Source organism: Mesorhizobium sp. WSM4842 (assembly GCF_055901575.1).
In genome coordinates this window covers 1,079,835-1,134,713 of the sequence record NZ_CM148372.1, presented here as the reverse complement: position 1 = coordinate 1,134,713, position 54,879 = coordinate 1,079,835, and the positions used below count along the sequence as shown (strand labels likewise).

Annotated in this window: 54 protein-coding genes, 1 tRNA gene and 1 pseudogene (2 of these 56 running past the window's edge); 27 read left to right on the top strand and 29 right to left on the bottom strand. The window is 63.4% G+C overall.

Annotated features, from left to right (window positions below):
- A protein-coding gene (locus AC0NIE_RS05290; RefSeq protein ID WP_473485960.1) for a DUF2794 domain-containing protein crosses the window boundary here: on the top strand, positions 1-87 show its 3' end. Its footprint begins 300 nt before the window's first position; 87 of the gene's 387 nt are visible here — the last part of the coding sequence; its start codon lies beyond the left edge, outside the window; its stop codon occupies positions 85-87.
- A gap of 4 nt (positions 88-91) precedes the next feature.
- On the opposite strand, the gene AC0NIE_RS05285 is transcribed toward AC0NIE_RS05290, so the two are convergent.
- The 4 genes from AC0NIE_RS05285 to AC0NIE_RS05270 all read right to left on the bottom strand — a co-directional run bounded on the left by AC0NIE_RS05285 (position 92) and on the right by AC0NIE_RS05270 (position 5,310).
- A complete protein-coding gene (locus AC0NIE_RS05285; RefSeq protein WP_123148774.1) occupies positions 92-661 on the bottom strand; it encodes a GNAT family N-acetyltransferase in 570 nt (189 codons plus the stop codon).
- Positions 662-870: 209 nt separating this feature from the next.
- Complete coding sequence (locus tag AC0NIE_RS05280) at positions 871-1,650, bottom strand: Bax inhibitor-1/YccA family protein (RefSeq protein WP_258121335.1); 780 nt, start codon at positions 1,648-1,650, stop codon at positions 871-873.
- 241 nt (positions 1,651-1,891) lie between these two features.
- Positions 1,892-4,390, bottom strand: a complete 2,499-nt coding sequence (locus AC0NIE_RS05275; protein ID WP_473486016.1) for an ABC transporter permease — start codon at positions 4,388-4,390, stop codon at positions 1,892-1,894.
- A gap of 224 nt (positions 4,391-4,614) precedes the next feature.
- On the bottom strand, positions 4,615-5,310 hold the full coding sequence (locus tag AC0NIE_RS05270; RefSeq protein WP_473485961.1) for an ABC transporter ATP-binding protein: 696 nt from the start codon (positions 5,308-5,310) through the stop codon (positions 4,615-4,617).
- 77 nt (positions 5,311-5,387) lie between these two features.
- On the opposite strand from AC0NIE_RS05270, the gene AC0NIE_RS05265 reads away from it, so the two are divergent.
- Complete coding sequence (locus AC0NIE_RS05265) at positions 5,388-6,029, top strand: arylesterase (protein ID WP_473485962.1); 642 nt, start codon at positions 5,388-5,390, stop codon at positions 6,027-6,029.
- Between the two features lie 137 nt (positions 6,030-6,166).
- On the top strand, positions 6,167-6,763 hold the full coding sequence (thpR, locus tag AC0NIE_RS05260) for an RNA 2',3'-cyclic phosphodiesterase (protein WP_473485963.1): 597 nt from the start codon (positions 6,167-6,169) through the stop codon (positions 6,761-6,763).
- Here the strand turns inward: thpR and AC0NIE_RS05255 are convergent.
- The gene (locus AC0NIE_RS05255) at positions 6,667-7,185 is read right to left on the bottom strand and encodes a low molecular weight protein-tyrosine-phosphatase (RefSeq protein WP_473485964.1); all 519 of its coding nucleotides are present in this window, start codon (positions 7,183-7,185) and stop codon (positions 6,667-6,669) included. The two genes, thpR and AC0NIE_RS05255, sit on opposite strands and share 97 nt — an antisense overlap.
- Before the next feature lie 52 nt (positions 7,186-7,237).
- Here AC0NIE_RS05255 and AC0NIE_RS05250 point away from each other — a divergent pair.
- From AC0NIE_RS05250 to AC0NIE_RS05230, 5 genes and pseudogenes are all read left to right on the top strand, one after another.
- Positions 7,238-7,534, top strand: a pseudogene (locus AC0NIE_RS05250) (4a-hydroxytetrahydrobiopterin dehydratase).
- A 159-nt stretch (positions 7,535-7,693) separates the two neighbouring features.
- Positions 7,694-8,056, top strand: a complete 363-nt coding sequence (locus AC0NIE_RS05245) for a YkvA family protein (RefSeq protein ID WP_123148767.1) — start codon at positions 7,694-7,696, stop codon at positions 8,054-8,056.
- Between the two features lie 235 nt (positions 8,057-8,291).
- Entirely contained in the window at positions 8,292-8,795 is a 504-nt protein-coding gene (locus AC0NIE_RS05240; RefSeq protein ID WP_473485966.1) for an invasion associated locus B family protein, read from the top strand.
- Positions 8,796-8,994: 199 nt separating this feature from the next.
- The gene (rlmN, locus tag AC0NIE_RS05235) at positions 8,995-10,230 is read left to right on the top strand and encodes a dual-specificity RNA methyltransferase RlmN (RefSeq protein ID WP_473485967.1); all 1,236 of its coding nucleotides are present in this window, start codon (positions 8,995-8,997) and stop codon (positions 10,228-10,230) included.
- A complete protein-coding gene (locus AC0NIE_RS05230; protein WP_473485968.1) occupies positions 10,227-10,712 on the top strand; it encodes a hypothetical protein in 486 nt (161 codons plus the stop codon). Before rlmN ends, AC0NIE_RS05230 begins: the two co-directional genes overlap by 4 nt.
- Here the strand turns inward: AC0NIE_RS05230 and AC0NIE_RS05225 are convergent.
- Positions 10,684-11,325, bottom strand: coding sequence for a LysE family translocator (locus AC0NIE_RS05225; protein ID WP_473485969.1), 642 nt, complete (start codon positions 11,323-11,325; stop codon positions 10,684-10,686). The genes AC0NIE_RS05230 and AC0NIE_RS05225 overlap by 29 nt on opposite strands.
- 280 nt (positions 11,326-11,605) lie before the next feature.
- Here AC0NIE_RS05225 and AC0NIE_RS05220 point away from each other — a divergent pair, with 280 nt between their 5' ends.
- From AC0NIE_RS05220 to leuB, 3 genes are all read left to right on the top strand, one after another.
- A complete protein-coding gene (locus AC0NIE_RS05220; protein WP_473486017.1) occupies positions 11,606-12,829 on the top strand; it encodes an argininosuccinate synthase in 1,224 nt (407 codons plus the stop codon).
- Between the two features lie 713 nt (positions 12,830-13,542).
- Positions 13,543-13,926 carry a RidA family protein gene (locus AC0NIE_RS05215; RefSeq protein ID WP_473485970.1) on the top strand — a complete coding sequence of 128 codons (384 nt, stop codon included), beginning with the start codon at positions 13,543-13,545 and terminating at the stop codon, positions 13,924-13,926.
- Between the two features lie 232 nt (positions 13,927-14,158).
- Positions 14,159-15,262 (top strand): 3-isopropylmalate dehydrogenase, encoded by a 1,104-nt coding sequence (gene leuB, locus AC0NIE_RS05210; protein ID WP_473485971.1) that lies wholly within the window; start codon positions 14,159-14,161, stop codon positions 15,260-15,262.
- A gap of 59 nt (positions 15,263-15,321) precedes the next feature.
- On the opposite strand, the gene AC0NIE_RS05205 is transcribed toward leuB, so the two are convergent.
- Both AC0NIE_RS05205 and AC0NIE_RS05200 read right to left on the bottom strand, forming a co-directional pair.
- The gene (locus AC0NIE_RS05205) at positions 15,322-16,011 is read right to left on the bottom strand and encodes a DUF805 domain-containing protein (RefSeq protein WP_473485972.1); all 690 of its coding nucleotides are present in this window, start codon (positions 16,009-16,011) and stop codon (positions 15,322-15,324) included.
- A 200-nt stretch (positions 16,012-16,211) separates the two neighbouring features.
- A complete protein-coding gene (locus AC0NIE_RS05200; RefSeq protein WP_473485973.1) occupies positions 16,212-18,068 on the bottom strand; it encodes a DEAD/DEAH box helicase in 1,857 nt (618 codons plus the stop codon).
- Positions 18,069-18,503: 435 nt separating this feature from the next.
- On the opposite strand from AC0NIE_RS05200, the gene AC0NIE_RS05195 reads away from it, so the two are divergent.
- Complete coding sequence (locus AC0NIE_RS05195; RefSeq protein ID WP_123148759.1) at positions 18,504-19,538, top strand: aspartate-semialdehyde dehydrogenase; 1,035 nt, start codon at positions 18,504-18,506, stop codon at positions 19,536-19,538.
- A 187-nt stretch (positions 19,539-19,725) separates the two neighbouring features.
- Here AC0NIE_RS05195 and AC0NIE_RS05190 read toward each other — a convergent pair whose 3' ends face one another.
- On the bottom strand, positions 19,726-20,133 hold the full coding sequence (locus tag AC0NIE_RS05190; protein ID WP_473485974.1) for an ACT domain-containing protein: 408 nt from the start codon (positions 20,131-20,133) through the stop codon (positions 19,726-19,728).
- A gap of 157 nt (positions 20,134-20,290) precedes the next feature.
- Between AC0NIE_RS05190 and AC0NIE_RS05185 the strand changes: the two genes are divergently transcribed.
- The 3 genes from AC0NIE_RS05185 to AC0NIE_RS05175 all read left to right on the top strand — a co-directional run bounded on the left by AC0NIE_RS05185 (position 20,291) and on the right by AC0NIE_RS05175 (position 22,148).
- Positions 20,291-21,196, top strand: coding sequence for a bestrophin family protein (locus AC0NIE_RS05185; protein WP_473485975.1), 906 nt, complete (start codon positions 20,291-20,293; stop codon positions 21,194-21,196).
- A 124-nt stretch (positions 21,197-21,320) separates the two neighbouring features.
- Entirely contained in the window at positions 21,321-21,731 is a 411-nt protein-coding gene (locus AC0NIE_RS05180) for a DoxX family protein (RefSeq protein ID WP_123148756.1), read from the top strand.
- 153 nt (positions 21,732-21,884) lie between these two features.
- A complete protein-coding gene (locus AC0NIE_RS05175; RefSeq protein ID WP_473485976.1) occupies positions 21,885-22,148 on the top strand; it encodes a YMGG-like glycine zipper-containing protein in 264 nt (87 codons plus the stop codon).
- Positions 22,149-22,232: 84 nt separating this feature from the next.
- Here the strand turns inward: AC0NIE_RS05175 and rpsP are convergent, their stop codons facing one another.
- The 7 genes from rpsP to AC0NIE_RS05140 all read right to left on the bottom strand — a co-directional run bounded on the left by rpsP (position 22,233) and on the right by AC0NIE_RS05140 (position 29,334).
- On the bottom strand, positions 22,233-22,634 hold the full coding sequence (rpsP, locus tag AC0NIE_RS05170) for a 30S ribosomal protein S16 (RefSeq protein WP_473485977.1): 402 nt from the start codon (positions 22,632-22,634) through the stop codon (positions 22,233-22,235).
- A 110-nt stretch (positions 22,635-22,744) separates the two neighbouring features.
- Positions 22,745-23,071 (bottom strand): chorismate mutase, encoded by a 327-nt coding sequence (locus AC0NIE_RS05165; protein ID WP_095495656.1) that lies wholly within the window; start codon positions 23,069-23,071, stop codon positions 22,745-22,747.
- 7 nt (positions 23,072-23,078) lie between these two features.
- Positions 23,079-24,701, bottom strand: coding sequence for a signal recognition particle protein (ffh, locus tag AC0NIE_RS05160; protein ID WP_473485978.1), 1,623 nt, complete (start codon positions 24,699-24,701; stop codon positions 23,079-23,081).
- Positions 24,702-25,060: 359 nt separating this feature from the next.
- Positions 25,061-26,026: a lysostaphin resistance A-like protein gene (locus AC0NIE_RS05155; protein ID WP_473485979.1), complete on the bottom strand. Its 966-nt coding sequence runs from the start codon at positions 26,024-26,026 to the stop codon at positions 25,061-25,063.
- A 203-nt stretch (positions 26,027-26,229) separates the two neighbouring features.
- A complete protein-coding gene (locus AC0NIE_RS05150; protein ID WP_123148752.1) occupies positions 26,230-26,829 on the bottom strand; it encodes a DUF1236 domain-containing protein in 600 nt (199 codons plus the stop codon).
- A gap of 63 nt (positions 26,830-26,892) precedes the next feature.
- On the bottom strand, positions 26,893-27,987 hold the full coding sequence (locus AC0NIE_RS05145; RefSeq protein WP_473485980.1) for a zinc-binding metallopeptidase family protein: 1,095 nt from the start codon (positions 27,985-27,987) through the stop codon (positions 26,893-26,895).
- A gap of 99 nt (positions 27,988-28,086) precedes the next feature.
- Positions 28,087-29,334: a flavin monoamine oxidase family protein gene (locus AC0NIE_RS05140; protein WP_473485981.1), complete on the bottom strand. Its 1,248-nt coding sequence runs from the start codon at positions 29,332-29,334 to the stop codon at positions 28,087-28,089.
- Between the two features lie 265 nt (positions 29,335-29,599).
- Here AC0NIE_RS05140 and AC0NIE_RS05135 point away from each other — a divergent pair, with 265 nt between their 5' ends.
- Positions 29,600-30,394: a lytic murein transglycosylase gene (locus AC0NIE_RS05135; protein ID WP_473485982.1), complete on the top strand. Its 795-nt coding sequence runs from the start codon at positions 29,600-29,602 to the stop codon at positions 30,392-30,394.
- Between the two features lie 222 nt (positions 30,395-30,616).
- Here the strand turns inward: AC0NIE_RS05135 and AC0NIE_RS05130 are convergent, their stop codons facing one another.
- Complete coding sequence (locus tag AC0NIE_RS05130; protein ID WP_473485983.1) at positions 30,617-31,546, bottom strand: hypothetical protein; 930 nt, start codon at positions 31,544-31,546, stop codon at positions 30,617-30,619.
- A gap of 60 nt (positions 31,547-31,606) precedes the next feature.
- A complete protein-coding gene (gene leuD, locus AC0NIE_RS05125) occupies positions 31,607-32,212 on the bottom strand; it encodes a 3-isopropylmalate dehydratase small subunit (RefSeq protein WP_123148747.1) in 606 nt (201 codons plus the stop codon).
- Positions 32,213-32,365: 153 nt separating this feature from the next.
- On the opposite strand from leuD, the gene AC0NIE_RS05120 reads away from it, so the two are divergent.
- Positions 32,366-32,791 carry a GNAT family N-acetyltransferase gene (locus AC0NIE_RS05120; protein WP_473485984.1) on the top strand — a complete coding sequence of 142 codons (426 nt, stop codon included), beginning with the start codon at positions 32,366-32,368 and terminating at the stop codon, positions 32,789-32,791.
- A gap of 116 nt (positions 32,792-32,907) precedes the next feature.
- On the opposite strand, the gene AC0NIE_RS05115 is transcribed toward AC0NIE_RS05120, so the two are convergent.
- From AC0NIE_RS05115 to AC0NIE_RS05100, 4 genes are all read right to left on the bottom strand, one after another.
- Positions 32,908-34,074 (bottom strand): NAD(P)/FAD-dependent oxidoreductase, encoded by a 1,167-nt coding sequence (locus AC0NIE_RS05115; protein ID WP_473485985.1) that lies wholly within the window; start codon positions 34,072-34,074, stop codon positions 32,908-32,910.
- Between the two features lie 62 nt (positions 34,075-34,136).
- Positions 34,137-35,633 carry an ATP-binding protein gene (locus AC0NIE_RS05110; protein ID WP_473486018.1) on the bottom strand — a complete coding sequence of 499 codons (1,497 nt, stop codon included), beginning with the start codon at positions 35,631-35,633 and terminating at the stop codon, positions 34,137-34,139.
- A gap of 59 nt (positions 35,634-35,692) precedes the next feature.
- On the bottom strand, positions 35,693-36,388 hold the full coding sequence (locus AC0NIE_RS05105; protein ID WP_473485986.1) for a response regulator: 696 nt from the start codon (positions 36,386-36,388) through the stop codon (positions 35,693-35,695).
- Positions 36,389-36,391: 3 nt separating this feature from the next.
- Complete coding sequence (locus AC0NIE_RS05100; protein WP_473485987.1) at positions 36,392-37,924, bottom strand: DUF4153 domain-containing protein; 1,533 nt, start codon at positions 37,922-37,924, stop codon at positions 36,392-36,394.
- A 292-nt stretch (positions 37,925-38,216) separates the two neighbouring features.
- Here AC0NIE_RS05100 and AC0NIE_RS05095 point away from each other — a divergent pair, with 292 nt between their 5' ends.
- Positions 38,217-39,089: an HpcH/HpaI aldolase/citrate lyase family protein gene (locus AC0NIE_RS05095; RefSeq protein ID WP_473485988.1), complete on the top strand. Its 873-nt coding sequence runs from the start codon at positions 38,217-38,219 to the stop codon at positions 39,087-39,089.
- Between the two features lie 26 nt (positions 39,090-39,115).
- Complete coding sequence (locus AC0NIE_RS05090; RefSeq protein ID WP_095495667.1) at positions 39,116-39,322, top strand: DUF1737 domain-containing protein; 207 nt, start codon at positions 39,116-39,118, stop codon at positions 39,320-39,322.
- Between the two features lie 191 nt (positions 39,323-39,513).
- On the opposite strand, the gene AC0NIE_RS05085 is transcribed toward AC0NIE_RS05090, so the two are convergent.
- Positions 39,514-39,936 carry a metallopeptidase family protein gene (locus AC0NIE_RS05085; RefSeq protein WP_095495668.1) on the bottom strand — a complete coding sequence of 141 codons (423 nt, stop codon included), beginning with the start codon at positions 39,934-39,936 and terminating at the stop codon, positions 39,514-39,516.
- A 174-nt stretch (positions 39,937-40,110) separates the two neighbouring features.
- Here AC0NIE_RS05085 and AC0NIE_RS05080 point away from each other — a divergent pair, with 174 nt between their 5' ends.
- Genes AC0NIE_RS05080 through AC0NIE_RS05070 form a run of 3 tightly spaced genes read left to right on the top strand, consistent with a single transcriptional unit; the run spans position 40,111 to position 45,882 of the window.
- On the top strand, positions 40,111-41,145 hold the full coding sequence (locus AC0NIE_RS05080; RefSeq protein ID WP_473485989.1) for an ImuA family protein: 1,035 nt from the start codon (positions 40,111-40,113) through the stop codon (positions 41,143-41,145).
- Positions 41,087-42,562, top strand: coding sequence for a DUF6504 family protein (locus AC0NIE_RS05075; protein WP_473485990.1), 1,476 nt, complete (start codon positions 41,087-41,089; stop codon positions 42,560-42,562). The genes AC0NIE_RS05080 and AC0NIE_RS05075 overlap by 59 nt, the downstream gene beginning before the upstream one ends.
- A complete protein-coding gene (locus AC0NIE_RS05070) occupies positions 42,559-45,882 on the top strand; it encodes an error-prone DNA polymerase (RefSeq protein ID WP_473485991.1) in 3,324 nt (1,107 codons plus the stop codon). Before AC0NIE_RS05075 ends, AC0NIE_RS05070 begins: the two co-directional genes overlap by 4 nt.
- A 12-nt stretch (positions 45,883-45,894) precedes the next feature.
- Here AC0NIE_RS05070 and AC0NIE_RS05065 read toward each other — a convergent pair whose 3' ends face one another.
- The 4 genes from AC0NIE_RS05065 to AC0NIE_RS05050 all read right to left on the bottom strand — a co-directional run bounded on the left by AC0NIE_RS05065 (position 45,895) and on the right by AC0NIE_RS05050 (position 48,771).
- On the bottom strand, positions 45,895-46,134 hold the full coding sequence (locus AC0NIE_RS05065) for a Trm112 family protein (RefSeq protein WP_473485992.1): 240 nt from the start codon (positions 46,132-46,134) through the stop codon (positions 45,895-45,897).
- Between the two features lie 233 nt (positions 46,135-46,367).
- Positions 46,368-47,039 carry an LON peptidase substrate-binding domain-containing protein gene (locus AC0NIE_RS05060; RefSeq protein ID WP_095495673.1) on the bottom strand — a complete coding sequence of 224 codons (672 nt, stop codon included), beginning with the start codon at positions 47,037-47,039 and terminating at the stop codon, positions 46,368-46,370.
- Between the two features lie 154 nt (positions 47,040-47,193).
- A complete protein-coding gene (trxA, locus tag AC0NIE_RS05055; protein ID WP_473485993.1) occupies positions 47,194-48,180 on the bottom strand; it encodes a thioredoxin in 987 nt (328 codons plus the stop codon).
- Between the two features lie 93 nt (positions 48,181-48,273).
- Entirely contained in the window at positions 48,274-48,771 is a 498-nt protein-coding gene (locus tag AC0NIE_RS05050) for a prolyl-tRNA synthetase associated domain-containing protein (RefSeq protein ID WP_473485994.1), read from the bottom strand.
- Positions 48,772-49,001: 230 nt separating this feature from the next.
- Here AC0NIE_RS05050 and AC0NIE_RS05045 point away from each other — a divergent pair.
- Positions 49,002-49,076 (top strand) — tRNA-Gly (locus AC0NIE_RS05045).
- A 313-nt stretch (positions 49,077-49,389) separates the two neighbouring features.
- Entirely contained in the window at positions 49,390-49,752 is a 363-nt protein-coding gene (locus AC0NIE_RS05040) for a hypothetical protein (RefSeq protein ID WP_473485995.1), read from the top strand.
- Between the two features lie 360 nt (positions 49,753-50,112).
- Here the strand turns inward: AC0NIE_RS05040 and AC0NIE_RS05035 are convergent, their stop codons facing one another.
- Both AC0NIE_RS05035 and AC0NIE_RS05030 read right to left on the bottom strand, forming a co-directional pair.
- Positions 50,113-50,922, bottom strand: a complete 810-nt coding sequence (locus AC0NIE_RS05035; RefSeq protein WP_473485996.1) for an FkbM family methyltransferase — start codon at positions 50,920-50,922, stop codon at positions 50,113-50,115.
- Between the two features lie 110 nt (positions 50,923-51,032).
- Positions 51,033-51,902, bottom strand: coding sequence for a helix-turn-helix domain-containing protein (locus AC0NIE_RS05030; protein ID WP_473485997.1), 870 nt, complete (start codon positions 51,900-51,902; stop codon positions 51,033-51,035).
- Between the two features lie 106 nt (positions 51,903-52,008).
- Here AC0NIE_RS05030 and AC0NIE_RS05025 point away from each other — a divergent pair, with 106 nt between their 5' ends.
- The 3 genes from AC0NIE_RS05025 to AC0NIE_RS05015 all read left to right on the top strand — a co-directional run.
- On the top strand, positions 52,009-53,280 hold the full coding sequence (locus AC0NIE_RS05025) for an ABC transporter substrate-binding protein (RefSeq protein WP_473485998.1): 1,272 nt from the start codon (positions 52,009-52,011) through the stop codon (positions 53,278-53,280).
- Positions 53,281-53,502: 222 nt separating this feature from the next.
- Positions 53,503-54,363 (top strand): carbohydrate ABC transporter permease, encoded by an 861-nt coding sequence (locus AC0NIE_RS05020; protein WP_095495801.1) that lies wholly within the window; start codon positions 53,503-53,505, stop codon positions 54,361-54,363.
- Positions 54,360-54,879, top strand: partial view of a carbohydrate ABC transporter permease gene (locus tag AC0NIE_RS05015; protein WP_473485999.1) — the 5' portion only. 332 nt of this gene lie beyond the right edge of the window; only the first 520 of its 852 coding nucleotides appear in the window; it begins with the start codon at positions 54,360-54,362; the stop codon falls past the right edge of the window. Before AC0NIE_RS05020 ends, AC0NIE_RS05015 begins: the two co-directional genes overlap by 4 nt.

Below are 54,879 nucleotides of genomic sequence, written 5' to 3'. Positions count from 1 at the left end.
GCCGGCGGCCGCATTCTCAAGCGCGGCCAGGAACTTGGCCGCGTGCTCGGCGTTTTCGACCGCACGCTGAAGCTGGTCGAGGCCTAACTACTTATTGCTGCTGGCGGAATCTCCGTTCCGGCAACGAGTTGGGATCGGGCGGAACCAGAGCTCCGTCATTGATCGGCAGTTGCATGAACACCGTGTCGAGCCAGCGTCCGTGCTTGTAGCCGGAGCCTTCCAGGCGGCCCGAATGACGAAAGCCGAGCTTTTCATGCAGCCGCACCGAGGCACTGTCCGGCCGACCGTCGCCGATTACCGCGATGATCTGGCGGAAGCCCGCCGCCTTGGCCGCCTCGATCAGCCCTTGCATTAGCTTGAGCCCGATGCCATGGCCCTTGGCCTCGGGCGCGACATAGACGGAGTCCTCGACGACAAAACGGTACGCAGGCCGCGGCCGGAAGGCGCCGGCATACGCATAGCCGAGCACAATGCCGTCTTTTTCCGCCACCAGATAGGGAAAGCCACCCGCCATCAGACTATCGAAGCGTTGGCCCATCTCGGCGCGATCAGGTGGTTCCAGCTCGTAGCTCGCCGTGCCATGGGTCACCGCGTCGGCATAGATATCCGTGATCCGATCGAGATCGGCCGAAGTCGCGGCGCGTATTGTGATGCTGCTCATAATTTATGCACGTCAATCATCTGCCGGCCATTTCATCAAAGACCGGGGCAGAAGAAAAGGGCGGCCGTTGGGCCGCCCTTTCCAAACTCACTGGTCCAGGGACTTGCCTTAAACCATGATCCCGAAAAGTGGGAACCGGTTTTCGGAAAAGATCATGGTCAAACAAAAAGATAGAGCTCCATCCCGACTTTATCGGGATGGACCCGGCTCTATCGGCGGTCGCCCATGAACTGCAGCAGGAACATGAACAAGTTGATGAAGTCGAGATAGAGCCTCAGAGCGCCCATGATCGCCTTGCGGCCGGCGACATCAGTCTCATCGCCCTCGAAATACATCTCCTTGATGTTCTGCGTGTCGTAGGCGGTGAGACCCGAGAAGATCAGCACGCCGATCGCCGAAACGGCGAAGGAAAGCGCCGACGACTGCAGGAAGATGTTGATCACCATCGCGATGATCAGACCAACCAGGCCCATGACCAGGAACGAACCGAACGCGGAAAGGTCGCGCTTGGTCGTGTAGCCGTAGAGCGACAGTCCGCCAAAGGCGGCGGCGGTGGCGAAGAAGGTCTGCGAGATACTGGCGGTGGTGTAGACCAGGAAGATCGACGACAGAGACAGGCCGACGAGGCCGGCATAGACCCAGAACGTCGTCTGCGCGGCCGAAACGCTCATCGACTGGACACGGAACGACAGGAACATCACCGCTGCCAGCGGGGCAAAGATCACCAGCCATTTCAGCGGCGAACCAAAGATCGCGTAGCCGAAGGAGGTCAGCATGTCGCCATTCGGCAGCGTGGCGACCGCCGAAGCCGGATCAGTGGTGGTGGCCAGCATGATCGTTCCGACCGCGGCGAGGCCGGTGATGAGGAGGCCAAGCCCCATCAGATTGTAGACCTTGATCATATAGGCGCGCAGGCCCTGGTCGATAGCAGCATCGACGCCGGCGCCGGGCACGGCACGCGTCTGATAATTGCGAACGGGTTCAGCCATGGAAATCCTCATATTGCTTCTGCCCCGTCCGGTGTCCGGCCCATTTGGACCGCGGCGCCGCTGGCGGGGCTCCAGCATGCCTGCGGCGAAATATGATGGTTATTGGCGCCAAGAACAAGACCGTAACCGGGCGTAATGCTTCGTGAAGACACGAAAATCCGGATTTATCGGCCTTCCGAAGCCCAACATTAACAAGATTTAACCGAATCCTGGTCGCGTTGAGCCTGCAGATGCCTGCCGATCAGAGATTGCGCAGCACCGGCGCCGCCTTGTGGCCCAGCACCCGCCAGGTGCCGGCGAGGCCAATGCCGACCGTGACCACCAGCGCAAAGATGATGGTTGCCACCGCCACATCGGGCATGAAATGCGACGGCAGCGTCATGACGCGCGCGACAACGAACCACGCCGCAATCCCGCCTGCCGCCAGCGCGAAGATCGCGGTGGCGAGGCCGATTAGCATGTATTCCAGCGAAAAGGCCGCGATCAGCGTCTTCCTGGTAGCGCCCAGCGTCTTCAGCACCACTGCATCGTGGATGCGGGCGCGGTTGCCGGCGGCCAGCGCGCCGGCCAGCACCAGCACCGAGGCGATCAGCGCCACGCCGGCCGCGGCCCTGATCGCAGTGCCGAGTTGCGCCACCAGCCGGTTGACGATGTCGAGCGCGTCCTTGACCCTGACTGTCGTCACCGCCGGAAAGGCACGGGTGACGGCGTTAAGAAGACGGGCATCGTCGGCCGGCGACGCGCCCTTGTCGGTCAGCGTCGCCAGCCAGCTATGCGGCGCGCCGGCAAACGTGCTGGGCGAGAACACCATGACGAAATTGATGCCCATCGTCTCCCATTCGACCTGGCGGAAATTGGCGATCTTCGCCGTCACGTTGCGGCCAAGCACGTTGACGGTGATGGTGTCGCCGAGCTTCAGCCCGATCTCTGCGCCTTCCTCGGCCGAAAATGACACCAGCGGCTCGCCGGCATAGTTGTCCGGCCACCAGGAGCCTTCGGTCAGCGTCGCATTCGCGGGAATACTGGCCTCGTAGGTCAGCCCGCGATCGCCGCGCAGCACCCAGGCCCCTTCCGGCGCAACCCTAGCCTTGTCGACGTCGACGCCGTTCAGCGCCATCACCCGGCCGCGCAGCATCGGCACCTTGACCAGCGTGCCCTTCGGCGCTTGCCTGCCGACCAGGGCAGAGAACGCGTCGACGTCGCTGCTCTGGATGTCGACGAAGAAGAAGTTCGGCGCCCGTTCCGGCAGGCTGCCGGAAATCTGCCGCCTGAGATTGCCGTCGATCAGCGCCAGCGTCACCAGAAGCGTCAATCCCAGCCCCAGCGACAGCACCACCGACGGCGTCAAGGCACCTGGCCGATGGATGTTGCCGATGGCGAGCCTGAGCACCGTCGAGCCAACGCGCGGGCTCTTTTTAGCGGCCCACTGCACCAGCGCGCCGACGATGCGTAGCACCAGGAAAGCAAAAATGGTGGCGCCGACGAAGATCGAGGCGATATAGCGGTCGCCGGAAAACAGAATGGCCAGCGCCGCCAGGAGCAGCGCGATGCCGAGCGCCGCCGCCGTGTAGAGCGGGCGCGGAAAACCGCGGCCCTCAAAACCCATCTCGCGAAACAGCGCCGTCGCCGGCACGTCGCGCGCACGGCCGAGCGGCAGCAAGGCGAAAGCCAGCGTCACCAGCAGCCCGAACAGCGCCGCCATGCCGAGTGCGCCGGGATAGAACCCACCTTCCGCAGGCACCGGAATGACCGACTGGAGTACCGCGCTCGCCGCAAACGGCATCAGCGCGCCAAGCACAAGGCCGACCGTGATGCCGAGCCCGGCGATCATCAGGATCTGCACCAGATAGACGGTAAAGACGAAACCGCCCGAAGCCCCCAGGCTCTTGAAGGTGGCGATGACGCCGCGCTTGCCGTCGAGATAGGCGCGCACCGCATTGGCGACGCCGACGCCGCCGACCACCAGCGCCGTCAGCCCGACCAGCGTCAGGAACTGCGAAAACCGTTCGATGTTGGAGGACAACGCCGGTGCTGCGTTGCTGCGCGTGCGGATCGACCAGCCGGACTCGGGAAAATCCTCCGCCGCCTGATCCTGAATGGCTTTTATGCCCGCCTCGCCGGTGCCTCCGGGCAGGCGGACCTTGTAGGCGTTCTCGACCAGGCTGCCGGGCTGGATCAAACCGGAAGCGGCAAGCCCGTCCGTCGAGATCATCAGCCGCGGCGCAAAGCCGAAGCCGTCGGACACCGCGTCCGGTTCGTTGACGAGCCTGGCGCGCAGTTCGAAGGTGGCGCTGCCCAGCTTCAGCCGGTCGCCGACCCCAAGGTTCAGCCGCTCGAACAAAAGGTCGGGTGCTGCAGCGCCGAAAACACCGGATTTTTCGCCGAACAATTCCTGCTTCGACAGCGCCGGCTCGGTCTCCAGCGCGCCATAGAGCGGATAGGCTCCATCGACCGCCTTGGCCTCGACCAGCGCCTGATCGGAACCGTCCTCGAGCCGAGCCATCGAACGCATGTTGGCGCTGTGCGAGACCGTGCCCAGCCCGTCAAGAAAGACGTGCTCGGCTTGCGTCGCGGCGCGCTGATTGAGTTGGAAACGAAGATCGCCGCCGAGCAGCGACTGGCCCTCGTTGGCGACACCGGCGGTAATCGCCCGGGCCACCGAATTGACGCCGCCGATCGCCGCGACGCCGAGCGCGATGCAGGCAAGGAAGATCAGGAAGCCGGACAGCCCACCGCGCATCTCGCGCAGCGAAAAGCGGAAGGCGAGTGAAAAGGTGCGCGCCCAAGTGGCCGCTTCATCCGGCCGCGGAGCCTGTCCTCGGGCTTGCCGAAGGCAAGACCCGTGGGCGTCCACCTTCTCCCCGAGCGGAGAAGAGGTCGCCAACGCCGGCGCCAGCCTCTTCTCCCCGCCGGGGAGAAGGTGGCCCGAAGGGCCGGATGAGGGGATCTTGTCAGCCATTTGCGCTACGCCGTCACTTTACGCAATGGCGCGCCCTCGATCCGGCCCGACCGCATCGATACCTGCCGGGAGCAGCGTGCGGCAAGCGCCGGATCGTGGGTGACCAGCACCAGCGTCATGCCGCGCTCGGCAGCCTTAGCGAACAGAAGATCGGCGACCTGCCGTCCCGTGGTCTGGTCGAGATTGCCGGTCGGCTCGTCGGCGATCAGGATGCGCGGCGAAGGCGCCAGCGCCCGGGCGATCGCCACACGCTGCTGTTCGCCGCCGGACAATTCGCCGGGATAGTGGGTGATGCGGTCACTCAAGCCCACCGCCTCCAGCTCCCGCGCCGCCACCCCGAACGGATCGGCATGGCCGGCAAGTTCCAGCGGCACTGCGACATTTTCGAGCGCCGTCATATTGGGGATGAGGTGGAAGGACTGGAAGACGATGCCAATGTTTCGCCCTCGAAACGATGCGATCTGGTCTTCGCTCCTGCCGTTCAGCAATTCTCCGGCAATTCGTACCGTACCCGAATCGACCCTTTCCAACCCAGCCAAAATCATCAGCAGCGTCGACTTTCCCGAGCCCGACGGCCCGACGATGCCGGTCGCCTCGCCATCGGCCACATCGAGGCTGACGCCTTTCAGCACTTGGACGGAAGACGCGCCTTCGCCGAGCGTCAGCGATACATTTTTCAGCGCGATGACGGTTTCTGTCAAAATAAAATCGTCCTATATGGGAAAGGGGTGGCCAGAATCCGCTGGTATAATGTTCTCGGTCATATGGGGCCTGCCGCATGGCTTTCAAACACACTCTTGCCGCAGCCTTGATCGTTTTCCTCGGATTTTGCGGCGCCATTTCGTCGGCGCGCGCCGAGCCCTTCAAGATCGTCGGTTTCGGCGACAGTCTGATGGCGGGCTTTGGCCTCGGACCGGACGAAGGCTTCACCCAAAAACTTGAGGCAGCACTTCGCGCCAAGGGCCACGACGTGACCGTCACCAATGCCGGCGTCTCCGGCGACACGTCGAGTGGCGGCCTGTCGCGGCTCGACTGGTCGGTGCCGGACGGCACTCAGCTCGTCATCCTCGAGCTCGGCGCCAACGACATGCTGCGCGGCGTTTCTCCCGCCATCACGCAAAAGAATCTGGACGCCATGCTGGCGAAGCTGAAGCAGCGCAAGATCGCGGTGCTGCTGGCCGGCATGCGCGCCGCACCCAATCTCGGCGCCGACTACCAGAACGGCTTTGACGCGATCTTTCCGAAACTGGCGGAAAAATACGGCGTCCCGCTCTATCCGTTCTTTCTCGACGGCGTGGCCGGCGAGCCGGCTTTGCAACTCGACGGTCTGCACCCGAATGCGCAAGGCGTCGACCTTATGGTCGAGCGCATTTTGCCGGATGTCGAAAAGGCCATTGCCATGGTTCAGGACAACTCTTGAAGGACTGGATGAGGCTGCGCGTTCCGCCGGGACGATTTGAATTTTAGGCAGGGCTGCGACCAATAAACCGCTTGCCCCGTTCGATTATCAATGATTCGCTAGCGACAAGAGTTCGATTCGAGGACAGGAGGCTTCCCATGCCACGTCTTTTCACCGCCCTCGAAATTCCGCGTGACGCCGCCCTTTCGCTGTCCCTGCTCCGGGGCGGCCTGCCCGGGGCCCGCTGGATCGACGTCGAGAACTACCACATGACGCTACGTTTCATCGGCGATGTCGAGGGCCATGTCGCCGACGATATCGCCAACGCACTCGACCGCGTCCACCGCCCGTCCTTCCCGCTGACGCTGTCCGGCGTCGGCGCCTTCGGCCAGAAGAAACCGCATGCGGTGTGGGCCGGCGTCTCCGCCTCGCCCGACCTTTCGGCACTGCAAGCCGAGATCGAGCGCATCTGCCAGCGCCTCGGCATCCCCGCTGATCCGCGCAAGTTCATGCCGCATGTGACCTTGGCCCGCTTACGCAATTCGAGCCCGCTCGACGTCGCCCAGTATCTTTCGGCACGCGGCAATTTTTCGACGCTACCTTTCCGTGTCAGCCGCTTCGTCCTGATGTCGTCGCGCGATTCGGTCGGCGGCGGACCCTACATCGTCGAGGAGGCCTGGCCGCTGTCGGGTGCCGACAGCCGTGCCTCGAGCCGCGTCGCCAGCGCCTCCGACGCTTCGCGGATCATGCGGTAGACCGAGGCAAACGCCTCCGGCCCCTCGTGATAAGGGTCCGGCACGTCGCTCGCCCTTCCCTCCGCGAACTCCAGGAACAGATGGACACGGTCGCGCATGGCGGCAGGCACCAGCGCTTTCAGATCCCGGAGATTCGATCGGTCCATGGCGAGAATGAGGTCGAAACGCGAAAAATCGTCCTGCGTCAGCTTGCGCGCCCGCTGTCTGGAAATATCGATGCCGTGCCGCTCTGCGATCGACATCGAGCGCGGGTCGGGCGCCGAACCGGCTTCCCAGTCGCTGGTTCCGGCCGAATCAAGCAGGATATCCCGATCGAGACCGCGCTCCGCCAGGACAACGCGCAACACGCCCTCCGCCAACGGTGAGCGGCAGATATTGCCGAGACAGACGAAAAGAATGGATTTTATCGGCTTTGCGCTCATCGATCCGGCACTATGCTGAAGACTGCGAATCCAGATAGCACGGGAAACGGCAATGACGAGAGAGAAACTGAGCAAGGAGGCGGTCGTCGAGGCGCTGGCCGGGCTCGACCGCTGGTCGCTGGCCAGGGACGGCGGCTAGATCGCTCGCACCTTCACCTTCAGGAGTTTTTCCGAAGCCTTCGCCTTCATGACCCGTGTCGCCCTGGCGGCGGAGAAGATTGACCATCATCCCGACTGGTCGAATGTCTACAAGACCGTGAACGTGACGCTGAACACCCATGATGCCGGCGGCCTGACGACGCTCGATTTTGAACTGGCCAAGACGATGGACCGCTATTTCGGCGGTTGAACTCGCTGGTTCCCTTCGACGTTCGCTGCCGGTCCTTTCCAAGCTGTCAGAATCGCTGCGTCGAGACATCGGCATCTTGTAGTGGGGCACTGCTTTCACCACATTTTCCGCTGGCAGGCGCGCGTGGAACGACATGCGTAGCCTCCTTAGGAGAGACTGATGGCGCAAAAATCAGGTTTTGATTTCTTCGGCTTTAGCGGCAAGCCGGGCGAGGAGAGCGAAGTGCGGGAGAAATTCTGGCGCACGGCCAAGAGGGCTGCCCGGCAGATCCCGTTCATGGAAGAGCTGGTCGCCGCCTACTACTGCGCCATGGACAAGAACACGCCACTGCGCGCCAAGGGCATCCTGGTGGCGGCGCTCGGCTATTTCGTGCTGCCGACGGACGTCATCCCCGACTTCGTCTTCGGACTGGGCTTTACCGACGACATCGCGGTGCTGACCGCCGCGATCACCACCGTCAAAGCCCACATCACATCAGCGCATCGGCTCGCCGCCAAGCAGGCGATTGCCGACAACAGCTGAGCCGGCGATAAGGCAGAAAAGTCAAACTCTTGCCGCTTTCGTGGCCTCCAAGTCGCGAAAGGGACGTTGCAACTGCCGCTTTTAGAGCGACGGGCGCAAGGATGGCGGCGGTTTCCTAGGGTGGATGTCCTTTTCCCAAGGGAAATTCACCGTTTGGTAACCCAGATTAAATCAAAATGAAGCGACGGGCAGGACGCCGAGCCGGCCTGCCTCCGCACCATATATGGGAAAAGCGATGCGCGGATTGATTGCTACAATTTCGAGCCTGGCACTGGTGGCCATGACAGCGCCGGCTCTGGCGCAGTCGGCGACCAAGATCGGCCAGCACAATGCCTGGGGCACCTACAGCTACCAGGCGTCGGGCGGCAAGGTTTGCTATGTGTTGACCGTGCCGACCGACAAGCAGCCCCCGACGCTTGACCATGGCGACATGTTCTTCTTCGTCAGCCAGCGGCCGGGACAGCAGGTGTCCTACGAGCCGCAATTCATCGCCGGCTACAATTTCCAGGAAAACTCCAAGGCCACCATCACCATCGACGGCAAGAGCTTTTCGATGTTCACCCGCGGCAAGTCGGCCTGGGTCGAGAACGCCGCCGAGGAGCCGGTGCTGATCGCCGCGATGAAAACCGGCAGCGACATGAAGGTGCAGGCCAAGTCCGGCCGCGGCAACACCACCACCTATGTCTTTTCGCTGAAAGGCATTTCGGCGGCGCTGTCGTCCATCGCCAAGTGCAAATAGCCATAGGCGAAGCGGAGTTTGAGTAAGGGCCGGGCCGCAAGCCCGGCTTTTTGCTTTTTAAAACGCCGCTGGCCGGCACATTGCGGCGAGCCTTGCACCGCCGCCACCCATGACTCCGCCGTCAACCTGTGCTATGCGCCGCGCTTCATTTCCAGCACGATGCTGTAATCGGCCGCAAATCGCTTATATTGGCGCAACAATGACCCTTTCATTCGACCTCACCGCCGAAGGCGCCCGTGACGCGTTGCGCGCCCGCGCCACGCCGGCCGAAAAACCGTCGCTGATCGGCCTGACCCGGGCCGAGCTTGGCGCTGCCCTGGTTGCATCAGGCATCGTGCCGGAGCGCCAGGCCAAGATGCGCGCCCAGCAGCTCTGGCACTGGATGTATGTGCGCGGCGTCTCCGACTTTGCCGGCATGTTCAACATCTCCAAGGATTTGCGCGCCGAGCTCGACAAGCATTTCACCGTCGCCAGACCCGAGATCGTCGAGGAGCAGATTTCCTCTGACGGCACGCGCAAATGGCTGTTTCGTTTTCCGCCGCGCGGCGCCGGCCGGCCGGTCGAGATCGAGACCGTCTACATTCCCGAAGAAGGCCGCGGCACGCTCTGCATCTCGTCGCAGGTCGGCTGCACGCTGAGCTGCTCCTTCTGTCACACCGGCACGCAGAAGCTGGTGCGCAACCTGACATCAGAAGAAATCCTCGCCCAGCTTTTGACCGCCCGCGACCGGCTCGGCGATTTCCCCGACCGCGACACGCCCGATGGCGCCATCGTGCCGGCCGAGGGCCGGAAAGTGTCCAACGTCGTCATGATGGGCATGGGCGAGCCGCTCTACAATTTCGAGGCGGTGAAGAAGGCGCTGCTGATCGCGTCCGACGGCGACGGGCTTTCCCTGTCGAAAAGACGCATCACGCTGTCGACCTCCGGCGTCGTGCCGGAAATCTTCCGCACTGGCGAGGAGATCGGCGTCATGCTGGCGATCTCGCTGCACGCCACCAATGACGATTTGCGCGACCTTTTGGTGCCGATCAACAAGAAATATCCGTTGAAAGAGCTGATCGCCGCCTGCCGCGCCTATCCCGGCCTGTCGAATGCCCGGCGCATCACCTTCGAATATGTGATGCTGAAGGACGTCAACGATTCGATCGAGGACGCCAAGGGGCTTATCAAGCTGCTCAAGGGCATTCCGGCCAAGATCAATCTGATCCCGTTCAACCCGTGGCCGGGCACCAACTACCAGTGCTCTGACTGGGAGACGATCGAGAAATTCGCCGACTACATCAACAATGCCGGCTATGCCTCGCCGATCCGCACGCCGCGCGGCCGCGATATTCTCGCCGCCTGCGGCCAGCTCAAGTCGGAGTCCGAGCGCATGCGCAAGGTCGACCGGCTGGCGCTGGAAGCGATGATGATCGCGGGGCACGGCGAGGCGTGACCCGTCTCATTGCCTATCTCGTCCGCTTCGCCGTCATCCTGATCGGCTATGTCGTCGCCGCGCTGGCCGCCAGCGCCTTCCTCAATATCATGTTTCTGGCGTCGCTGGGCTATACGCCGGAGCACGCGCACCCCACGGCGACGGCTTCGCTGTATTTTTCTATCCCCTTCGTTGCCCTGTTCGTCGCCTATTTCGCCTTCATGCCGGCAGCCATCGCCATTCTCGTCTCGGAAATCCTCGGACGGCGCGACTGGCTGTTCTATGCGCTGGCGGGCGCGGTGGTCGCGGCGGTCTTCCTCGGCTTCGCCTACCAGACCGCCGATGCCAATTTCGAGATCACCGATCCGCGCGTCGTCGCTGCCGTGATCGGCTGCGGCATGGTCGGCGGCATTTTCTACTGGCTAAGCGCCGGGCGCTCGGCCGGAAGCTGGCGTCAAGCCGGAAGGTCCGCGCCTACTTCGCCTGGGCGGTCAGGATCTTAAGCGCGAAGGCCGAAAACACCCCGGCGAACAGATAATCGACGACGCGCGTCACCCGCGGGCTGGTCTTCATCGCCGCGGAGAATTTTTCTGCTGCAAAGACCATTGGCGCTGTTACCGGGATCGACAAAATGACGAACATCGCGCCGAGGAAGAACAGCTTTCCAGGCGCGTTCGGATCATGCGCCGAGACAAATTGCGGCAGGAAGGTCATGAAGAACAGGATGATCTTCGGGTTGAGCAGATTGACACCGAGCCCTGCCGCCCAAGCGCGGAACAGCGAAATCTCCGGCCCGCTCTTCTTCTCGGGTGAAAAGGCCGACCCCTTGGTGATCGCCTGCCAGGCCAGGAAAACGAGATAGCCGGCGCCGAAGATCTTCAGGGCCAGGAAGGACATCGGCGAGGCGACGATCAGCGCCGAGATGCCGACCACGACCAGCGTGGTGTGGATCAGTGTGCCGCACAGTGCACCGGCCATCGAGGCAAAGCCGGTGGCGCGGCCATGGCTCAGCGTGCGCGACACGAACAGTGTCATGTCAGGCCCGGGTGTGATCGCCAGGATCACGGTGGCAATGGCGAACTGGATCAGCGTCGTGGTGTCGGGAATGAAGGACATGGGCGGGCCCTGGATAAACAGGTGGAGCCTATATCGCAGGCGCCAAGCCGGCGCCAGCTTCTCGCTAGCAAAGCGTCTGGTCCAGCCGGGTCGAAAGGTCGATGTCGGCGCCGTTGGTAGTTGGCGAAGGCCGCAGCGACATCCGATCTCCCCGCTTGCGCGGAGATCGGCAGCTTCACCGACGGCCTGAACACCGTTCGTCTCTTGCGCAGCCCGGAAAGCCCGTGATACCTCGCCCGGCGAGAACCCTTGTCGCGGAACCGCCAATATGTCCCCCAGCCTGTCAAAAGCAAAAGCCGTCAAGAAGGTCGTGCTCGCCTATTCCGGCGGCCTCGACACTTCCATCATCCTGAAATGGCTGCAGACCGAGCTTGGCGCCGAAGTCATCACCTTCACCGCCGATCTCGGCCAGGGCGGCGAGTTGGAGCCGGCGCGGCGCAAGGCCGAGATGATGGGCATCAAGGACATCCGCATCGTTGATGTCCGTGAGGAATTCGTCTCCGACTTCGTCTTCCCGATGTTCCGCGCCAATGCTGTCTATGAAGGCACGTATTTGCTTGGCACCTCGATCGCCCGGCCGCTGATCTCGAAGCACCTGGTCGAGATCGCAAAAGAAACCGGCGCCGACGCGGTTGCGCACGGCGCCACCGGCAAGGGCAACGACCAGGTCCGCTTCGAGCTCTCGGCCTATGCGCTCAACCCCGACATCAAGGTCATCGCGCCATGGCGCGACTGGTCGTTCAAGTCGCGCACCGACCTGATCAACTTCGCCGAGCAGCACCAGATCCCGGTGCCGAAGGACAAGAGGGGCGACGCGCCGTTTTCGGTCGACGCCAACCTGCTGCATTCGTCTTCCGAGGGCAAAGTGCTGGAAGACCCGTGGAGCGAGCCGCCGGAATTCGTCCATCAGCGCACCATCTCGCCGATGGATGCGCCGGACAAGGTCACCGAGATCGAAATCGAATTCCTGAAGGGCGATCCGATCGCGCTCGACGGCAAAAAACTGGCGCCGGCGACGATGCTGGCCGCGCTCAACGATCTCGGCCGCGACAACGGCATCGGCCGGCTCGACCTTGTCGAGAACCGTTTCGTCGGGATGAAATCGCGCGGCGTCTACGAGACCCCCGGCGGCACCATCCTGATATCAGCCCACCGGGCGATCGAATCGATCACCTTGGACCGTGGCGCCGCTCACCTCAAGGACGAGTTCATGCCGCGCTACGCCGAGCTGATCTACAACGGCTTCTGGTTCGCGCCCGAGCGCCTGATGCTGCAGGCGATGATCGACAAGAGCCAGGAAGATGTCGAAGGCACGGTGCGGCTGAAGCTCTACAAGGGCAACGTTATCGTCACCGGCCGCAAGTCGAAAAAGACGCTCTATTCCGACGCGCTGGTCACCTTCGAGGACGACCGTGGCGCCTACGACCAGAAGGACGCCGAAGGCTTCATCCGCCTCAATGCGCTGAGGCTGCGGACACTGGCGGCGCGTAGTCGAAAAAGCTAGCCAGTTTCTCTGCACGGAGGGATTTGGCTCTTTTGACTGAGCCTCCAGGGGACGGTAGGCAGTCATTGGTGACCGGCCTGCCCCCAGCCGCCAATCTCCAACGTTGGCGATTAGCCACAGGCCACCACGCCTTCGTCATCCTAGGGCGGAGCGACGCGAAGCGGAGCGCAGACCCTGGGATCCATTCCGTGACTTCAGCCGTAGAATGCTGCGGCTCAGAACGGCGCTTGTATCCACCACTGCGCCAATGGAAGATCGAACTGATCGAGAAGACCAATCCAGAATGGGTCGAGCTTTTTCGCGGAACGGGGTGGTAGCGTTCGGTTCCGCAGGAGCACTGCCGCGAGGTAACGGCATGGATCCAAGGGTCTGCGCCGCGTCGCTTCGCTCCTTGCTTCGCCCTAGGATGACGAAGTGGAGGATGTTTCGGCCAATCTCGAATGTCCTTGCGCCCTGCCATGAAATCGCCGCTGAAAACAATCGACGTTCGCTGCCGCTCGGCTTCCGGGACGGAGACCACTGCGTTGGCCGATGCCTGTTCCGCTGGTGGGGCCTTGAGTAGTTCGAGCCGCCTCGCTCGACCTCGCTGCGATCGAACGCAGGGCCGACATGCCTGCCTATCACGGTTTTGCACTGTCGATTTGTCCCGCCTGGCCCATGGCCGGAAGGCACTTCTTCAGCTCAATATTGCCTAAGGAATATGCGAGGGAACCATGCGAAAACTGATCTCCACCGGCTCGCCGTTCGAGAAGGCCGCCGGATATTCGCGCGCCGTGGTACAAGGCGACTGGTGTTTCGTTTCCGGAACGACTGGCTACGACTATGCGACCATGTCGATGCCGGAGACGGTCGAGGGGCAGACGCGCAATTGCCTGGCGACGATCGCCAAGGCGTTGCAGGATGGCGGCTTCGAGATGGCCGATGTGGTGCGGGCGCATTTTTACATCACCGACGCGGCTTTCGTGGATATCGTCTTTCCGATCCTCGGCGAGGCCTTTGGCGACATCAGGCCAGCGGCGACGATGATCGTCTGCCAGCTCAATAAGCCGGAAATGAAGGTCGAGATCGAAGTGACGGCACTCAAGCGCACGGCCTGAGCGCGGCGGCGGTGCAGAAGCTTGCGCGACGTCGGCGGGCGTCAAGCATCGCCAAAGATGCTCTGAACCAAACGCTTGCGCATAGCCCGCTTGGCGTTTAGCAAGGCCGCGGCTCTACAGCGCCGCGCGTCCTTTTGGACGCAAACGACCCTGTAGAATTTTGGTTCTGCGCATGATCTTTCCGAAATCGATGCCGATTTCGGGGTCATGCGCCACAGTTAGGACGGTTCTAATGGCTTCGAAAAATCTTCTCCTGCTCGCCGGCGACGGCATCGGCCCCGAGGCGATGGCCGAGGTGAAGAAGCTGATCGCCGCCATGAACGACAAGCTCGGCAGTGGTTTCGTCACCGATGAGGGGCTGGTCGGCGGCTGCGCCTATGACGCGCATGGCGCGGCGATTTCCGATGCCGATATGGCCAAGGCGATGGCTGCCGACGCGGTGCTGTTCGGCGCCGTCGGCGGGCCGAAATGGGATGCGGTGCCTTATGAAGTGCGCCCGGAAGCCGGACTGCTGCGGCTGCGCAAGGACATGGAGCTGTTCGCCAATCTCAGGCCGGCCATCTGCTATCCGGCGCTGGCGGCGTCGTCCTCGCTCAAGCAAGAGGTGGTCGAAGGACTCGACATTCTGATCGTGCGCGAACTCACCGGCGGCGTATATTTCGGCGAGCCGAAGCAGATCATCGATCTCGGCAATGGCCAAAAACGCGGCATCGACACGCAGGTCTACGACACGTTCGAGATCGAGCGCATTTCGGGAGTTGCGTTCGAATTGGCGCGCACCCGCAAGAACCACGTCACCTCGATGGAAAAGCGCAATGTGATGAAATCAGGCGTGTTGTGGAACGAGGTCGTCACGCAGACTCACAAGGCCAGATATGCCGACGTCAAGCTCGACCACATGCTGGCCGATGCCGGCGGCATGCAGCTGGTGCGCTGGCCCAAGCAGTTCGATGTCATCGTCACCGACAATCTGTTCGGCGACATGCTGTCCGACATCGCCGCCATGCTGACCGGCTCGATCGGCATGCTGCCGTCGGCGTCGCTCGGCGCGCCGGATGCCAAGACGAAAAAGCGCAAGGCGCTCTACGAGCCGGTGCATGGCTCCGCGCCCGACATATCAGGCAAGGGCATCGCCAACCCGATCGCCATGATCGCCTCCTTCGCCATGTGCATGCGCTATTCCTTCGGCATGGTGGCCGAGGCCGACCGTCTGGAAAGCGCCATCGCCGCCGTGCTCGACCAGGGCTTGCGCACAAGGGATATTCTTTCCGAGGGCATGACCGAGGTCGGCACCACTCAGATGGGCGACGCGATCATTGCCAAGTTCCTGGGCTGAGCCTGTGGCGGTCGAAGTCCGCCCGCCTTCCAGCCCCTCAAAATCACTGTGTCGAGCAGCTAGGCCCTGACGCCCGCCCGCACTGGACCCCACTGGTTTTCACGGGCCTGCGTTGGGATCAGCGCGAAGACCAGGATGATCAGCCAGCCGATGGTTGGGATGAGCACCGCCAGAAAAAGCCAGCCGGTCAGGCCGATGTCGTGCAAGCGACGCACGTTCAGTCCGATCCATGGCGGGATCGTCGCCAGCACAAACGTACCGCAAAGACCGACCGTCACTGCCGGCAATTCGTCAATATTGCCCATGGCGTCGTCGATGAAGAGGCCAATGCCTAAGACCACAATCAGCGCGATCGTCCAGAACAGGCAAAAGCCCCAATATTCCTTGCGGCGGGCACGACCGGCGAAGTTGAAGTAATTTTCAGTCAGGCCCCGCCAGAAATAATCCCACAATCCGGTAGCCGCGGCGGGACGACTTTCAGCGGACCGGCCGAAATGTTGCGGCGCCCCGGGCGCATTGCCGGCCTGAGACGGGGCGACGGATGCGTCCGTCGGACTGGCGGTTTGGGCGCGGACCGAAAAAACGTCGCGTGCCCGTCCGCCAGCCGGCTGGAACTCGATGGCTGTGCCCCTGCCTATCGTCGCCTCTCGGCGCAGATCCTCGCGCGCGAACGTGTAGCGGTTGCCGTCGGCTCCGGTGATGAAACCGAAGCCGTGGTCCTCGTCATAGTGAAGCACTTCGCCGCGCATGTCCTGCCCCTCGTCCCGCTGGCCAGACTGTTCAAAGTTGCGGCAGACCGCAAGGGGTGCGTGCGAAATGGAGCTGTGGGCATGTCGCGCCACCATGCCTTCGTCATCCCCGGGGCGGCAGGAGCGAAGCGACGTGCAGGACCTTGCTACAGCTTTCGTTTTCCGCGGCGTTCTTTGGCCACCTGTCAAGATCGCATAATTCAGGCCGGCCGCTTCTTCGATTTCTTGTTCTTGGCGGGTCCGGCCTTGTCGAATTTCGGTTTGCCCGCCTTCCCGGCCCAGGGCTTTGCCTCGAACGCGGCAGGGCGCTGATCGGCTGACGGTGCGCGCTTCTCGAATTTGGGCGCGTTCTGGTCGAATGTCCGCTTGCCACGGTGTGGCTTCTTGTCCGGCCGTGGCTCCTGATAGCCGGCCCGCGACAGGTCGGGCGTGCCGTCCAGCCGCTTCACCGCGATGTTGTTCTGCAGCTTGCGGTCGGGGCCGATCGCCTGGAGAAACCGGTCGGCCCAATCCGCCGCGATCTGCACGAAGGTTTCCTCCGGCTGCATCTTGATGGCGCCGATCTCGCGCTTGCTGATGCCGCCGGTCCGGCACAGCATCGGGATCAGCCAGCGCGGCTCGGCATTCTGCCGGCGCCCCACCGACAGCGAGAACCAGACGCTGTCGCCGAAATCGTCGCGGCGGCTTGGCGCCTCGTCGCGACGGGCGGATCGATCGCCAGAGGGCCTGTCGCCTGACGGCGTGAACGGTGCGACGTCAAGGAGATCCTCGGGCGCCGAGCGGCTGGAGCGGCACATCCGCACAAAGGCCGCCGCCACCAGTTCGGCGCCACGTTGGTCGAGAAGCGTGCTGACGAAGCCGCGCTCATCATCCGTCACAGGCTCGCTGAAGACCGGGTCGGCGAGGATGCGCTCGTCGTCGCGGCGCAGCACGTCGTCGGCCGAAGGCGGGCTTGCCCATGTCGCCGCAAGACCGGCACTTTGCAGCAGCCGTTCGGTGCGCCTGCGGGCATTGTTGGGCACGATCAGCGCGCTGACGCCTTTGCGTCCCGCCCGTCCGGTCCGCCCGCTTCGGTGCAGAAGTGTCTCCGGATTGGTCGGCAGGTCGGCGTGGATCACCAGTTCGAGATTGGGCAGATCGATGCCGCGCGCCGCCACGTCGGTGGCGATGCAGACTTTTGCGCGGCCGTCGCGCATCGCCTGCAGCGCGTGGCTGCGCTCGTTCTGGCTCAGCTCGCCCGAAAGCGCCACCACGGAAAAGTTGCGGTTGTTGAAGCGCGCGGTCAGGTGATTGACGGCGGCGCGCGTGTTGCAGAACACCAGTGCGTTCTTCGCCTCGTAATAGCGCAGCACGTTGATGATGGCGTTTTCCCGGTCGGCTTGGGCCACGCTCAGCGCCCGGTATTCGATGTCGAGATGCTGCTTTTCCTCACCGGCGGCCGAGATGCGCACCGCATCGCGCTGATAGCCTTTGGCCAGCGTGGCGATGGAGCGCGGCACGGTGGCCGAAAACATCAGCGTGCGACGCTCGGCAGGGGCAGCGTCGAGGATGAATTCCAGATCCTCGCGAAAGCCGAGATCGAGCATCTCGTCGGCCTCGTCGAGGACGACCGCCTTCAGATCAGATATGTCGAGCGAGCTGCGGGTGATGTGGTCGCGTAGCCGGCCAGGCGTGCCGACGACGATGTGGGCGCCGCGTTCCAGCGTGCGTCGCTCGGTGCGCATGTCCATGCCGCCGACGCAGGACGCTATCGCTGCGCCGGTCAGTTCATAGAGCCATTCGAGCTCGCGCGTTACCTGCAAAGCGAGCTCGCGCGTCGGCGCGACGGCCAGCGCCAGTGGTGCGGCGGCGTGGGAAAAGCGCTCGGCGCCATCGAGAAGGGTCGGCGCCAGGGCGAGCCCGAAGGCGACGGTCTTGCCGGAGCCGGTCTGCGCCGAAACCAGCGCATCGGCCTGCCCGAGCTCGAGAACCGCCTTCTGCACCGGTGTCAGCTCGACATAGCCGCGTTTTTCCAGCGCCTTTGCCAGCGCGGGGACAAGTGCTTCGAAATTGGACATATGCTTCTTTCGGAATTCGGATTCTTTTATGCCCGGCAATGGGTCATCCGTCGGCAAACGCTCGAGCGCCACGAGCCAAACGATCCAATCGTTCGTACTTCGCGCCGCCGTCATTGTACAGGGCAAGCCGCCTCGCCGGGTCGCGATTGACTCTTTGCGCAAACCGCGTAAAAGCCGGCACCGAACGGGATAGTTTCGATGCGCGGCCTTTTGATGGCGCTTCTTGCATTCGACTTCCCCGGCCGCAATGCGAACCATTGGGCCGGGCGTGTCGGCGCGTCTCCTCGTTCCAGCAAAACCACGGCTAAAACGACCACTAAAACGGTCTGATTCCCTTGGCCTAACCACCCTCTCCCGGGTCCGGCCCGGGGGTTGAAACCCGCTTCGGCCGGCGGGTTTTCTCCAAAAACCGAGCGGAGAGGACAGGAGATTTCGATGAGTTTCAAGGTTGCAATCGTCGGCGCCACGGGCAATGTGGGCCGGGAAATGCTCAACATACTGGAAGAGCGCGGCTTTCCGGTGAGCGAGGTGGTGGCGCTGGCCTCGCGGCGCAGCCAGGGCACGGAAGTGTCGTTCGGCGACCGCACGCTGAAGGTCAAGGCGCTCGACCAATATGATTTTTCCGACACCGACATCTGCATCATGTCGGCCGGCGGCAACGTCTCTAAGGAATGGTCGCCGAAGATCGGCAAGCAGGGCTGCGTCGTCATCGATAATTCGTCGGCTTTCCGCTACGACCAGGACGTGCCGCTGATCGTGCCGGAAGTGAACCCGGACGCGATTTCGCTGTTCACGCGCAAGAACATCATCGCCAATCCGAACTGCTCGACGGCGCAGCTGGTCGTGGCGCTGAAGCCGCTGCATGACTTCGCCACCATCAAGCGCGTCGTCGTCGCCACGTATCAATCGGTCTCCGGCGCCGGCAAGGAAGGCATGGACGAGTTGTTCACGCAGACCCGCGCCGTTTTCGTCGCCGACCAGGTCGACGTCAAGAAGTTCACCAAGCGCATCGCCTTCAACGTCATCCCGCATATCGACGTCTTTCTCGACGACGGCTTCACCAAGGAAGAGTGGAAGATGGTCGCCGAGACCAAGAAGATGCTCGACCCCAAGATCAAGCTGACGGCGACCTGCGTGCGCGTGCCGGTGTTCATCGGCCATTCGGAAGCGGTCAACATCGAGTTCGAAAAGCCGATCACCGCCGAGGAAGCACGTGAGATCCTGCGCGAAGCGCCGGGCTGCCAGGTTCTCGACAAGCGCGAGGACGGCGGCTACATCACGCCGCTGGACTCGGCCGGCGAGGACGCCACCTTCATCTCGCGCATCCGCGAGGATTCGACCATCGACAATGGCCTGTCGATGTGGATCGTCTCCGACAATCTGCGCAAAGGCGCGGCACTCAACGCCGTGCAGATCGCCGAATTGCTGATCGAGCGCGGGCTGATCCAGCCGAAGAAGAAGGCGGCATAGTTTTCGCTCACGGGCCGTATCGCCGCTGCCGCGGCGGGCACTCCGCGGGGGGCGCCGAACAACCGGCGGCCCGCAGTCGCGGGCTCGGCCTTCGGCCGGTTAGCCCCTTCTCCCCGTTTTACGGGGAGAAGGTCCCGGCAGGGGGATGAAGGGCAGCGCCCACATTTCCAGACACAAGGCGCCCGCCTCACCCACGATTCTCTTCCGCCAGCTTCGTCAGTATCGCGACCGCCTCCTCCGCCCGGTCGGCCGGGACGAACAGATGGTCGTGGTAGAAAGCCGAGACCGGATTGACGCCCATGCCGGCGGCGGCAAGACGCGTGGTGATGGCGGCGAGGAAGCCTACCGCCTCCAGCGACGAATGGATGTTCAGCGTCACCATGCGGCAGCGAAACACGATCTCCAGGCCAGCGGCCTCGGCTTCCTCCTCTAGCGCGATCACCGTCGTCCCCTCGCGCTCGCGAAACAGCATCACTGGCTCAAAGGCGTCCGGTACGGGCGCATCGCGCGGCAATGTGGCGAAGACGTGGATGCCGGGACGCAATTCCGGCGTCATCGTTGCCAGCAGTTTCTTCAGATCGGTCTCGCCGGCCATCGATTTGCTCCCGAATGTCTTGCGGATTTTCGATAACGTGCTCGGCCCCAGGCCGGCAAGACGACATCGCCATGTCGCTGCCGGCTGGGCTTATGCGTGTGTTGCGTCACACAATGGAACCGATCAGGATCATTGCCGGTCCGTGAAAGGGGTTTCGATGATCGTTCGCCCGCGCCCGGGATTCTTGCATCTGTTCTTCATCATGCGCGGCTCGGTGGTGCCGCGCATCCTGCCGCAGATCTTCGGCTTCGGCGTCTATGGCGCGCTGGTGGTGCTGGCGGTCAGGGCACTGAAGCTCGACTTCGGCAATGCCGGCCCCGCGCCGTTCGCCTTGCTCGGTGTGGCGCTGTCGATCTATCTCGGTTTCCGCAACAATGCCGCCTATGACCGCTGGTGGGAAGCGCGCAAGCTGTGGGGCCAGCTTGTCTTCGACATTCGTAATCTGGCGCGCGCCAGCACCGGGCTGATCGAAAACCGGGCGGAACTGCGCGGCCTGCTGATGGAGGCGATCGCCTTCTGCCACTTCCTGCGCGGCCTGCTTCGGCGGGTGGACGCAACGTCGGACGCACGCGCGTTCATCGGCGACGAAGCCGAAAGTGCCGCCAAGGCGGCCAACGCGCCCGACGCCATGGTGCGGCGGATGGGCGAGCGAGCCGCCGCACTATACAGGGCCGGGGCGATCGACGTCATGGGCTACCGCATCCTCGACGAGCGCCTGGCTGAAATCGCCGCAGCGCAGGCCGGCTGCGAGCGCATTATGGGAACACCGCTTCCGTTTGCCTACACGCTGCTCCTGCAGCGCACCGCCTATATCTTCTGCCTGCTGCTGCCGTTTGGGCTCGCCTCGACTGCCGGCTGGGCGACGCCGCTTTTCACGGCGCTGATTGCCTACACCTTCTTCGGCCTCGACGCGCTCTCGGAGGAACTTGAGGACCCGTTCGGCACCGAGGCCAACGACCTCGCCCTCGACGGCCTGTGCCGCGTCTGTGAAATCTCGGTGTTCGAGGCGCTCGGCGAGGCGCCGCCAAAAATGATCCCCGCCGACAAATACTATTTTTCCTAGGGTTTGTTCCCACGCGCATGGCAGCGCCGTGCGCTCAAAAGATCGTAGACGTGTCGGATCGCCGCCTCACGCCGCGTCCTTGGTTCGACCCTCGCCAAGAGGGCTCGAAACAACCGGAGGACCAATGACCATGTCTCAAACAGCATCCGTCACGCCGGGCGCGCTGTGGACCGGCCGAGGGCTCAGCGCCCTCATCGTGCTGTTCATGATCTTCGACGGCGTTATCAAGCTGCCGCCGCTCGATGTCGTCACCCAGACCATGGTGCAGCTCGGCTGGCCGGCCGATCCCAATGTCTCGCGCATGCTCGGCATCATCGGACTGGTCTCGACCGCGCTCTATGCGGTGCCGCGCACCTCGGTGCTTGGCGCCATCCTGCTCACCGCCTACCTCGGTGGCGCCATCGCGACGCACATACGTATCGGCAGCCCGCTGTTTTCGCACACACTGTTCGGCGTCTATCTCGGCTTCATCTTGTGGGGTGGCCTTTTCCTGCGCAACCCCAGGATGCGATCGCTGATCCAGTTCAATCGATAGCGGCGACTTCAAAAGCCGTTCGATGGCGGTCACGCCGCCAGAGAAGGCGCCGTCTGCCGCCGCCCTTCTTCTTTGTCTTTGGATCAAATCGCCCGGTTGCGAGTTAGAAGATGTGGCGGCGAGGACGGAAACCCCCGGTTGAGAGGAACGACGATGAAGAAACTGGTAATCCTGATGGTACTGGCAACCTCGCTCGCAGCCTGTTCCCGGACAGAACAGGGCGCTGCGGTCGGTGGCCTGGGTGGCGCGGCGGTCGGTGCTGCAGTGGCCGATGACGCAGTTGAAGGTGCGGTGGTCGGTGGTGCTGTCGGCGCCCTCGCCGGCGCACTGATCGGTCGTGCTACCGAACCCGGCCGCTGCCGCTACCGGGATCGCTATGGCCGCGTATACATCGCCCGTTGCCCGCAGGGCTATTGAACAGGCGCGGCCTCCCTCACGGGCATGCCCTGAAAAGACAACGGCGGGCAATGGCCCGCCGTCTTCATGACCGATAAAGGTCGACTATTCGGCGGTCGCGGCTTCCGCCTCGGCCGGCGCGGCGGCCGCGGCGGCAACAGCGGCGGCTGCATCGTCCTGCGCCTTCCTCAGAAGTGCGGCGCGTTCCTGCGCCTTCTTGCCGGGCTCGGCCTTCTTCGGGTTGGAGCGGGTCTCACGCTTGGCGATGCCGGCCTCATCGAGGAAGCGCAGCACGCGGTCGGTCGGCTGGGCGCCGTGCGAAAGCCAATGCTTGACGCGGTCGGCGTCGACCTTGACCCGCTCGCCGTCCTTGGGCAGCAGTGGGTTCCACGAGCCGAGCGACTCGATGAAACGGCCGTCGCGCGGCGAACGGGCGTCGGCGACGACGACGTGGTAATAGGGACGCTTCTTCGAGCCCGCACGGGACAGTCGGATTTTCAGTGGCATGTTCTTTCTCCTAAAATTCTGATTTTCGTTGATCGGGGTTATGACTGTTGTCTTTATGCATGTCGTTGTCCCAAAACCGCTGCGCACTTTTGGGCGACATGCACTGGTCCTCAGCCGGTTTTCGTTACGCCGTTGGATGCGGCGATATGCTCATGATGCCGGATCACTTCACGGACGACGAAGTTCAGGAATTTCTCCGCGAAATCCGGGTCGAGATGGGCGTCCTTCGCCAGTTGGCGAAGGCGGGCGATCTGCTGCTGCTCGCGTGCCGGATCGGCCGGTGGCAGGCCATGCGACGCCTTCAGTTCGCCGACCGCCTTGGTGCAGCGGAAACGCTCGGCCAGCATGTGGATGAGCGCTGCGTCGATGTTGTCGATCGAGGCGCGGTAGTCGACCAGCGCCGCACGTGCGTCGGCCATGTCCTTTTCTTCGTTCATCGCGCCCTCACTTCTTCTTGCCGGGGCCGTTCTTGCCAAGCATTGGCAGACCGCCGCCAGATCCCGGCAAACCAGGAAGCTTCATGCCGCCGGGCAGCCCAGGCAGGCCACCGCCACCTGGAAGGCCAGCGGGCAGGCCCTTCATGCCGCCGAGACCGGCTGCCTGCGCCTGCTTCTGCAAGGCTTCGAGTTGCTTGGGGTCCATCTTGGACAGGTCCGGCATGCCGCCGCCCATCATGCCGCCCGGGCCACCCATGCCTCCCATGCCGCCGAGGCCCATCTTCTGGGCCAGGCCGCCCATCATGCCGCGCATCAGGCCACCGCCTTTGCCCTTGCCGCCCATCGCCTTCATCATGTCCGCCATGCCGCGATGCATCTTCAGGAGCTTGTTGATCTCGGCCGCATCGGTGCCGGAGCCGGCGGCGATGCGCTTCTTGCGCGAGTGCTTCAGAATATCGGGGTTGGCGCGCTCGGCCTTGGTCATGGACGAGATGATGGCGAGCTGGCGGCCGAACATCTTGTCGTCGAGACCGGCGGCAGCCATCTGGTCCTTCATCTTGCCCATGCCCGGCATCATGCCCATGATGCCGCCCATGCCGCCCATCTTCGACATCTGCTGAAGCTGGCCGGCAAGGTCGTTCAGGTCGAACTTGCCCGACTGCATCTTCTTGGCCATCGCCGCCGCCTGCTCGGCGTCGATGTTTTCGGCAGCCTTTTCGACCAGGCTGATGATGTCGCCCATGCCAAGGATGCGGTCGGCGATGCGCTTGGGATGGAATTCCTCCAGCCCGTCCATTTTCTCGCCGGTGCCGATCAGCTTGATCGGCTTGCCGGTGACGGCGCGCATGGAAAGTGCTGCACCACCACGGCCGTCGCCGTCCATGCGGGTCAGCACCAGGCCGGTGATGCCGACGCGCTCATCGAAGCTTTTCGCCAGATTGACGGCGTCCTGGCCGGTCAGCGAATCGGCGACCAAAAGGATTTCGTGCGGCGACGACACCTTCTTGATGTCGGCCATCTCGACCATCAGCGGCTCGTCGATATGGGTGCGGCCGGCGGTGTCGAGGATGACCACGTCATGGCCGCCGAGCTTTGCCGCCTGCACGGCGCGGCGGGCGATGTCGACCGGCGTCTGGCCCTCGACGATCGGCAGCGTGGCGACCTTGACCTGCTCGCCGAGCTGACGGAGCTGCTCCTGCGCGGCGGGGCGCCGCGTGTCGAGCGAGGCCATCAGGACCTTCTTGTTCTGACGCTCGGTGAGGCGCTTGGCGATCTTGGCCGATGTCGTCGTCTTGCCGGAGCCCTGCAGGCCGACCATCATGATGACGACCGGAGCCGGCGCATTGAGGTCGATGGCGACGCCCTCGGCGCCCAGCATCTCGACTAGCTCGTCATGGACGATCTTTACGACCATCTGGCCGGGCTTGATCGACTTCAGCACGGCGGCGCCGACGGCTTTCTCGCGCACCTTGTCGGTGAAGGAACGCACCACTTCCAGCGCCACGTCGGCCTCGAGCAGCGCACGGCGCACCTCGCGCAGCGCCGCCGAGACATCGGCCTCGGACAGGGCACCGCGGCCGGTAAGGCCGTTCAGGATGGAGCCAAGGCGCTCCTGAAGGGATTCAAACATCTGTCTTCCTTCAATCTCGGTTCGGGTTCGATCCGAGAGGTAATGCGTTCGCGCCCAGTATCCAACTCAAAGCCAGCCCAAACAAAGCCAGCCCGGGCAAAAGCCCAAAGCCAAAAAGCACCCGGGGGCGCACAGCGCTGCCGGATGTTGGCCTCCAGGATCGATTTACAGCACGTCACCTCAAAGAGGCTTCGGCGTCCCGGTCGGCTTGCTCGGAGGGATACTCGTCGCGGAATTCGCGGCGTGTAGACAGGAAATCGGCCGCGGAGTCAAGGCGCGGACAAAAAGCGATGGCCAATCGCTTCAGGTTTGCGCTGCCCCTCATCGCCCTGCCGGGCACATCTCCCCGCATAGTGACATCAGGCGTTTTCTCCCGACTCCGACTTATCCGGCTCGACCTTCAGCGGCGAGCGCGGATGCAGCAGCAGCAGAACAGTCAACAGGCTGCAGACGATGCCGATCGCCGCGATGAGGACGGCATCAAGCGTCGTCCAGCCGGGGCCTTCGAGCGGCATGGCGTTGAACAGGGCGAAGGAATTGTAGCTTCGCTGATGCGAAATCAGCAGGAAGCCGGTCAGATTGTTGCCGAGGTGGGCGCCGAAGGCCGCGCCGAGGTTGCCCGTGGCATAGACCATAAGCGTCAGGAGCAGCGCAAAAGCAGCGATCGAGGCCAGCACGCAAGCGTTGATGGCGACCGTCGAGCTTGGGCTCCAATGCATCGAAGTGAACAGAAGCGCTGGCAGCAATGCCCAGATGAAGGGGTTTTGAAACCGGTTGGCCAGGCCCCTGAGAAGATAGCCGCGAAACAGCACCTCTTCGGACGAGGTCTGCAGCAGGGCCAGCGCAGCGATCGGGATCAGGAACAGCAGCCAGGACGACAGGCCGATCGCACCGCGCGCAATGTCGGGCTGCAAGAGATAGAGCAGGATTTCGGAGAGCAGCGATGTGATCAGCACCGCGGCCAATCCCCTAAGAAATCCCGAGCGCGAAACGCGGTGGCTGGTGCCGATCAGCGCCATCAGCGGTTCGCGATGGACCCAGCGCATGGCACCCCACAGGCCGAGCCAGATTCCGGCGAACGAGGCGAGCGCGGCGAGGATCCCGGCGGGCGAGGCCAAGAAATTCTGCACCGCCCCTCCTTCCATCGGGGTGCCAGACGATGCCTGCCAGATAACAAAAAGATAGGCGCCGCCGAACAGCACGGCGATGGTTGTCGCGACCCAGAACAGGACGACGATCGCCGTTCCGAGCAGGAGCCGCGGCAGGGTCGTCTTGGCGTTGGGAGAGCGCCGATAATGCTCGAAGGCGGCAGGGTCTGATATCACGCGGGTTCCTTGCCTGATGCATCGGGTCGCATGATCTAGAGCATCGGACCCAAAAGTGGAACCGGTTTTGGGAAAATCCGATGCTCGAACAAAAGGCTGGAGCGGCGGGCACGCCGCTCCAGCACGAAGCTCAGGTTAACGATATCGGACAGAGGCGGCCGACGTTGGCTCTTGCCGGGCGGCCGCCTGATTGCTCGCTGATGTCAGCGCTCGACGTACATGATGCGTCGGGTGCCGGGATCGACCAGTGCCGGCTGACCGTTCACATAGACATAGCGGTAGTCGTAGTCCGGAATCTCACGCAACTCGACGGTGTCGGGCAAGGTCGCGCCCGTAACCACCTCGCCCTCGAGATAGACCGGGTCGACCCGGTTGGTCTCGATATAGGTGCGGATTTCGGCCGGCGGCCGCCTGATCGGCTCGATCGGCTCGCCAGCGACGATCGCTCCGGTATAGGTGTCGGGATCGTCGACGTCGGCGGGCGCTTCGACGATGGTAATGTCTGCGTCGGCCGGGCGCCGGGTCAGGACGACCTCGTTGCCGCCGAAATCGGCCGTCACATAGTCGGAATAGATCCAGCCCTGGCCATTGGCCTCGGCTATGGTGCACCATTTGCTGTTTTGGATGCAGCCATCGAGCGTTGCCGACTGGCCGGCGGCGAGCACGCCGATGACCGGGTATTGCGGGCCTGGGCCGGCGCGAATGTTGAGATCGGCGACAGCCGAGACGGCGGTATCGGCCAAGGCCGTGCCCGACATGGCGACAAGCGCTCCGGCGACAGCAGGAAACAGTATGCGCTTCATGGTTTCGCTCCGTGTTGATGGTCCCTCGCGAACGAAAACGAAGCAAGGCCTCATGCGTTCCGGCTAAAACGCCTCGGCCGGCTCACGTTTTGTTCCGGTTTCTTTCACTACACCAGTCAGGAGTTCATGGACGAAGGCCAGCTTCTGTGCCGTCAGCTCCGAGATGACGAAGGGATAGAGGTCCGGCAGGCCCATGCAGCGGTTGATCGAGTTCGACGCTTCCGACAGCACCAGCCAGCGGGCCAGGATCTTTTCGAACGGTTCGGGAACGGCGGCAGGTTCCGACGGCGCCGGTTGCAGCTCGCCGCCGGTGTCGTCCCGCGACAGGTCATTGGCCTCCACGGTTTCCAGCCGGCCGAGCGGGAAATTCAGCGCATGCACCATCTCCAGCGTATCGGTGATGTGCAGATGGTGTGCCCATGTCTCAGCCCAGTCCTCCCAGGGATGGGACGTGGCATAGGCGGAAATGTGGTCCTGCTGCCAATCGGGCGGCGCGCCATTGGCATGGTAGGCCTTCAGCGCCTGCTCATAATCGGTGCGCTCGTCGCCGAACAATGCACGGAAGGCGGCAAGCCGTTGCGGGTCGTCGCGGATCAGGCGGTCCCAGAAATAGTGGCCGAGCTCGTGGCGGAAATGGCCGAGCAAAGTGCGGTAGTTCTCGCCCATCTCGACGCGCCGTCTTTCGCGCTCGGCCGAGTCCGCCTCGGCGACATTGAGTGTGATCAGGCCGTTGTCATGGCCGGTCAGGATACGCTCGCCACCCGGACCGCCGATCGGATCGGCGAGGAAGTCGAAGGCGAGGCCGGCCTCGTCGCCGGCGTTCTGCTTGGGTGCGACCGGCAGTCCGGCGGCGAGCAGCGAATAGATTGCCCGCTTCTTTGCCGCTTCGACGCGGATCCAGCGACGGCGGTTGCCCTCGACCGAAAGGTCCGGGATCAACTGGTTCAGCACGCAGGCGCGGCAGAAGGCATGGCCAGGTTCAGCCATCCAGTTGCAGGCGCACTCGTCGGCATTGGTGCACTGGAAAACGCCGCCGGCGCCTGACAACACGAAGCGCGCATGCCCGGGATCGTAGAGCACGGAGCTGGCGCAGTTCAGGCACTGGGCGTTCTCGAAATAGAGGCGGTGGCCGCAATGCGGGCAATCGAAGAGCTTCATACCAATCTCAAATCACCAGGTCTCAAATCATCAGCCCGGATATAGTGCGGAGCGGCATATCGCCCAAACGCCTGTCGGCGGCCGGCGTTCCTGCCGTTGCTATTTTGCCGCAAGCTGGGCGGCGACCGTTCTCGCCACCGCCTCGCCCGATAGCCTGGCGCCGCCGCAGGTTTGCATCAGCGGACCGGCCAGATGCTCGCCGGCGAAGAAGATTTTTTCCGCCACCGGCTGCATCAGCGTGGCGCGCGCCTGCGAACGGCCGGGTCGGGCCGCCGCATAGGCGCCGCGCACGAACCGCTCGCCGCCCCAATTGGTCATCATGGCGCGCCCGACATGTTTTCGCACGTCACCGCCGAAGATGGCGCACAGCCGGTCGACGACGAAGTCGACGCCTGCCGCCTCGCCCGCCGCCGACATCTCCCAGGCAAAATCGCCGCCGACGAAGCCGACCATCAGGTCGAGGTCGAAGGGAAAGCAAAGGAAGTAGATGTCGTGCCTGGCCAGCCGCTCGATCAGCAGGTCGTCGAAGGGCGCCAGCCCGAGCCTTGTGCCCGTGATTTCAACCGGCAGCTTGGTCAGCATGCCCATCGGCAGGTCGAAGAAGGCAGCGAAATGCGTGTCGGGCAGCGCCGGCGCGAATTCGACCTCCTCGAAGGCGAGCACCGCCGGCGAGGCGGTGACGATGGCCGCCTTGGCGCGGATGGTGCCGCGATCGGTGACGCAGGCGACGCCGGGCACGTCCCAGAGGATTTTCCGCACCGGCGTCGACAGCTCGACCGGCACGTCGACGCCGAAACGGGCGACCAGCGCGCCGAACCCCTCCTTGGTGAAATAGTTCGGCTCGAGATCGGCGGCGGCCTGAAAGTCGCGGATCGATATCTCGTCCTCGTCGGCACCGAAGTCCATCGGTCCGGCAAAGGTGGCGGCGGCGCGCGGCGCATGGCCCCTGGCGAGCAACGCCGAAAGACGGTCGTCGTCGCCGGGCTTGACCTCATGCGCCGCCAGCAGCTCGAACAGCCTGATATCGGCCGCCTTCATTGCTGCCTCTTCGTCCTCGCTCGCCTTTCGGTTGCGATAATAGAGATGGTCGACATTCATGTCGTGATGATGAAGCGTCCAGCGGGCGGCTTGCGCCTCGGCAAAATAGGGATTGCGGTCGGCCGCGTGCAGCCAGGCGCAGCCGATGTCGAAAGGAACGCCGAAATGCTGATCGCTGGTCCAGGCGCGGCCGCCGATACGGTTCATCGCTTCGAGCAGCTTGAAGGAAAGGCCGGCCGCACGCAGGGTCTTGGCGGCGGAAAGTCCCGCCGAACCGGCGCCGATGACCACGACGTCAACGTCTTCCATGAATATTCTAGCCCCCGCCACAATAATTGCTTGATCGTAAGCAAGTTCTCCGGCATTCGCCAGCGCTGCGGTGGCGATGCGTAAACGACTTCTTAGCGCGGCGGCTCGAAAATCGGTTTCGATTGTCGGAAAGCACGATGCGCTGATTGTAAAGTGTTGGAGCGTACTGCGTCCAACTGGGCGCACGTCGCTCCAACGGTGACAAGCGGGCGTTTCGCTGGCAAATTCGTATTTGGGACAAGATCCAGGCAACCAGGAGAGAAACATGGCATTTTTTGCCAAGGGAAAGATTTTAGCGGCGGCAGCATCGATGATGCTTGCGGCGGCAACAGCTGCACAGGCCGCCCAGTGCGGCAATACTGGCGCGGGCTTCGAAGCGTGGAAGGCTGAGTTCGCCTCGGAGGCTAGTGCCAACGGTGTAGGCTCGAAGGGTCTGGCCGCACTGGCTAACGCGACCTACGCAAAAAGGACGATCGCCGCCGACCGCGCTATCCACAAGGCTTTCAGCGGCTCGGTGGAAGCTTTCATGAAGCGCCGTGGCGCATCCACCATCATTTCCAAGGGCCGTTCGCTGAAGAAGTCGAACGCGGCGCTGTTCGACAAGATCGAGGGAACCTACGGCGTGTCGCCGGGTGTGTTGCTCGCCATCTGGGGCATGGAGACCGGCTTCGGTTCCTCCATGGGCAACCAGAATACGGTCTCTGCCATTTTAACGCTTGCCTATGATTGCCGCCGCCCGGAGTTCTTTTATCCGCATGCCATTGCAGCCCTGAAGCTGGTTGATCGCGGCGCGTTGAGCGCGTCGTCGGTCGGTGCCGCGCATGGCGAGATTGGCCACACGCAGTTCCTGCCCGGAAATGTTTTGAAGTATGGAGTCGGCAACAAAAATCTGCGCGACAAGAGCACTGCGTTGGCTTCCACCGCCAACTTCCTCAAGGGTCATGGTTGGCGGGCCGGCGGGAGCGCGCAGGCGAATATGGGCGCAATTGCTGGCTGGAATTCCGCGAGCGTCTATCAACAGGCCATCGCCCGCATGGCCACGGCGATCGATGGCGACTGATGGAAATCTCTATTCGACGGAAAACCCGGCCATGCGCCGGGCCTTTTTGTTGATGCTCTAATGCATGTCGCCCAAAAGTGCGCAGCGGTTTTGGGACAGCGAAATGCATAAAAACAAGAACTTAAAGCGCGTTGCGTGAATCCTTTCAGACGCAACGCGCTTTAGGGTTACGACTGCCGCCGCTCGGCCCCGCCTCGGGAACGAAGGCGCGAAGCAGAGAAGCTAATTCGGCGAGCCGAGCGCCTTGTCCATCGCTTCCCTGACCTCGGCGGGCCACGTGTTCACAGCTGGCCACGCGTCCGGCTCGGGCTTGTCGCCCCGGCGGGCGAAATAGAGCTTGTGGTTGGCCGGGTCGACCGCCATGAAGCCGTCATTGCCACCGCAATTGTGCGGCACGCAGCCGCTGGCATAGAAGGCGCCCGAGGCGGTTTTCTCGGTGCCGCCGCCGACCAGCAGGCTGGTCGCCATCTCGGGCATCTCCTTGCCGAGCAGCGTCTCGGCCAGCCTGTAGACGGCCTCGTTGTGGAAAGCGGCGACGATGTTGTCGTATTTCGACGGATCGACGTCTTTCCAGTCAGTGCCGGGCTCCGGCATATAGGTGAGATTGCCGGAAATCGTCAGCCCGTCCGTCGGCGACCATTGCAGCGCCGGCTTGGAAACGCCCGGCAGCAGATAGGGCACGAAATAGATGGCGCTGTCGGAGATCGCAGCCGGCGGTGCGCCGCATTCATCCTGCTCGACCGTGATGCTCTGGATGGTGCCGCCTTCTGGCTTCCAGACGATCACCGTGGCCGGGCCGCACTGGTTGCCGCCATCGCCGACATCGACCAGCGCGACGTTGACCCCGCCGACCTTGACGATCTTGTCGAAGGACACCTTGTAATTGCTGGCCAGCTGCTTGCCGTCATAGGCCAGCACCTTCTCGCCATACTCTTCCTGCTGGGTGATGGTCAGCTGCCCACTCTCGAACGGGACCGGTGCTTGGCTGTCATCGTCGGCTAGGGCCGCATTGCTCGACGCGCCCAGGTCGGCGGCCCGGCCGGACGCATTGTCAGCCGGCACGAGCACCATGTCGGTCTGTGCATGCGCGCCAGCCACCGGCATCAGAATCCACGCCAGCGCGCAGGCGCCGGCAAGAAGCGAACGTGTCATGACTGTCCCTCAGTTCAGCCGCCACGAACCCGGCCTGTCGCGGCCGGGTCATCGTACCGCTCAGGCCCAGGGGCGCTCAGCGGCGTTCTTCTTCTCGAACGAGGCGATAGCGTCGGCCTTCTCCATGGTCAGGCCGATATCGTCGAGCCCGTTGAGCAGGCAGTGCCGCTTGAAGTCGTCGAGGTCGAACTTGACCACGCCGCCGTCCGGTCCGCGGATTTCCTTGGCTTCGAGGTCGACCGACACCGTTGCGTTGGAACCGCGCGAGGCGTCGTCCATCAGCTTCTCCAGATCCTCGGGGCTGACGGTGATCGGCAGGATGCCGTTCTTGAAGCAGTTGTTGTAGAAAATGTCGGCGAACGAGGTCGAGATGACGCAACGGATGCCGAAATCGAGCAGCGCCCACGGCGCGTGCTCGCGCGAAGAGCCGCAGCCGAAATTGTCGCCGGCGACCAGGATCTGCGCCTTGCGATAGGCCGGCTTGTTGAGCACGAAGTCCGGATTTTCCGAACCGTCGTCCTTGTAGCGCATTTCGGCGAACAGCCCGCTGCCGAGCCCGGTGCGCTTGATCGTCTTGAGATAATCCTTGGGGATGATCATGTCGGTATCGACATTGACGATCGGCATCGGCGCGGCAACGCCGGTGAGCTTGGTGAATTTTTCCATGGTCTTTGCCCGTCTTCTTTTCGCTGCGGGGATGTGTTGGCGCCCGGTTTACACAAAGCTGCGGGCAAATAAAAGGCGGCTGTTTTGGGCTGGCCCTGGTCCTGGAGCACAGGCCGCTTCAAAGTTGCCCCCCTATGGTGCACCTTGGCCGGCATGACAACACGTCCCAAAGTCCTCTACGCCAGCGAACCGACCCTCGACGCAGCCGAGTTCCGCCGCGTGCTGGTGGAATCCGGCCTCGGTGTCACTCGGCCCATCGATGACGACGTTCGTCTGAAGGCGATGCTTGCCAATGCAGATCTGGTGTTGACGGCGCGCCTCGATGCGCCTGGCAAGCCGCTGATTGGCCTCGCCCGAGGCATCACCGACTTCTCGTGGGTATGCTATATTTCCGAGCTCGCCGTTTGCAAATCGGCGCAGGGGCTCGGCGTCGGCAAGGGCCTGCTTGACGAAGCGCGGCGGCAGCTCGGGCCGTCCGTCGCCATCTCACTGATTTCCGTGCCCGACGCCGTCGGCTTCTACGAACGGATCGGCATGGCGCGCATGGCCGACGCGTTCTGGTTCGGCCGCGAGCGCTGACGGCTCGCCTGTCGCGATCCTTCGCGCCCCCCTCTGTCCTGCCGGACAGAGGGGGCGCTGTCCGGGCGCTGTCCCTCCAGCATCTAAAGGATCGTCGCGGCGCCAGTCCTTCTTGGCTAGATCACATTCAATTCCCTGAAAGCCCGCCCCTCGGCGACGCGCTCATACCCCAACGCCGAGCAGTCCACCGTGCGGTAGCCGCCATGCACGATCAGCTCGGCCAGCGCCTTGCCGACGGCCGGCGCCTGCTGCAGGCCGTGGCCGGAAAAACCGTTGGCGAAGAGAAAATTCCTGACCTGCGGATGCGGGCCGATCACCGCGTTCTGGTCGAGCGTGTTGTAGTCGTAATGGCCGGCCCAGGCGCGCGTCGGCTTGATCGCCTCGAAGGCGGGAATGCGGGTCGCCAGCACCGGCCAGATCACCTCTTCGAACAGCGGCCAGTCGGGCTCGAAATCGCTGGGATCGGCAGGGCCGTCGTCCTCTTCCGGCTCGGCACCGCCGGTGATATAGACCGAGCCTTCCGGCCTGACATAGATACCTGAGGGATCGACCAGCAGCGGCATGTCATCATATTTCTCGCGCGCCTCGAAGATGAAGACATTGCGCTTGCGCGGCTCCACCGGCAGCGCCAGTCCGGCCATTGCGGAAACCTTGCCGGCATTTGGCCCGGCGGCGTTGGCGACGATGCCGGCGTCGAGCCGCTCGCCGTTGTCGAGGTTTACCCCGGTGACGCGGTCGCCCTGCCGTTCGATACCGGTCACATCAGCGGTGATGAAATCGATGTTTTTGTCCCGCAGGGCCTTGCGGAACAGCATCAGCATGGCATGCGCGTCGAACCAGCCCTCGCCCGTGCGGCCGTAGGCGCCGGCGGTGATGCCCTCCGTCGACAGCCACGGAAACCGGCGGACGAGCGCCTCCGCATCCTCAAGCACGATGTCGGCGCCCTCGGCCAACTGCGTCTCGTGGTTGGCCTTGAGGATAGGCAACCCGTTCTCGCCGGCAAGGATGAGATAGCCGCCTTCGCGAAAGCCGATATCGGCGTCGGCCCCGAATTCTTCCGTCAGTCGCCGGAACAGTTTCAACGTGAACTGTGACAGGCGGATGTTTTCGGGAATCGAAAACTGCTGGCGGATCGAAGCGCAGGACAGCGTCGTTGCCGCATGGGCGAATTGCGGGTCGCGCTCGACCAGCGCGATCGAGCCCGAAAAGCCTTCCTCGCGCAGATAATAGGCGATCGAGGAGCCGACGATGGCTCCACCGATGATGACGACGTCGTAGCGCACTTTTTCGATTCTCCAGTTCCAGAGCATGATGCCGAAAGCCGGTTTTCGGATCAGGCTCCAATTCACACAGCCGGCAGGATGATCTCGAAGCGCGTGCCGCGCTCGGAGTCAACCAGCCGGATCGTGCCATCATGCGCTTTCAGGAGGGCCAGCACGATGCCGAGGCCCATGCCGGTGCCGTCTGAATCGCGGCGCGTGGTGAAGAACGGCTCGAAGATCCGCCCCCGGTTGCTGGGCGAAATGCCGGCGCCGTCGTCGCTCACCAGGATCGTCGCCTTGCCGTCCGCGCTCGCCGCCGTGATCGAAACGAGCGTCGCGCCATAGCGGGCCGAATTGTCGATGAGATTGGCGAGCACGATGGCTGCATTCTCGGCCGAGATGCGCAGACCGATATCGCCGCCCGCCTCGACGCGCACCGCCAGCCTGTCCTCGGCCAGCAGCAGTGCCAGCGCGGCGCCAACCGACGTGCTTTCGCCGCTGGGCGCAAGATTTTCGGCGCGCGCCAGGTCGAGCAGACGGCGCACCAGCAAATTGAGCCGCCCCGCATCGGTGACGATGTTGTTGGAAAAGCGCCGCCGCTCGGCCTCGTCCATTGCGCTACCCGAATCGCGCAGCAATTCGGCCGCACCCTGGATCGCCGTCAGCGGCGATTTGAGCTCGTGCGAGACATGGGTGGCGAAGGTCTGGATGCTGTCCGACCGCGCATGCAGCTTTTCGGCCATGTCGAGGAAGGCGTCGGAAAGCGCTGCCATCTCGCGCGTGCCGTGATGATCGAGCGGCCTGATGGCTTCGCGGTCGCCAGCAGCGATGCGCTTTGTCCGTTCCATCAGCGCGTAGATCGGCCGGCTGACGGTGCGCAGGAAGATCAGGCCGATGAGCAGCGTACCGCCGAGGACGGCGATCGCCGCCAGCACCACCTTGCCGCGCTCGCTATAGAGATGCTTGACGATGTTGTTCGGCGTTCGCGACAGATAGACCACGCCGGCGACCTTGCCGTCGACCGCGACCGGCATGGCGACGAAGACGCGGACTCTCGTGCCGCGGCTGACCGAATAGAGCGATGGTGACGGCTGGTTCGGAACCCTCTGCCGGAGCGCGCTGGCATAGCGGCCGGCAAGTGCTGCGCGAACCTCGCCGACGGCGCCGAGCGACAGGCCGACCTCTTCGCGTCCGGCGATGACGACGCCTTTTGGGTCGAGCAGCCGGAAGCCGGCAAGCGTGGTTTTCTGCGTCTCGGCAAGAATGCCCGACAGGCGAGCGCCGATCGCCGTGAAGGCGGGATCGACGGTGGCGGCCGTCGCCGCAGGCCGTGTCGCCAGAACCCTGTCGGAGGCGAGATCGAGGCTTGGCTCGATCGGCCGGTAGGGAGAGTCCGGATTGTCTCTGTCGGCAGGCACGGCCGCGCCGAACCTCTCGGCCGGGATGCCCGCGGCGCGGACGTCTTGCGCATAGATGGCGCCAAGGGCGGCACCTTGCGCAATCAGCTCGGCCTCGGTCTGGCGGATCAGCTGGTTCTCGTAGAGCCGGAAGAAGAACAGGCCGACCAGCGGCAGCGCCATCACCATGATCAGGATGGCAACAACGACCGTGGCGAGGCGCGGCCGCCATTTCTGCGCCGTCACGCGCCGCACCTGCCCAGCCGGAAGCCGACGCCATGCACGGTCTCGATCGCATCCGTGCAGCCGGCCGCCGCCAGCTTGGCGCGGATGTTGCGGATATGGCTGTCGACGGTGCGGTCGGCGACATGGATGTTAGCGGCATAAGCACTGGCCATCACCATGTCGCGGTCAAGCACATGCGCCGGGCGTTCCAGAAACCCTTTCAGGATGGCGAATTCGATCGAGGTCAGCACCAGCGGCCTGCCGTCGAAGCTGGCGGCGTGGCTGGCCGGCAGCAAAGCCAGTCTGCCGTGCGAGAATTGCCTGTCGTCGGCCTGTTCGGCCTTTGTCGGGCGAGCGCGCCGCAAGATGACATTGACGCGGGCGACCAGTTCGCGCGGGCTGAAAGGCTTGGTGACATAGTCGTCGCCACCCATTTCGAGCCCGAGGATGCGGTCGATTTCTTCATCACGCGCGGACAGGAACAGCACCGGCACATCGGATGTGTGCCGCAGCCGCCGGCAGACCTCCAGCCCGTCCATCTCCGGCATGCCGATGTCGAGCACGACAAGATCGGGCGCGCGGCGTTCGATCGCCTGCAATGCGCCGGCGCCGTCGGCTACTGCAACCGTTTTCATGCCGGCCTTTTCGAGCGCGAAGCAGATGATTTCGCGGATGTGCGGATCGTCGTCGGCGACTAGGATGTTATACGGCATCAATCAGGGACCCGGCGCGTGAGATTCGTATCCGTCAGGAACCACGAGCGACCCTCTCCTGTCGAGGTAGCGCAGAAGCCGCCAGTCGCGAAAGCTCCACGCGCGCCAGTTTCTTTGCTCGGCGCGGTAGTGGGCTTCGGTCACGGCGTCGGCTGGGTCTCGGAGATCGGTGAGGAATGTCTTCTTTTGTTGGTCGAAGAAGCGGTCGAGGGCGGGCAGCGCGTCGGGGCCGAGCGAGCGGGCATAACGTATATCGAGGCGGGTGCCGGGACCTCTCATCTCGTACGAACGGTCGACATTGTAGTTGGCGATCAGTGCGGCAAAGTTGATGAACGAGCAGGCATAAAGCGTCGCCGATAGCGTCAGAAGATTGGCGGAAAGCAGCCATTCATTGGATTTTCCGAGCGCGATGCGGGCGATGATCAGGGCGAGGCCCGCCGCCACCAGCCCCATCCAGACAAAGGCGGCGACGCGCCAGTAGGTCAGCGCATAGATGCCGATATAGAGGTCGAGCCGCAGGATTGAGGAGACGACCAGAACGATGTTCTGCGCCACCCAGACATAGACCAGCCGGCGGATGAACGGATCGCCGGAGGTCGTGCTGCCCGGCCGCAACGCCGCCAGCACGAAACCCGCGGCCAGCAGGGCGGTGACGATCAAGGGATAGGCGCCGCGATGTGCATAGGCGGCATAGGTCAGCCCGTCGGGAAGGGCGATGCCGCCCCACAGATAGGTGGCGTCGAGTGCGGTCTGCACCGCGAACAGGATGTTGAAGACGACCAGCGCACGAAGAATGGCGGCCTTGCCGAAGACGATGTCCTCGACCGGCTTGGCGGCGGCTCTTGTGGTCGTCACCCCGAGGGGGATAGGCAACGCAAGATGCGCAATGCGGCGCAAAAGGCGCGGCAGCCGCGGGCGCAGAAAGACCCAGACGCCGGCAAGCGCGAACAGCCAGAAGGCCAGCCGCGGCAGCTCGATGAAGTCGAGCAGTGCGAGGAGATCGATCAGCGACAACCAGTATTCGATGACCGGATTGGCGGCGCCGAACAGCGCGAGAAACACTGCGCCCAGGGTCAGCGGCATGATCCAGACGGCGATCGCCGCCAGGTGGATACGCCGCCGACCGAACCGCCGTGCCGCCTTGCGCCAGCGGAAGAAATCGTGGACGAACCGGAAGGGTGCTGCGAGCAGGAACAGCGCGACCTGGCCGGCAATGCGGGCAGCGCCGCGCCGCAGCCGGCCGACCAGCGAAAGCGCAAAGACGGCCGTCGCCGCAAGCCCGATCGCGACCGACAGCGCACTGACATTTTCGATAAGCGGCAGCAGCCCGACAAGCAAGGCAGCGGACCACAGGCCGCGGGCGCTGAGCGCCGACGGCTGGATGGCCGCGGCTGCGGCGGCAAGCGTGATGCCGAACAGGAAAAACGTGATGCCGACGGGCTGCCCATAGAAGAAGAAATCCGCCAGCGCGGCAAGCAGGACGGCAACGCCGAATCGCGCGCAATAGCTCGGCGCGGCCGTAAGCAACGATGTCATGATCGGATTTTCTCAGCGGCTTTGATCCGGCCGGGGGGCGGAGATTTGCGGATGAAGGGGAAGAGGGTCGCCGAACCGTGCGGCCGGGGTGGATCGACGAGCCACCAACCGTCATTGCGGAGGCGGTACGGCAGGGACCAACGGGGCTTTTCTCGCTCTTGCATGCGGCGTATGTCGCCGATCGAAATGCAGGCGGCGGGGCGGATCCGAGGAAATTTTCGGGACTTTTGTGCAGTTTTTATGCAGGTGAAGACCGCTTGCCTCGACCGGCCGCAGGCGGCATAGATCTGAGATGACTGAAACCTATCGCCCGCGCCGCTCGGTGCTTTACGTCCCGGCCTCGAACGACAAGGCTCTGGCCAAGATCTCGTCGCTGGCCTGCGATGCTGTCATCATCGATCTCGAAGATGCCGTCGCCCCGGCCGACAAGGTCTCCGCGCGGGAAAAACTGGCCGGCATCTTCGCCAGTCGCCCCGGCCGGCGCTGCGAGATGGCCGTGCGCATCAACCCGCTCTCCAGCGAATGGGGCGCCGACGATTTGCTGGCTGCGGCACGCTGCGAGCCCGACGCCATCCTGCTGCCCAAGGTCGACACACCGCGCGACGTTCTGGAAGCCGGCGACGTCCTCGACGACAATTTCGGACCCGACGAGGTGAAACTATGGGCGATGATCGAAACGCCCAAGGCTCTGCTCAACATCGGACCGATCGCCGAGCTTGGCCGCGATCCGGGCTCGCGGCTGGTTTGTTTCGTTGCCGGAACGAACGATCTGGTCAAGGAGACCGGCACTCTCGCCGACCGGCGCTACCTCACACCGTGGCTGATGCAGATGGTGCTCGCCGCGCGCGCCGGCGGCCTCGACCTGCTCGATGGTGTCTTCAATGATTTTCGCGATCTGGACGCTTTTGCGCGCGAATGCGGGGAAGCGGCCGCCATGGGGTTCGACGGCAAGTCGCTGATCCACCCGGCTCAAATCGATGCCGCGAACCGGGCCTTCGCGCCATCTGCCGAAGCGGTGGCCGAGGCACGCTCGGTAAAAGATGCCTTCGCGCTTGCCGAAAATGCCGGCAAGGGTGTCATCGCGCTGAATGGAAAAATGGTCGAACGGCTGCATCTGGCGCAGGCCGAAAAACTGCTGGCGAAGGCGGCCGCCATCGGGGCATGATTGGCAACTCACGACAGGAATGAAAAATGAAACTCTACCGCTTTCTGTCCGGTCCGGACGATTCCAGCTTCTGCCACAAGGTGACGGCAGCGCTGAACAAGGGCTGGCACCTGTTCGGCTCGCCGACCTATTCCTACGACATGGAGGCCAAGGCCATGCGCTGCGGCCAGGCCGTGGTAAAGGATATCGAGGGTCAGGAATACGGGCCCAACACCAAGCTCAGCGACTGGTAGATTTTGCAAAGCTCCGACGCAGGGTGTGTTGAGATTCAGGTCAGGCCGCGCCGGAGTCGAAGACGGGCGCGAAGCGACCAGACTGGGTGGTTTCCCGAGAACCGGAGCGGAGCGTACTTTTGGGTACGTGAGCACCGGAAGCGCAGGGAACTGCCGTTCGCAGGCCGGCATCACCTGAATATCAACACAGCCTACTCCGCCGCCTCTTCGATCCGCTCCATATCGTCGTCCGACAGGCCGAAATGGTGGCCGATCTCGTGGATCAGCACATGGGTGACGATGTCGCCCAGCGTCTCCTCGTTCTCGGCCCAGTAGTCGAGGATGGCGCGGCGGTAGAGCGTGACGCGGTTCGGCCCCTCGCCGGTCTGCGGATTCCAGCGCTCGGCAATGCCGCGCCCCTCGAACAGGCCGAGCAGGTCGAAAGGCGTTTCCAGCGACAGATCGTCCATGATCTCGTCGGTCGGAAATTCGGCGATCTGGATGACGATCTCGCCGGTCAGCTTGCGAAACTCCTCCGGCAGATGGGCGTAAGCCTCCAGCGCCAGGAACTCCATTTCCTCCATCGACGGCGAAAGCTGGTCGTGCCAGGTGCGGGTCTTGTAGATGCGGGCCATGCTTTGTCCTTCCGATCCCGGCATATAGGCTTTCGAGCCGGGCTCGGCAAATGGGCGGGTTGCCGCCTACGCGAGGACAGGAATAAATTCCCCAAGACTCCGCTTGACTCTTCGGTCGCCCTCTGGAATCCTAGAGAACATAACAGGAACAATTGTGAGTGGAAGCTGACCGTCATGGCGACAAGCGCCGTGGCGCGGGAGACTGTTTTTGCCCTGCGCCGCCAGATCGCGAAGATCGAGGGAACGCTGCCCGAGCGCCTGGAGGCGCCGGCCGGCGCAGCCCCCGTTGATGCGCCCCGGAATCCAACAGCTGATGTCACGCCCCACGATCTGACAATCGTCCGCCGCGGCCTCGCCGTGGCGCCGCCCGATGCGTTTCTGCGCACCGGCGCCGAAGCTCTCGATACTGCGCTCGGCGGCGGCCTGCCGAAGGCGGCGCTGAGCGAGATCCATGGCGCCGCGACCCGCGATGCCGGGGCCGTCGCCGGCTTCGCCCTGTCGCTCGTCAGCCTGATCCTCAAACAGGAGCCGCGACTGCCGGTCCTGTGGATCGGCACCGCGGAAATCTTCCGGGAGGCCGGCTTTCCCTATGCCAGGGGGCTTCACGCCCTTTTCGGCATCGAGCTGGAGCAATTGCTGTTTTCCGAGGCGCCAAGGCTCCTCGATGCGCTGTGGACCGCCGAGGAGGCCGCCCGGATGACAGCGCTCGCCGCCGTCATCCTCGAAATCCGCGGCAGTCCGCAGCGGCTGGACCTCACCGCGACGCGGCGGCTGCACGCCCGGGCACAGAATGCCGGCCGGCCGGTGTTCCTGCTGCGCCAGGCCGGCGAATCCGAGCCGACGGCGGCACCCGTCCGCCTCGTCCTGTCGGCGGCGCCGTCGGCACCACGCGAGACGATCGCCGGGCCGCTCGCCGGCTCGATCGGCCGCCCCGCCTTCACCGTCAGCATCGGCAAGAGCCGCACGGCCTTGCCAGGACAATTCACACTGGAGTGGAACCCCGATGAACGCAGTTTCGAGGAAAGAAGGACCGGGGAAGAACGGGCAGCGAATCCTGTCCCTGTGGTTTCCGCATCTCGCCGCGGAAAGGATCCTGCGGCAGCGTCTGGGGCGGTCCTGGCGTTCCCGGCCGTCGGATCACCTGCCCCTGGTGATCAGCCATCGCCAGGGGAACGCGCAGCGCATCGCCGCCCTCGACGAGCGGGCTGAGGCGCTTCACCTGAAGCGCGGCATGGGCATAGCCGACGCGCGCGCCATGCACCCCTCGGTCGACGTGGTGGAAGCCGATCCCGAGGCCGACCGCCGCCTGCTCGAAAGCCTTGCCGACTGGTGCGACCGCTACACCCCGCTGGTGGCGCTCGACGCAGCCGATGGCCTGTTCCTCGACGTCACCGGCTGCACCCATCTTTTCGGCGGCGAACGGTCGATGCTGGACGACATCCTGTCGCGCTTTTTCCATCAGGGTTTCGATGTCCGCGCCGGCCTTGCCGCCACACCTGGTGCAGCCTGGGCGGCGGCGCGGTTTGCCAGTGACCGCATCGTCCCCGGTGGCGAGGAGGAAGCGCTTCTCGCACCTTTGCCGCTGGCGGCGCTGCGCATCGAGCCTGATATCCGCGCCAGCCTGGAAAGCGTCGGCCTGCGCACGGCGGGCGCCGTCATGGCAGCACCGCGCGCGCCGCTCGCCCGCCGCTTCGGTGTCTCGCTGCTTTTGCGCCTCGACCAGGCGCTCGGCCGCCTCGACGAGGCGGTGTCGCCGCGCCTGCCGGTGGCGCCGCTTTCGGTCGAACGCCATCTCGCAGAACCCATCATGCTGACCGACGAAATAGAGCGGCTGGTGAAAATGCTGGCGACGACTTTGAAGGCGGACCTCGAGCGCCGCGGCGAGGGCGCAAGAAGGCTGGCGCTGCTGCTTTTCCGCGTCGACGGCGCCGTCAGCCGCATCGCCGTCGGCACCTCGCGGCCGTTGCGCGAGCCGCTGCTGATCCAGAAATTGTTTCACGAAAGGCTTGCCGCGCTCGAACAGGACATCGATGCCGGCTATGGCTTCGATCTCGTGCGCCTCTCGGTCCTGTCGGCCGCGGCCTTCGACATGCAGCAGGCCGACTTGACCGGAGAGACGAGCGATGACGGCGCCGACATCGCCCTTTTCGCCGACCGCATCCGCGCCCGGCTCGGCGACAGCGCGGTTTTGAAACCGGTCGCCGTCGAGAGTCATCTGCCGGAGCGCGCCGTCGCCATGCTTCCCTATGCGGAGGCGCCGCAAAGGGTCTCTCCGCCGAAGAAGCCGGGCAAGATACAAGACACTTCCTCCAAGCCTGTCTTTCGGCCCGAACGGCCGATCCGGCTGTTCCGTTCGCCCGAACCGATCGAGGTGCCGGCCACCGAAATGCCGGAGGGACCGCCGATGAACTTCCGCTGGCGGCGCGCGCTATACCGGGTCGCGCGCGCCGAAGGGCCCGAACGCATCGCCCCGGAATGGTGGCGGGAAGCACCGGGGCAGGAAGCGACCCGGGATTATTTCCGCATCGAGGATAGCGACGGCCGCCGTTACTGGCTCTACCGCCAGGGTCTCTACGGCGCCTCGCACGCCGCGCCGCGCTGGTTCATGCATGGGGTCTTCGCATGAACGCGCTGACGGTCATCCCCTATGCCGAATTCCGCATCCAGTCGAATTTCTCGTTCCTGCGCGGCGCCTCGAAACCGGAGGAGCTGGTGATCGCGGCAAAGTTCCTGGGATTTTCGTCGATCGGGCTTGCCGACCGCAACACGGTGGCCGGCGTCGTGCGCGCCTGGCAGCAGGCCAAGGTGGAAGGTCTTTCCTATCATCCCGGCTGCCGCCTGGTTTTTTGCGACGGCACGCCCGACGTTCTCGCCTACCCGCAGGACCGCAAGGGCTGGGGCCATCTGTGCCGCATGCTGACGCAAGCCAATATGCGCGACGAAAGCGAAAAGGGCGCACCGCTCCTCTATCGCGACGACCTTTTCGAATGGGGCGACCGCATGTCGCTTGCGATTCTGCCGGATCTGTCGGCGCCGGCACAATATCCTCTTGAACTGCTTAGCCGGCTCAAAGATCGCTTCGGCAGGGCTTTGCGACTTGCCGTTTCGCCGGATTATCATGGCAACGACCGCTTCCGGATCGAGCAGGCGGCTGCCATGGCTGAGCTATCTGGTATTCCGCTGATGGCGACCAATGACGTTCTCTACCATACGTCCGAACGGCGCCGGTTGCAGGACGTGCTGACGGCGATCCGCCTCAACGTACCTGTTGCCGAAGCGGGTCTGGAACTGGCGGCCAATGCCGAGCGCCATTTGAAGCCGCCAATGGAGATGGCACGGCTTTTCCGCAGGCATCCGCAGGCACTGGCGGAAACGCTGCGCTTTGCCGGAGAATTGAGCTTCTCTCTCAGTGACCTCCAATACAACTATCCCGACGAACCGACGGAATCCGGCCTCGGGCCACAGGCCGAACTGGAACGGCTGGCTCGAGAGGGAGCGGCGATACGATATCCCTCAGGCGTTCCCGCCGATGTGACGAAGCGCATCCGAGAGGAGCTCGCTTTGATCGAGCGCCTGAACTACGCGCGCTATTTCCTGACTGTCTACGACATCGTCAAATTTGCCCGCAGCCAGGGCATACTTTGCCAGGGACGCGGCTCCGCGGCCAACTCGGTGGTCTGCTATTGCATCGGCATCACCGAAGTGGGGCCTGAGCGGATCGATTCGCTTTTCGAGCGCTTCATTTCCGAGGAAAGAAACGAGCCACCCGACATCGATGTCGATTTCGAGCATGAAAAGCGCGAAGAGGTCATCCAGTACATCTACTCGAAATACAGCGCCAAGCGTACCGCGCTTGCCGCGGCCGTCGTCAGCTACCGGGGCCGGTCGGCGATGCGCGAAGTGGCCAAGGCGATGGGCCTGTCGGACGATGTCAGGAGTGCGCTGTCCAGCTCGATCTGGGGTTGGTCGACCTCGGAGCTCGGCGAAAAGGAAACCAGGGCCGGCGGCCTCGATCAGACCGATCCAGTGACAAGGCAGGTTATCGAATGCGCCAACGAGATCATGGGCTTTCCCCGTCATCTGTCGCAGCATGTCGGCGGCTTCGTCATCACCAGGGATCGGCTCGACGAGATCGTGCCCATCATCAAGACGGCGATGGACGAGCGCAAGATGGTCGAGTGGGACAAGGACGATCTCGACGCGGTGAAAATCCTCAAGGTCGACGTGTTGGCCCTCGGCATGCTGACCTGCCTGCAGCGCGCCTTCACCCTGCTCCAGGATCATTATCCCGATGCGCGGGATGACTATGGCCAGCCCTATGTGCTGGCCACCCTCCCTGCCGAGGACAAACATGTCTACGACATGATCTGCCGCGCCGACACGATCGGCGTCTTCCAGATCGAATCCCGCGCCCAGATGTCGATGCTGCCGCGCCTCAGGCCACGCACCTTTTATGACCTCGTCATCGAGGTGGCGATCGTGCGGCCGGGCCCAATCCAGGGCGACATGGTCCACCCCTATCTGCGCCGCCGGCAAGGCAAGGAAAAGCCCGAATATCCCAAGCCGGAGCTGGAAGAGATACTCGGCAGGACGCTGGGCGTGCCGCTGTTCCAGGAACAGGCGATGAAGATCGCCATCGTCGCCGGCGGCTTCAGGCCGGGCGAGGCCGATGAACTGCGCCGCGCCATGGCCACTTTCAAGCGCACCGGCACGATCGGCAATTATCACAAGCGGATGGTCGACGGCATGGTTTTGCGGGGTTACGAAAAGGACTTCGCCGAGCGCTGCTTCAAGCAGATCGAGGGGTTCGGCGAATACGGCTTTCCCGAAAGCCATGCCGCCTCCTTCGCCCTGCTGGTCTATGCCTCCTGCTGGTTCAAGACCTTCTATCCCGATGTGTTCTGCGCCGCGATCCTGAATTCCCAGCCGATGGGATTCTATCAGCCGGCTCAGCTTGTCCGCGACGCGCGCGACCACGGCGTCGAAATCCGCGAGGTTGACGTCAATTTTTCCGGTTGGGACTGCGCATTGGAGGAAGCGCCTTTCGACCCGGCCTGCGTCCTCGACCGCCATGCCCAGATGCGCGGCGTCATCCGGACCAATCATGCCGTCCGGCTGGGTTTCCGCCAGGTCAAGGGCCTGTCGAAGGAGCGCATGGAGGTGTTTGTCGCCAGACGCGGCGACGGCTACGCAACCGTTCGCGATGTCTGGCTTCGCTCAGGCCTCTATGTCGACGAGATCGAGAAGCTGGCGCAAGCCGACGCTTTCCGTTCGCTCGGCCTCGACCGCCGCGACGCCCTATGGGCGGTCCGCGCGCTCGACGGCAGGAGTGCCGCCGAGACCCTGCCGCTGTTCGACCGGCCGGGGATCCGCTTGCGCGATCTCGAGCCCGAGACCAGGCTGCCGACAATGCCGCTCGGCGAGCATGTCATCCACGACTACCGTTCGCTCGGCCTGTCGCTGAAGGCGCATCCGTTGGCCTTTCTGCGCCAGCGGCTGGACCGTTCCGGCGTCACGCCCAATGCGCGCCTCGGCCAGGTTCGGGACGGCAAGCGCGTTTCGGTCGCCGGCCTTGTTTTGGTGCGGCAGCGACCGGGTAACGCCAAAGCGATTTTCCTGACGCTGGAAGACGAGCAGGCCGTCGCCAACGTCATTTTCTGGGAAAGAACCTTCAACCGCTACCGGCCCATTGTCATGGGCGCGCGGCTGGTCCGTGTCACCGGCAAACTGCAGTCGGAATCGGACGTCATCCATATCGTTGCCGAGAAGGTCGAGGATCTGACGCCCTGGCTGTCCGTGCTTTTGGAGGAGGCCGGTACCGGCCAGCCTGTCAATGAGCGTCCGGCAGACGCACGTTCTCCACAAGCCGCGCCGGTCCAGCGGGATCTCGCGGCGCTGTCGGGAAAGGCGGAGAAGGTGCTGCCCAAGGGGCGCAATTTTCAATAGGCCTTACACCGTTCAGGACGGTCCGCCCAGGCGCGGCGGGGGCAATCCTTCCTCGAAGGGGATCGCGCGCGCCTCCGAAGGCAGCATGATCGGGATGCCGTCACGCACCGGATAGGCAAGCCGTGCGACCCTCGAGATGAGCTCGTTGCGCTCCGGATCCCAGGTAAGCGGGCCCTTGGTCAGCGGGCAGGCCAGCAATTCCAGCAGTTTCGGGTCGACATTGGCCTTCGTTCCGTCACGCCCATCCACCATTTTGGTCTGTCCTTCTTTGGGGCAATCACTTCAGCTTTCGCGTTCGCCCTCAGTCTTCGGGCGTTGACGCTGCCATCAGCGGTTTCGCCAATCACCAGCGTTGCAGGACGGGTGCCGAGCCCCGCCACCAGCCCCTTCTCCCCGTCACTATACGGGGAGAAGGTCCCGGCAGGGGGATGAGGGGCGGCGCCGACTTCCGCAATTGGGCTAATCCCTGCGTCCTTCTACCTTGCCTATTGCAGACTCGACCCGAAATCCTCGTTTTCGCGTGCCAGCGCCATTTCGGTGATGGCGATCAGCGTTTCGGCGCGTGTCTTCAAATCCGCCGCTTCGAGCAGCGCCTGTTTCTCGGCCGGCCCGTAGGGAGCCATCATCGATAGCGCATTGACCAGCATGGCATTTTCGGCGCGGCTGACGCTTTCCCAGTCGGCTTCAAGATCGTTGGCCTGCAAATAGGCGCGAAACGCCTTGAGCAGCGCCGGCCGGTCGATCCCGGCCTCTGCCTGATCTTCGTCGAGATCGGTGAGAAAGGGCGCAAACCGGCACTGGCGGAAGGGCGTCTTGACCGCGAGTTCCTGCACGATGCGGAACCGGCACACACCTTGCAGCGAAATCAGGTAACGGCCGTCGCCGCTCTCGGAAAGCGCGATAATGCGTCCGGCGCAGCCGACGTTGCAAAGCTCCGGTTCGCCGTCGGCACGCCGCGCGCCGTCGAGGCTGGGCTGTATGACGCCGATCAGCCGCGATCCGGCGATGGCCTCATCCACCATCTCCAGATAGCGCGGCTCAAAAATGTTGAGCGGCATGCGGCCACCCGGCAACAGCAATGCGCCTTCAAGCGGGAAGATCGGCACCGTCGACGGCAAATCCGTATCGAGCCGGTAATGCGCGTTTCCCGCCTGCACTTCGAACCTCCGCTCGCTTCCTCAAGAAGCGCATCAAATCCCGATCCTCCCCGATCGGCACAAGCGAGAGAACCGACGGCCTGATCTCTCGCCCTAATCTGGCGCAGCCGCCGCCGACCGCAAGGCCATCAAGCAAAAACAGCTTGATGCGCGCTCAGGAGAACAGCAGCGACGACAATTTGCGCCGCGCCGCCAACGTTGCTTCGTCGGTCATGCCCCATGCCTCGAAGAACTGCAGCAATTGCGTCTTGGCGCCGTCGTCGTTCCACGAGCGATCGGCTTTGACGATCGCCAGCAAATTGTCGGCAGCGGCCATGCGCTCGCCGTTGGCGTTCTGGATCATGGCAAGATCGAACCGTGCTTGGTGGTCCCCGGGGTTCTCAGCCAGGCGCCGCTCGAGCTCGGCCGGATTGCCAAGTGCTTGTGCCTGCGCGGCAAGCGCCATCTTGGCGCGCAGCGCGGCGAGCGGCGGCGCATCCTTTTTTGCTTCCGGCGCCCGCGCCAGCACGGCTTCGGCGCCCTCGGCATCGCCGGCCTCGAACAGCAGATCGCCCAGCCCGGCAATGGCCTCGATTGTCTCCGGCGCCTGTTCCAGGATCGCGTCGTAGATGTCCGCCGCGGTCTGCACATCGCCGGCGGCGCGCGCCTCTGCGGCCGCGGCAAGTGCCTCGGCCACCTGCGGCGCACCGTTGTTCTTGCCGCCGACCTTCTGGATGAACGCGGCGATCTGGCTCTCGGGAATGGCGCCCATGAAGCCGTCGACCGGCTGGCCGTCCTTGAAGGCGATGACTGCCGGTATCGACTGGATGCCGAGCTGTCCGGCGATCGAAGGATGGTCGTCGATGTTCATCTTGACCAGCTTGACCTTGCCGCCGGCGGCCGTGACCGCCTTTTCCAGCAGCGGCGTCAGTTGCTTGCAGGGTCCGCACCATGGCGCCCAGAAATCGACCAGCACCGGCTGACGGCGCGATTCGTGGATGACGTCGGCGGCAAATGTGGCGGTCGTGGTATCCTTGATGACGTCGACGGCGACAGGCGGCTCGCCAAGCGCGACTTTCGCGGGGGTGGCGTCAGTGCCGCCATACTGCACCGAGGTGGCATACTGTCCGCCACTGCTGCCAAATGGATTGTTGTCGCTCATCTCGTCATCCTTTCGGTCGCGCCGCCGGCCACCGACCCGGCGCAACGTCCTTATCCCCAGTCGGAAGTCGGTTTATCGTCATCCATGTGGCGATCATGCTGTGACTTTCAAGATAACAGCATCATGCCCGGTTGCCTCGACGAATTTGACGAGGGCGGCGGCGGCGATCGATGTCGTTGCCTCATTGGTCAGCGGATGGGCATTGATGACCGAATGGCTCATCAACTCCTGGTCGAGAACGACCTTGACCCGCAACTCCGTATCGTTGATCAAGCCGAACACCGTGACCGCCCCCGGAACGACGCCGAGAAGCTCCATCAGCATCTCCGGCTTGCCGAAGGACACGCGCCCGGCGGCGCCGATGACATTGTGGATCTGCTTGAGATCGACCACCGCCTCCTCGCCGACGCTGACCAGGAAGAAATTGTCTTTCTTGTCCTTGAGGAAAAGATTCTTGGTGTGCCCGCCGGCAATTTCTCCACGCAGCGCCTGCGAATCGGCGACCGTGAACAGCGGCGGATGACGCAAGGTCGAGACCTCGATCCCGAGATCGGCGAGAAAGGCGAAAAGCTCGGCTTCGGTTTTCGGCATGTTGTTTCTTGTGGGACTTCTTGTTGTCGCGGTTTGGATCATGCCGTTTACGGCCAATGACGCGGCCGAGACAAGGCCGTTGCGCAGCAAGGCTGCCGATTGCGTTCCTATCCGCGCTAGGGAAGGCTCGTTTACGTCGCCGGTGCGGCCAAAAAACCTGCGATTTCCCTGTTGCAATCGCCGCGCCCTTCAGCCATATAGGCGCGGCTTGCGGCCCAAAAGCCGCGCGAGCGGGTGTAGCTCAGGGGTAGAGCACAACCTTGCCAAGGTTGGGGTCGAGCGTTCGAATCGCTTCACCCGCTCCAATTTCCCAAGGGGAATCAAGCATCGAAAAGCCGCGGTTCGCCGCGGCTTTTTCGTTTTTGGGCAGCACGGCATCACCCAGCAGACGAAGCGAGTTTGTCGCTTGCCGGCTGCCTGTGGCCTGCAGGCGCTTTGTTCGCCGCTCGGAATACCCCCAATAGAGTTAGGACCTTTGCCTTTCAATTTCGGACCAAGGTCCCTTGCGGACAGGTGCATTTAAACCAAACTGGCTAAGCAGTGGACCATCATATTAGAGAGTCCTCATATTTATAGTCCGGAATCATCCTGGCGGGAGGGCGGCTCGAAGGAGGAATTATGAAAACTCGAACCAGTCTGTTCGCAACGGTCGCCGCTCTCGCCCTTATCGCGTCTCCAGTCCTCGCCGGCCCCGGCGGCAATGGCGGCGGGAAGGGTAACGGAGCAAGCAACGGCAACGGCGGCAACTCGGCCGCGGCCGGATCGCAGGGACACGGAGCCGCAACGTCTGCGGCGGCCAGGGATAAGTCCACTCGGGGAATTGCCCATGCGATGGCTGTCGTTTCGACGACGCCGGCCTCGCCGCAGGCCACCCTGTCCTTGCAGGCAGCCTTGGACAAGTTCCTGGCAAGAACGGCCGCGGATGACCCGGTAGAGTCTTCCGACGACACCTCCGGCGAAATTCCTGACGCAGCCGAATAGAATTGCAAATCCGTCCGCTGCGCGGCGGCGCACCGCACCATCGAGATTCTTAGCCCGTTGGCGGGCTCTTTCATCTGTTCGGCCGATGCCCTGGGTCAAGGAAGAGCCGACATTTGAGCCCGATCCTCAGGGATCCCTGGACGGTCCTGCCCCTACAGACTGATCCAGAGAGCGCCACCGGCTTCGGCCGGTGGTGCGTTTTTGCGTGGGCGCTCAACTGGCCCCAACCGCGGCCGTTTTGGTGCCGGGCTCGGAAGGCGGCTTCGCGAGGCGGGCAGGCTCGGCGGGGATATGCTGACCTGAGGCGCAGCGCCTGCCTCTACCGTCCTCCAAGGCGACGCACTGGAAGGACCGGCGGCGTTAGCGGGGAACCGCGAACATGTCGAAATTCTTCCTGCTGCCGAGGTCGTTTTCGTTGAGCTTCGGACCGAATAGCGTTGTCGGCCCAGCCAGGTGGACGTCGTAGCCCTTGTCGGCAAAGAACCGGTGCATCCGCAGCCGCTCGTCCACCGAAAGATTGTGATTGACCTCGGACTTGATGTAGGGCCGGCATTCGTCGATCAGCGCGCCGATCGAGATCAAAACCGACAGGTCGTGCGACTCCACGTCGGTCTTGATGTAGCGCAGGCGCTTGATGCGCTGGCCAAGCCGGGCACGGATCAACGGTTCGATCCGCCGCCCCTCGACCGGGATACTGAAAGCGCTGCCGTGCTGCCACCGCGACACCCCGGTGTGGTCGCCGCCGTTCTCGAACTCCGGGTTGCCGTAGTCGAAGACGAACGACCCATCTTCCGGCGTTGCCGCGTAGGGAATCGGAAAAATGTTCAATCGGGAAGGATTGAGCGCGGCATTGGCGCCGAGGATCGTGAAGGTATAAGGGTTCGGCTCGAAAGCGAGGACCAGGCCCTGCGGTCCGCAGGCGAGCGCTATCGGTACCGTGCTGTCGCCGACCTGGGCGCCAACATCGATCGCCACGTCGCCATCGCTCAGGAACGTCCGGAGATCATCGACCTCGCCCTGGGCGAGATCGAGATCTGCCCCGCGCGGGTTCTTCCATCGAGCGAATTCAATCTTCCCGTCTTTCGGGAGATCGATGACCTGTATCGAGTGGCCGTAAACGCGTGTTCTTGGCTTCAATCCAAGCAGGTAAAAAAATTCTTTGAGCCTCATCCGCTGCTGATAGCTCAACCCGTGACGGCATTTCAACCGGCGCAGGGCGTTGTAGCGCCGGCATCGACCGGCGTGGCTCTATTTGACTTGGACTATCTGATTCACTGGGACTATCTGGCGCCTGCACCTCTGCGAAAATCCGAAGGCGACATGCCGGCCAGTTTGCGGAACGACTTGTTGAAGGCGCTGAGCGAGCCGAAGCCGGAGTCCATGGCGACGCGCAGCACGTTGGCGTCCTGATGCATCAGCAGCGCCTGCGCGTAGCTGAGCCGCAACAGGTTGACATATTCGTTGAGCGTCATGCCGGTCGATTTCTTAAAAATGCTCATGGCGTATTTGGGATGGATGTCGGCCGCCGCCGCGATGTCCACGCAGTCGATGTCGTATAGGAAATTCTCCGCGATGAAGTCGCACATGCGCCCGACATTGCGCAGGGATTGCTGATCGAAGGGGCTGCCTGTTTCCTGCTCGATCGGAGTTTCGGGTACCAGCCGGTAAGGTTCGAAGCGCACCCGCTCCAGCCGCAGCAGCAGTTCGTTGACGGCGTGCTCGGCTTTGCCCGGATCGCCTGACCGGACGTAGCGGTTCCAGCGCTCGAAATTGTCGCTGTCGGACCGGTCGGTGGCATTGGTCACCAATGTCGCGCCCGTCATCAGCCGGTTGCGGACGTCCGCGGGCAGGTGCAGCCGGAAGAAGTGCACCAGCGGCAGATGCGCGCCGGCATAGACGGCGTCCTCCGACGCATCGTCCATCTGGTGCGGCAGGCCGCCCCAGAACAGGCACATGTCGCCGGCCGAAAGCGAGATCTCGTGCTCATCCATGCGGTAGTGCACGGCGCCGCGGACGATGAAATTCACCTCGACCTGGGCATGCCAATGCGGCTTCAGCATCACCAGAGGCTGGGTGTGAAACATCTGCAGCAGCAGCGGCAGACCCTCCACGCTGCTAGCGCCAGGCTGATAAAACGGCCTTTCCGGCATCTTACTTTCCGCCAATTTTTTATTCCTTTTGTCGCGGACAAGCCTTCCCCAGTGCCTAGTCTAGGCACGCTCGCGATGAGAGAGCAAATGAAATGGGAGGATTTCAATGCGCACCATACTGACCTGCGCCGCGCTCGCGCTTGCCCTGGGCTCTGCCCCGGCCTTTGCGCAATCCGGCGAAATCACGATCTGGAGCTGGAACGTCGCCGCTTCGTCGCTGAAGGCCACCATAGAAGGTTTCAACAAGCAGTTCCCCGATATCAAGGTCACGGTCCAGGATCTCGGCAACAACCCGACGTACGACAAGTCGATTGCAGGCTGCGCCGCCGGCGGCGAGGGGCTGCCTGACATCGTGACGATCGAGAACGGCGAGGCCGAGAACTACTGGAGCCAGTTCCCGGACTGCTTCGTCGACCTCCATACGCTCGGCTATACGGCCGAAGACCAGGCGAAATTCCCCGACTTCAAGCGCACCGAACTCGAAGTGGAAGACAAGGCCTATGCGATGCCATGGGATTCCGGCCCGGTGGCGATGTTCTACCGCCGCGATTTCTACGAGAAGGCCGGCGTCGATCCAACCTCGATCAAGACCTGGGACGATTTCATTGCCGCCGGCAAGAAGATCCAGGAGGCCAATCCTGGTGTGAAGATGACCAATGCAGATTTCAACGGCGACTCCGAATTCTTCCGCATGATCGCCAACGAGCAGGGCTGCGCCTATTTCGCCGCCGATGGGCAGTCGATCACCGTCAATCAGCCGGCCTGTGTGGCGTCGATGACCAAGATCAAGGAGATGAATGACGCCGGCATCATCACCTCGGCCGACTGGAGCACCAAGATCACCAACAACACCGCCGGTACTGTCGCCAGCCAGATGTATGGCGGCTGGTATGAGGGCACCATACGCACCGAGTCGCCCGACGGGAGCGGCAAGTGGGGCGTCTATCTGATGCCGAGCCTCACCGCCGATGGCCCGCGCGCCGCCAATCTCGGCGGCTCCTCGCTCGCCATCACCTCGGTGTCCAACAACAAGGAGGCCGCCTACGCCTACCTGAAATACTCGCTTGCGACCAATGAGGGCCAGATAGCGATGCTGAAGGGTTTTGGCCTCGTGCCGTCGCTGATCTCGGCCCTCGATGACCCCTATGTCTCCGAAGGCCAGCCCTATTGGGGCGGCCAGGCGGTGTGGAAGGATATTCTCGGCACCTTGCCCAAGGTCGTCCCCAGCCGCGGCACGCCGTTCCAGAGCGACGCGGAAATCATCGTCCGCGCGGTGCAGACCAAATATCTGGGCGGCGGCTATCCCGATGCCAAGGCGGCGCTCGACGATGCCGCAAGCCAGATCGCCTCGGCGACCGGCCTGCCGGTCGAAGAGTGAGCTGAGCGCCGCTCTCCCTTCTCCCCTTGTGGGAGAAGGTGTCGCCGAAGGCGACGGATGAGGGGTGTTCCAGCTTGGCAGGACGGCATTCCGTCCAGCACCCCTCAACCGTCTTGGCTCTGCGCGCCAATCCACCTTCTCCCACAAGGGGAGAAGGCAAGAACAAGGCCGACCTCGACAGTGGGCCGGTAAACTTAGAAACGGGAAACGAAGGAGGCAATGATGCGCTATCAGAACGCCACGGCCTATCGCTTCCTCGCGCCCTATTTGCTGATCTTCTCGATTTTCTGGCTATGGCCGATCATCAGCTCCTTCCTGATCTCCTTCCAGGCGACGCGCACCGTGCCGTGGCGGTTCGCGCCGACCTTCAACTGGGGCCGGCTGATCGGCGACCCGGCTTTCTTCAACGCGTTGAAAAACACTTTGCTCATCCTCGTCATCCAAGTGCCGGTGATGATCACTTTGGCGATCGTGATGGCCGTGCTGCTCAATTCGCCGCTGCTCAAGGCCCGAGGCCTGTTCCGCTTCGCCTTCTTCGCTCCTGTCGTGGTCGGCGAAGTCGCCTATTCGGCGGTGTTCCGGCTGATGTTCAACCTCGATTACGGCATCATCAACAAGCTGCTGAACAGCGTCGGCCTGCCCCGTATCGACTGGTTTTCCAACGTCACGCCGGCGATGGCGGTCATCATGATCGCGGTGACCTGGCGCTGGGCCGGCTACAACGCCATCATCCTGCTCGCCGGCCTGCAGTCCATCCCCCAGGATGTCTACGAGGCCGCGACGCTGGACCGCGTCAGCAAGCTCAAGCAGTTCTTCTACATCACCCTGCCGCTGCTCAAGCCGATCATCGTGTTCTGCGCCGTGCTGTCGATCATCGGCACCATGCAGCTGTTCACCGAACCGTTCCTGATCACCGAACGCGGCGGACCGGGCGGCGGCACCGAAACGCTCGGGCTGCTGCTTTACCGCCAGGGTTTCAGGTCGCTCAATTTCGGTTACGCCTCGGCCATCGCCTACACCATGGCCGGGCTGGCGATCGCCATCTCGCTGGTGCAACTGTGGCTGACGAGGGACCCGAAATGAGCTCGCGTTCCTCTTCGCGCCGTTCCTCCGCCAGATTGGGACGCAGCATCGCGCTGCATCTGTTCCTGACGCCGCTGGCGCTGATCTGGCTGTTTCCGCTGTGGATGATGGTAATCTTCTCGACCATGCCCGACAGAGGCATCTTCAGTCCCAGCATCGAGCTTTTGCCGCACGGCAGTTTCCTCGACAATGTCAACAATTTGCAGCGCGACACGAATTTCATCGGCGCCATCGGCATCTCCGTGTCGGTGGCGGTCACCTACACGTTCCTGTCGGTGCTGCTCACCTCGATGGCCGGCTGGGCGCTGGCGCGCTACCAGTTCTTCGGCAAGGGCGTGGTCGTCGCGATCATCCTCGGCACCATCACGCTTCCCTATGCGGTCGTGCTGATCCCGCAATTCATCATGGTGGCGCGCGACTTCAAGCTCGCCAATACGTGGGTGGCGCTGATCGTGCCGCCGCTCTTCAATTCGCTCGGCGTGCTGTTCATGCGGCAGAGCTTCTCGATGATGCCGG

Bases quoted from the DNA above. Each gene is read 5' to 3' on its own strand.
- AC0NIE_RS05130 (WP_473485983.1), bottom strand. From the start codon at position 31,546: ATGACACGTTCGCTTCTTGCCGGCGCCTGCGCGCTGGCGTGGATTCTG.
- AC0NIE_RS05070 (WP_473485991.1), top strand. From the start codon at position 42,559: ATGAACGCGCTGACGGTCATCCCCTATGCCGAATTCCGCATCCAGTCG.
- AC0NIE_RS05025 (WP_473485998.1), top strand. From the start codon at position 52,009: ATGCGCACCATACTGACCTGCGCCGCGCTCGCGCTTGCCCTGGGCTCT.
- AC0NIE_RS05100 (WP_473485987.1), bottom strand. From the start codon at position 37,924: ATGACATCGTTGCTTACGGCCGCGCCGAGCTATTGCGCGCGATTCGGC.
- AC0NIE_RS05185 (WP_473485975.1), top strand. From the start codon at position 20,291: ATGATCGTTCGCCCGCGCCCGGGATTCTTGCATCTGTTCTTCATCATG.
- AC0NIE_RS05090 (WP_095495667.1), top strand. From the start codon at position 39,116: ATGAAACTCTACCGCTTTCTGTCCGGTCCGGACGATTCCAGCTTCTGC.
- AC0NIE_RS05190 (WP_473485974.1), bottom strand. From the start codon at position 20,133: ATGGCCGGCGAGACCGATCTGAAGAAACTGCTGGCAACGATGACGCCG.
- AC0NIE_RS05030 (WP_473485997.1), bottom strand. From the start codon at position 51,902: ATGCCGGAAAGGCCGTTTTATCAGCCTGGCGCTAGCAGCGTGGAGGGT.
- AC0NIE_RS05020 (WP_095495801.1), top strand. From the start codon at position 53,503: ATGCGCTATCAGAACGCCACGGCCTATCGCTTCCTCGCGCCCTATTTG.
- AC0NIE_RS05135 (WP_473485982.1), top strand. From the start codon at position 29,600: ATGGCATTTTTTGCCAAGGGAAAGATTTTAGCGGCGGCAGCATCGATG.
- AC0NIE_RS05195 (WP_123148759.1), top strand. From the start codon at position 18,504: ATGAGTTTCAAGGTTGCAATCGTCGGCGCCACGGGCAATGTGGGCCGG.
- AC0NIE_RS05205 (WP_473485972.1), bottom strand. From the start codon at position 16,011: ATGCGCGGCGAAGTGCTTCACTATGACGAGGACCACGGCTTCGGTTTC.
- AC0NIE_RS05280 (WP_258121335.1), bottom strand. From the start codon at position 1,650: ATGGCTGAACCCGTTCGCAATTATCAGACGCGTGCCGTGCCCGGCGCC.
- AC0NIE_RS05240 (WP_473485966.1), top strand. From the start codon at position 8,292: ATGCGCGGATTGATTGCTACAATTTCGAGCCTGGCACTGGTGGCCATG.
- AC0NIE_RS05140 (WP_473485981.1), bottom strand. From the start codon at position 29,334: ATGGAAGACGTTGACGTCGTGGTCATCGGCGCCGGTTCGGCGGGACTT.
- leuD (WP_123148747.1), bottom strand. From the start codon at position 32,212: ATGGAAAAATTCACCAAGCTCACCGGCGTTGCCGCGCCGATGCCGATC.
- AC0NIE_RS05225 (WP_473485969.1), bottom strand. From the start codon at position 11,325: ATGTCCTTCATTCCCGACACCACGACGCTGATCCAGTTCGCCATTGCC.
- AC0NIE_RS05165 (WP_095495656.1), bottom strand. From the start codon at position 23,071: ATGAACGAAGAAAAGGACATGGCCGACGCACGTGCGGCGCTGGTCGAC.
- AC0NIE_RS05105 (WP_473485986.1), bottom strand. From the start codon at position 36,388: ATGCCGTATAACATCCTAGTCGCCGACGACGATCCGCACATCCGCGAA.
- rlmN (WP_473485967.1), top strand. From the start codon at position 8,995: ATGACCCTTTCATTCGACCTCACCGCCGAAGGCGCCCGTGACGCGTTG.
- leuB (WP_473485971.1), top strand. From the start codon at position 14,159: ATGGCTTCGAAAAATCTTCTCCTGCTCGCCGGCGACGGCATCGGCCCC.
- AC0NIE_RS05110 (WP_473486018.1), bottom strand. From the start codon at position 35,633: ATGGCGCTGCCGCTGGTCGGCCTGTTCTTCTTCCGGCTCTACGAGAAC.
- AC0NIE_RS05275 (WP_473486016.1), bottom strand. From the start codon at position 4,390: ATGCGCGGTGGGCTGTCCGGCTTCCTGATCTTCCTTGCCTGCATCGCG.
- AC0NIE_RS05050 (WP_473485994.1), bottom strand. From the start codon at position 48,771: ATGCCGAAAACCGAAGCCGAGCTTTTCGCCTTTCTCGCCGATCTCGGG.
- AC0NIE_RS05145 (WP_473485980.1), bottom strand. From the start codon at position 27,987: ATGAAGCTCTTCGATTGCCCGCATTGCGGCCACCGCCTCTATTTCGAG.
- AC0NIE_RS05035 (WP_473485996.1), bottom strand. From the start codon at position 50,922: ATGAGGCTCAAAGAATTTTTTTACCTGCTTGGATTGAAGCCAAGAACA.
- AC0NIE_RS05265 (WP_473485962.1), top strand. From the start codon at position 5,388: ATGGCTTTCAAACACACTCTTGCCGCAGCCTTGATCGTTTTCCTCGGA.
- AC0NIE_RS05040 (WP_473485995.1), top strand. From the start codon at position 49,390: ATGAAAACTCGAACCAGTCTGTTCGCAACGGTCGCCGCTCTCGCCCTT.
- AC0NIE_RS05180 (WP_123148756.1), top strand. From the start codon at position 21,321: ATGACCATGTCTCAAACAGCATCCGTCACGCCGGGCGCGCTGTGGACC.
- AC0NIE_RS05095 (WP_473485988.1), top strand. From the start codon at position 38,217: ATGACTGAAACCTATCGCCCGCGCCGCTCGGTGCTTTACGTCCCGGCC.
- AC0NIE_RS05080 (WP_473485989.1), top strand. From the start codon at position 40,111: ATGGCGACAAGCGCCGTGGCGCGGGAGACTGTTTTTGCCCTGCGCCGC.
- AC0NIE_RS05065 (WP_473485992.1), bottom strand. From the start codon at position 46,134: ATGGTGGATGGGCGTGACGGAACGAAGGCCAATGTCGACCCGAAACTG.
- thpR (WP_473485963.1), top strand. From the start codon at position 6,167: ATGCCACGTCTTTTCACCGCCCTCGAAATTCCGCGTGACGCCGCCCTT.
- ffh (WP_473485978.1), bottom strand. From the start codon at position 24,701: ATGTTTGAATCCCTTCAGGAGCGCCTTGGCTCCATCCTGAACGGCCTT.
- AC0NIE_RS05285 (WP_123148774.1), bottom strand. From the start codon at position 661: ATGAGCAGCATCACAATACGCGCCGCGACTTCGGCCGATCTCGATCGG.
- trxA (WP_473485993.1), bottom strand. From the start codon at position 48,180: ATGAGCGACAACAATCCATTTGGCAGCAGTGGCGGACAGTATGCCACC.
- AC0NIE_RS05215 (WP_473485970.1), top strand. From the start codon at position 13,543: ATGCGAAAACTGATCTCCACCGGCTCGCCGTTCGAGAAGGCCGCCGGA.
- rpsP (WP_473485977.1), bottom strand. From the start codon at position 22,634: ATGCCACTGAAAATCCGACTGTCCCGTGCGGGCTCGAAGAAGCGTCCC.
- AC0NIE_RS05245 (WP_123148767.1), top strand. From the start codon at position 7,694: ATGGCGCAAAAATCAGGTTTTGATTTCTTCGGCTTTAGCGGCAAGCCG.
- AC0NIE_RS05085 (WP_095495668.1), bottom strand. From the start codon at position 39,936: ATGGCCCGCATCTACAAGACCCGCACCTGGCACGACCAGCTTTCGCCG.
- AC0NIE_RS05175 (WP_473485976.1), top strand. From the start codon at position 21,885: ATGAAGAAACTGGTAATCCTGATGGTACTGGCAACCTCGCTCGCAGCC.
- AC0NIE_RS05200 (WP_473485973.1), bottom strand. From the start codon at position 18,068: ATGTCCAATTTCGAAGCACTTGTCCCCGCGCTGGCAAAGGCGCTGGAA.
- AC0NIE_RS05120 (WP_473485984.1), top strand. From the start codon at position 32,366: ATGACAACACGTCCCAAAGTCCTCTACGCCAGCGAACCGACCCTCGAC.
- AC0NIE_RS05255 (WP_473485964.1), bottom strand. From the start codon at position 7,185: ATGAGCGCAAAGCCGATAAAATCCATTCTTTTCGTCTGTCTCGGCAAT.
- AC0NIE_RS05150 (WP_123148752.1), bottom strand. From the start codon at position 26,829: ATGAAGCGCATACTGTTTCCTGCTGTCGCCGGAGCGCTTGTCGCCATG.